A 56285-nucleotide genomic window follows, 5' to 3' on the forward strand; every position below is an offset into this window, starting at 1 on the left:
GGCCGTCCCGAGGCCGAGGAGGAGAGGATCGACGCCGGACCGGAGGACGGCCGCAGCCTGATCGACCTCGTGCAGACCCCGAACCAGCGGGAGATCCTGGGCCGGCTGACCGCGGTGATGTCGCTGCTGGAGGGGCACGCCGACTACGTGATGGACGGCGTCGGGCCGGACGTGGTGCCGTCGGTGGCCGAGATCCGGGAGAAGTTCCAGCTCCGCCGGCAGAGCGGCGCGGGGCGGCTGGACCAGGCGCTGCGCAGGCTGCTGGGACTGGACGCCAAGCTGCGCCAGTACCGGGACGGCGAGCGTTTCGTGCGGGCCGTGGTCGACCAGGCGGGCATGGACGGCTTCAACCGGATCTGGACCTCGCCCAACACGCTGCCGACGAAGCTGGAGATCGCCAAACCGGCGGACTGGGTGGCGCGGGTGCAGCGCAGGACCGAGACCTGAGCCACCGGGGCCGTTCCCGCTCCGGCGCATCCCGCCCCCACCCGTTACCCCACCCCGTCCCCAGCCGTTGTTCCAGCCGCCCTTTGCTCGTCTTTTCGCCTGTCCTTTCACCCGTCCGAGGGACCGTCGGCGCAGCGTAAGCGTGCAATGCTCGGGTATCGCACGCTGTCTGTCACCATCTAGCTACCCTGCGTCACTCCACCGTCTCCACTGCCTCCACTGCTCCGCCAGTGCTCTTCAGGAGGGAAACCGGACATGGGTCCCCACCCCGCGGTCGCGGCGATACGCCTCGCGGTCCGCCGCGTACTCCAGGACGTCCTGACCGACCACGCGGGCGGCAGCCCGCTGGTGCTCGCCGCCTGCAGCGGCGGCGCCGATTCCATGGCGCTCGCCACCGCGCTCGCCTTCGAGGCCCCCAAACTCGGCGTGCGCGCCGGCGGTGTGACCGTCGACCACGGCCTCCAGGACGGCTCGGACGTCCGTGCCGTGGACGTGGCCGCCCGCCTGCGTGGCCTGGGCCTGGACCCGGTGGACGCGGTCGCGGTCACCGTGGGCCGCCAGGGCGGCCCCGAGGCCGCGGCCCGTGACGCCCGCTACGCGGCCCTGGACGCCGCCGCGGAGCGCGCCGGCGCGACCGCCGTGCTGCTCGGCCACACCCGCGACGACCAGGCCGAGACGGTGCTGCTGGGGCTGGCGCGCGGCTCGGGCATCCGGTCGCTGTCCGGCATGCCGTCGGTCAACGGCCGCTACCGCCGGCCGTTCCTGCTGCTGGACCGGGACACGGTCCGCAAGGCCTGCCTGGCGCAGGGCATCGACGTGTGGGAGGACCCGCACAACCACGACCCGGCCTACACCCGCTCCCGCGTCCGGCACGAGGCGCTGCCCGTGCTGGAGAAGTCCCTCGGCAAGGGCGTGGTCGAGGCGCTGGCGCGTACCGCCCAGCTCTCCCGAGACGACGCGGACGCCCTCGACCAGTGGGCCGCCGAGGCGGAACGGTCCGCCTCCGACGCCGAGGGCGGCCTGGACATCGCCCGCCTGCTCGTGCTCCCCCCCGCCGTCCGCCGCCGGGTGCTGCGCCGCGCGGCCCTCGCCGCGGGTTCCCCCGCCGGTTCGCTCTTCGCCCGCCACATCGAGGAGACCGACCGCCTGCTCACCGCCTGGCGCGGTCAGAAGCCGCTCAACCTGCCGGGCGGAGTCGCCGTCGGGCGGCGCAATGGCAGACTGTTCTTCCAGGCCTTGTAGACCGAGCCGGAAGTTGTACGGGTGAACGAGAACGACATGGGCACCGACCTCGAGAAGGTGCTCATCTCCAAGCAAGAGATCGACGCCAAGCTGGCGGAGCTGGCGGCGAAGATCGACCGGGACTACCAAGGCAAGGACCTGCTCATCGTCGGCGTCCTCAAGGGCGCGGTGATGGTCATGGCGGATCTCGCCCGCACCCTGTCCTCCCACGTCACGATGGACTGGATGGCCGTGTCCTCGTACGGCGCCGGGACCAAGTCCTCCGGCGTGGTGCGCATCCTCAAGGACCTGGACACCGACATCGCGGGCCGTGACGTCCTGATCGTCGAGGACATCATCGACTCCGGCCTGACCCTGTCGTGGCTGATCAGCAACCTCGGCTCGCGCCGTCCGGCCTCGCTGGAGGTCTGCACGCTGCTGCGGAAGCCTGATGCGGCCAAGGTCACGATCGACGTCAAGTACGTCGGATTCGACATCCCGAACGAGTTCGTGGTCGGCTATGGCCTCGACTTCGCGGAGAAGTACCGGAACCTGCCGTTCATCGGCACTCTTGCGCCGCACGTGTACGGCGGCTGAGGCCTGCGGGAACCCTCACGCCCTCCGCGGCGTTGGAGGGTGGTAACGCTGTTTGTTAACGGTCTCCGGCGACTTCGGGTGACAATGCTGGGGTACCGTCCGAAGGTCGGTTCATACACCGGATGCACCGGCGGCTCTCCGGCCGCTGTGCCTCACTGTGGCAGGAGGGACGGGGCGTGATCGCCCCGCATGGATGGACGTGAAGCGCTATTTCCGTGGGCCAGTCATGTGGATCGTGCTGGCTGTCCTCGCCGTGGTCGTATTGATGCAGGTCGTCGGCTCGTCCGGCGGCTACAAGACGGTGGACACCGGCCAGGTCATCGCGGCGATCGACACCAATCAGGCCAAGTCGGCAGAGCTCACCACCGGTGACGAGAGCACCATCAAGGTCCAGCTCAAGGACGGCGCCAAGGTCAACGGCAAGGACCTCGGCTCCTCGAAGATCAAGGCGAGCTACATCGGCGACCAGGGCGTCGACATCGCGAAGACGCTGCAGACGAAGTCGGAGAACGGCCAGCTCCCGCAGGGGTACACCGTCGCTCCCTCGAAGCAGAACGCCTTCGTCGGCATCCTGCTCTCGCTGCTGCCCTTCGTGCTGATCGTCGTCGTGTTCCTGTTCCTGATGAACCAGATGCAGGGCGGCGGCTCCCGGGTCATGAACTTCGGGAAGTCCAAGGCCAAGCTGATCACCAAGGACACTCCGAAGACCACCTTCGCCGACGTCGCGGGCGCGGACGAGGCGGTCGAGGAGCTCCAGGAGATCAAGGAGTTCCTCCAGGAGCCGGCGAAGTTCCAGGCCGTGGGCGCCAAGATTCCCAAGGGTGTGCTGCTGTACGGCCCGCCCGGCACCGGCAAGACCCTGCTCGCGCGTGCCGTCGCGGGCGAGGCGGGCGTGCCGTTCTACTCGATCTCCGGTTCCGACTTCGTCGAGATGTTCGTCGGTGTCGGTGCCTCCCGGGTCCGCGACCTGTTCGAGCAGGCCAAGGCGAACGCCCCGGCCATCGTCTTCGTCGACGAGATCGACGCCGTCGGCCGGCACCGCGGTGCGGGCCTCGGCGGCGGGCACGACGAGCGCGAGCAGACGCTGAACCAGCTGCTGGTCGAGATGGACGGTTTCGACGTGAAGGGCGGCGTCATCCTGATCGCCGCCACCAACCGCCCCGACATCCTGGACCCGGCGCTGCTGCGTCCCGGCCGCTTCGACCGGCAGATCGCCGTCGACCGTCCGGACCTGCAGGGCCGCCTGGAGATCCTCCAGGTCCACCAGAAGGGCAAGCCGGTCGCGCCGGACGTCGACCTCAAGGCCGTCGCCCGCCGCACCCCCGGCTTCACCGGTGCGGACCTCGCCAACGTCCTCAACGAGGCGGCGCTGCTCACCGCGCGCAGCGACAAGAAGCTGGTCGACAACGTGATGCTGGACGAGGCCATCGACCGTGTCGTGGCCGGCCCGCAGAAGCGCACCCGGATCATGTCCGAGAAGGAGAAGAAGATCACCGCGTACCACGAGGGCGGACACGCCCTGGTCGCGGCGGCCTCTCCGAACAGCGACCCGGTGCACAAGATCACGATCCTGTCGCGCGGCCGTGCCCTGGGCTACACCATGGTGCTGCCGGACGAGGACAAGTACTCGACCACCCGCAACGAGATGCTCGACCGGCTGGCCATGACCATGGGCGGCCGCGCGGCGGAGGAGCTGGTCTTCCACGACCCGACCACCGGTGCCGCGGACGACATCGAGAAGGCCACCGCGACGGCCCGTGCGATGGTCACCCAGTACGGCATGACCGAGCGGCTGGGCGCGATCAAGTTCGGGACGAGTGACGGCGAGCCGTTCCTCGGCCGGGAGATGTCCCACCAGCGCGACTACTCGGAAGAGGTCGCCGGGCTGGTCGACGAAGAGGTCAAGAAGCTCATCGAGACCGCGCACAACGAGGCGTGGGAGATCCTGGTCGAGAACCGCGACGTCCTCGACAACCTCGTTCTGGCCCTCCTGGAGAAGGAGACGCTGAACAAGGAGGAGATCGCCGAGGTCTTCAAGCAGATCGTCAAGCGCCCGCCGCGGCCGGCCTGGACGGGCTCCTCGCGGCGCACGCCGTCGACCCGCCCGCCGGTGCTCTCGCCCAAGGAGCTCGCCCTGACCAACGGCACCCAGCCGTCGGCCAACGGCACGGCCACCGCGGCCGGCTCCCTGAGCAAGTCCGCCGAGAGCGTCGAGCTCCCGGAGGAACCCGGCACCGAGGGCTGACGCCCCCGGCGTGGGATCGCTCACGCTCACCGGAATGTCCGCCGTGCCCCCCAGGTTTCCTATCCTGGGGGGCGCGGCTTTTCCGCGTGGTACGGCGTACGAGGAACGAGGCACACATGACCGACCCGGTGACCCTTGAGGGCGAGCTGAGCCCCATCGGCGAGTTCGACGAGAAGCGTGCCGAGAACGCGATCCGCGAACTCCTCATCGCCGTCGGCGAGGACCCCGACCGGGAGGGCCTGCGCGAGACCCCGGCGCGGGTCGCGCGCTCGTACCGGGAGATCTTCGCCGGGCTCTACCAGGAGCCGGAGGACGTGCTGACGACCACCTTCGACCTCGGGCACGACGAGATGGTGCTGGTCAAGGACATCGAGGTGCTCTCCAGCTGTGAGCACCACCTGGTCCCCTTCGTGGGCGTCGCGCACGTCGGCTACATCCCGTCGGCGGACGGCAAGATCACCGGACTGTCCAAGCTGGCGCGGCTGGTGGACGTCTTCGCCCGCCGTCCGCAGGTGCAGGAGCGGCTGACCACGCAGATCGCCGAGTCCCTGATGCGGATACTCGAACCGCGCGGTGTGATCGTGGTCATCGAGTGCGAGCACATGTGCATGACGATGCGGGGGGTCCGCAAGCCCGGCGCCAAGACCCTCACCTCGGCGGTGCGCGGGCAGCTGCGCGACCCCGCCACGCGGGCCGAGGCCATGAGCATGATCATGTCGCGATGAGCTGATCGCCGGCGGTGTCCGGCGAGGGTCCCCCCCCGGACGGGCACGACATCCGGGGGGACACGGTTGTGCCACCGACGGAACCCCAGGGCGGGTGTTCACGTCCTACTGGGCGCACATCTTCGTACGCGAGTGGGGCGTACGGGACTTTTCCGCAACGCTGGAGCTTGGTGGGGCCATGTCTGTCGTCGCACAGGAAGATCCCGGCGCACGGGTTTCCCGGGGAGCAGAGCGGAGGCTTCCCGCGGTGCTGCCCGCCGCGGCGTCCCCTCGTGCGGTGGGGACGGCGTGCGCGCTGGTCGGGCTGATGGACCTGGCGGCCGGGATCTTCCCCCGGTTCCGCTACAGCCGGATGCACGTGCTGGCCGGGGTGGTCCCCGGGACCGTCACGTCGGTGGCCGCGGCGGCGGCCGTGGTGACCGGCATCCTCATGCTGATGCTGGCGCACGCCCTCAAGCGGGGGAAGAAGCGCGCCTGGCGGGCCGCGGTGGTCCTGCTGCCGATCGGCGGGGTGGCGCAGCTGCTGCACCGTCACTCCCTGGGCGGCGCGGTCCTGTCGGCGGTGCTGCTGACCCTGCTGATCAGGTACCGGGCGGAGTTCTCGGCGCTCGGCGATCCGCGGACGCGATGGCGGGCGGTGGCGGCGTTCGCCGGACTGAGCGGGCTCAGCGTGCTGCTGGGGCTGCTCATCGTCAGCGCGCACCCGGCGGCGGAGATGGGCGACCCGACGGTGGCGCAGCGGTTCACCGAGGTGGTGTACGGGCTGTTCGGCTTCGACGGGCCGGTCGCCTACGCCACCGACCAGGTGGCCGACGTCGTCGCGTACTCGCTGGGCGGCCTCGGATTCCTGACCGCCGCGACCACCGCGTACCTGGCGCTGCGCCCCGCCCACCCGGTCGCCGAACTGACGGCGGAGGACGAGGAGCGGCTGCGCTGCCTGCTGGCCCGGCACGGCGCCCGGGACTCCCTCGGGCACTTCGCGCTGCGCCGGGACAAGAGCGTGGTGTTCTCCCCGAGCGGCAAGGCGGCGGTCTGCTACCGCGTCGTGTCCGGGGTGATGCTGGCCAGTGGTGATCCGATCGGCGACGTCGAGGCCTGGCCGGGCGCGATACACCGCTTCATGGCGGAGGCCCGCGCGCACGCGTGGATCCCGGCGGTGATGGGCTGCAGCGAGACCGGCGGCGAGGTGTGGACCCGGGAGACCGGGCTGGACGCGCTGGAGCTGGGCGACGAGGCGATCGTGCAGACGGCGGCGTTCTCGCTGTCCGGGCGGGCCATGCGCAACGTACGGCAGATGGTCAAGCGGATCGAGCGGGCCGGCTACGCGTGCAAGGTGCGCCGGGTGGGCGAGGTGGCCGAGGACGAGCGCGAGCTGATCCGCCGCGCGGCCGACGCGTGGCGGGGCACCGAGACCGAGCGCGGCTTCTCGATGGCGCTGGGCCGGATCGGCGACCCGTCGGACGCGGAGTGCGTGGTGGCGACCGCCCACGACGCGGACGGCGAACTGCGGGCGGTGCTGCACTTCGTGCCCTGGGGCAGCGACGGGATGTCGCTGGACCTCATGCGGCGCGACCGGGCCGCCGACCCCGGCCTGAACGAGCTGCTGATCGTCGCGGCGCTGCAACGGGCTCCGGAACTCGGGGTGAAGCGGGTCTCGCTGAACTTCGCGATGTTCCGCTCGGCGCTGGCCCGCGGTGAGCGGCTGGGCGCCGGGCCGGTGTTGCGCACCTGGCGCGGGCTGCTGGTCTTCCTGTCGCGCTGGTTCCAGATCGAGTCGCTGTACAAGTTCAACGCGAAGTTCCAGCCCGAGTGGCTGCCGCGCTTCCTGGTCTTCCGCGCCACGAAGGACCTGCCCCGGATCGGCCTGGCCGCGATGCGGGCCGAGGGCTTCGTCACCCTCGCCCTGCCCGCCTGGGCCTCCCGGCGTCTTCGGTGACCGGTGTCCGGGCCGCCACATAGGCTGACCTCATGGGTACGATGCGCGGCCACGTGGCCGGATTGCCGTCCTGGGACCGGTGCGCGGTCATGGGCGTGGTGAACGTCACGCCGGACTCGTTCTCCGACGGCGGCGAGTGGTTCGACCCGGAGCTGGCCGTGAAGCACGGGCTGGACCTGGTGGCGGCCGGTGCCGACCTGGTGGACGTCGGCGGCGAGTCGACCCGCCCGGGGGCGGCGCGCGTGGACGAGTCGGAGGAACTGCGCCGGGTGATCCCGGTGGTCCGCGAACTGGCCAGGGCCGGGGTCGTGGTGAGCGTGGACACGATGCGCGCCGCGGTCGCGGAGAAGGCGGTCGGGGCGGGCGCGGCGCTGGTCAACGACGTCAGCGGCGGCCTCGCCGATCCGGCGATGATCCCGGTCGTGGCGGCGTCGGGCGCCCCGTTCGTCGTGATGCACTGGCGCGGCCAGAGCATCGACATGAACAACCGCGCGGTCTACGCGGACGTGGTCGGCGAGGTCACCGACGAGCTGCGGCGCAGCTTCGACGCGGCGGTGTCCGGCGGGATCGACCCGGAGCGGATCGTCCTCGATCCCGGCCTGGGCTTCGCCAAGGACGCCGAGCACGACCTCGCGCTGATCGCGCACATGGAGGACCTGCGGACGCTGGGCCGCCCACTGCTGATCGCGGCCTCGCGCAAGCGGTTCCTCGGCCGGGTCCTGGCCGGTGAGGGCGGCGATCCGCCGCCGGCGCGCGAGCGGGACGCGGCGACGGCCGCGGTGACCGCGATCGCCGCGAGCCGCGGGGCGTGGGCGGTGCGGGTGCACGAGGTGCACGACAGTGCGGACGCGGTCCGTGTGGCGCGGGCGATCGAAGGGGCGCGATGAGCGAGCGGTGGCAGTGGGGTCGGGGGGCGCGGTCGCGCCGTACCGTGGCGCTGGGGGTGTCGCGGTGACGCCGCGCACGGCCGAGGCGGCGCAGGTCGAACAGGCGAACCAGGCGTTCTACGACGCCGTGGAGCGCTCGGACCTGGACGCGCTGGAGGAACTGGTGCTGACCGGCCCGCTGGCGGAGACGGTGTCGGTGGTGCACCCGGGGTGGCCGGTGCTGCGCGGCCGCCGTGAGGTGATGCGCTCGTACGCGCTGATCATGGCGAACACCGACTACATCCAGTTCTTCCTCACGGACGTGGAGGTCGCGGTCGACGGGGACACGGCGCTCGTGACGTGCACCGAGAACATCCTCACCGGCGGCCCGGCCGAGGAGGAGGGCGAGATGGGCTCGCTGGTGGGCGGTCTGGTGGTGGCCACGAATGTGTTCCGGCGCACACCGGAGGGCTGGCGGCTGTGGGTGCACCACGGCTCCCCGGTCATGGCCGGTGCCGGTGAGGACGACGGGGACGGCGCGGACGACGGCGAGGGTGCGGCCTGAACACCCCGGTGGGTGCCACCCGTTCGTGCCAACAACCGGACCGGAGCGGAATACGGGCCTCCGCTCCGGGGTAAGCGCGGGTCGTTCGGGCCCCCTACTGCCCCGGTACTGGGGGCTGTCGGCGGTCGCAGGTAGATTCGAGTAAGGGCGTACTGTTACGTCCTGCCCCTCGCCAAATTCGTTCATGCGTTCGATGACCAGTGGGAGTGCATCGTGGACCGAGTCGCGCTGCGTGGCCTGAGGGCCCGCGGGCACCACGGCGTGTTCGAGCACGAGCGCCGCGAGGGCCAGGACTTCGTGGTGGACCTCGTCCTCGGGCTGGACACCGCGCCGGCCGCGGCCACGGACGACCTGACCAGGACCGTGCACTACGGGATCGTCGCCGAGGAGGTCGCGGCCGTCGTGCGAGGCGAGCCGGTGGACCTCATCGAGACCCTCGCCCAGCGGATCGCCGACCAGTGCCTCGAGCACGAGCTGGTGGAGGAGGTCGAGGTGACCGTGCACAAGCCGCAGGCCCCGATCACCGTTCCCTTTGACGACGTGACCGTATCGATCATCCGGAGGCGCCCGTGAGCTACGACCCCACCGTGCAGCCCGTCCCGGCCTCCGTTGTCGCGCAGGTCGACGCGGCGGACTCCACGCTGCAGAACCCCAAGTACGCCGTCATCTCCCTGGGGAGCAATCTCGGCAACCGCCTGGACACCCTCCAGGGCGCCGTGGACGCGTTGGAGGACACTCCTGGCGTCCGGGTGAAGAAGGTCTCGCCGGTGTACGAGACCGAGCCCTGGGGCGTCGAACCGGGCTCCCAGCCGAACTACTTCAACGCCGTGGTCCTGATCAGGACCACCCTGCCGCCGTCCTCGCTGCTGGAGCGCGGCCGGGCCATCGAGGACGCCTTCGCCAGGACCCGCACCGAGCGGTGGGGACCCCGGACCATCGACGTCGACATCGTGGCCTACCAGGGCGTGGTCTCCGACGACCCGGAGCTCACGCTGCCGCACCCGCGCGCGCACCAGCGGGCGTTCGTGCTCGCGCCGTGGCACGACATCGACCCCGCGGCGGAACTGCCGGGCGCGGGCCCGGTGGCGGGGCTGCTGGCCGGTGTGGGCCGGGAGGCGGTCTGGTCCCGCGGTGACGTGGAACTCAGGCTGCCCGAGTAATCGTTGACGACTTCGTCGTTGTGTCCGTCGATGTGGGGAGCGAGTACTCGGTGAAGGCGCTGCGTATCAGGACCCTGGTCGGTCTCTTCGTCGTGGCCGGGGTCCTTTCCTGGGCCGGCGCCAAGCTGTGGGACTCGGTGGGCACGCTGCCCAGCGTGCCGGTGGCCGCCCCCATCGTGCTGGCGCTGATCGCGGTCGTGCTGGCCGCGACCGCGCTGTCGCTGCGCTCCCGGCTGCGGGCCCAGCGCGAGCGGCGCCCCGGCGCCAAGGGGGTGGACCCGCTGCTGGCCGCCCGCGCGGTGGTCTTCGGCCAGGCGAGCGCGCTGGTGGCCTCCCTGGTCGCGGGCATGTACGGCGGCGCGGTCGTGTTCCTGATCATGTACGAGCTCGACAACGAGCCCCGCCGCAACCAGGCGATCTACGGTGGCGCGGCGGTGATCGCGGGCGTCGCGGTGTGCGCCGCCGCGCTCTTCCTGGAGCGGGTCTGCCGGCTCCCCGAGGACGAGGACGACCACCGCAACGGCGTCATAGGGGACCGCGCGTAGCGCTCGGCGTACGCCGTACGCCGCGTCCGCCGCGTACGGTCCGCGCGGGCGGTCAGTAGCCGCGCCGGACGTTCTCCGCGTGGGCGTCCTCCCGCCGCCTCGCGCGGCGCCGGCGCTCGGCGGCGAGTTCGCCCACCGCGTCGTCCACGGCGGCGAGCACGGCCGCCGTCCCCGGGTCGGCGGCCGGCGGTGCTCCGTCCCGCAGACCCACGGCCGTCCCGAGGCCGGCCAGCACGGGTTCCGCCGCCGCCCAGCGCTCCGCCGCGCGACGGCGGGCCGGGGTGTCGGTCGGCACGATCGAGGTCGTCCGCAGGACCACCCAGCGCCGCCGCCGCTTCTCCTCCAGCTCGCCGTCCGCCTCCAGCGCGGCCAGGTAGGCCGGGGTCAGGTCCCGGCCCCGGCGCCACAGCCAGTCGGTGACCGTCTCGTACGGCGCCTGGCGGTTGAGCGCCGCCGCGGCACGGTCCAGCAGCGGGTCCGCCAGGGGGGACCGCTCCCCGGGCACGAGGCGGTCGTCCGCCAGCGTCACGGCCCCGGCGGCGATGAGGTCGACCGCCTCGGCCCCGGCGAGCGCGAGCGACAGATCGCCCTGCTCCACGGAGCGGCCGACGGCCGGTTCGGAGGCGGTGATCAGCAAGTCCCGCGGTGTGCTCATGTGACGGCTCCCCGTCGGGACGCCGTCCGGCGGCCCTCCCGCCGATTGTCACGCGCCCGCCGCCCACCCGCCAGTGATCTCCGCGGGGCCGGGGCGGGTCCAGCAGGCCCGTGTGGAGCGGAGGGGGACGGCCGGCGTGCGGCCGCGGAACACCTCGCGTCCAAGGGCCCGCCGTGGTGCCGGGCGGGAGCGGAATTCCTCCGCGGAGGGCCGGGGGCAACGCATGGTATCGGCGCGGACGCCCTCCGTATTTGTCGTTGTATGTTCAGTGAGAAATCGGAAGGCGGAGCCCCATGCGACTCACGGGCACGCTAAGTTCCTTGGCATGCCACGTGGACGCCACCGCCATTCCCAACCGCTGCACAGGCTGCTGCCGCCCGTGACGGTCGCCGGTTCCGCCGCGGCCCTCGCGCTCGGCGCGCTGGCGATCGGTGATCCGGCGCTGCTCCGTGTCCTCGTGTTCGCGGCGGCGGCGTCCGCCGGTACCGGTGCCTTCCTGCTGCGCAGTTGGGACCGCTCGGCCGGCAAGCAGGTCGCCGACCTCAAGACCGCCCGCGTGCGCGACGAGTGGCGCGCCGACGAGCGCATCGCGGAGCTGGAGGTCGACCTCGAGGACTCCCGCGATCTGCGCGGCAAGCTGGAGAACAAACTGCGCGGCAAGCGCGCCGAACTGGCCCGGCTGCGCACCGAGCACGCCGATCTGCTGCGCCGCTACGCCACCGCCGAGTCCGAGCGCGCCCGCGCCCTGGAGGACGGCCGTGTGCTGGCCCGCCAGGCCGCCGGTTCCGCGCTGCCGGTGCCGGCGAACGCGCTCGGCCCCACCGCCTATCTGCGGGCCGCCACGGCGCTCAAGGACCTGTCGCGCAACGCCGCCCGCCAGCAGGCCGCGGCCACCGTCGAGGAGGCCCGCCGCCGCGACGTGACGGACTCCGACGAGCAGCACGGCCGGCACGCCGCCGCGGACGGTTCCACGGCCACCAGCGGCGTCCTGGAGCGCCCCGCGGGCAACCCGGCCCTGCCGGTGCGCCAGCCCAAGGCGCTGCCGGCCGTCGCCGCGGCCGTCCTTCCGTACGCCAAGCCGCACAAGCAGGCCTCCCGTGCCCAGGGCGGGTTCGACTTCTTCGGCACGGCCAAGAACGCCAAGGGCCAGCCGAAGGAACTGCCGCCGGGGGCGGAGGGGGCCGCGGAGGCGGACCTCGCCGACGTCGTCGGGGACGAGGCGCTCGCCGCCCGCGCCGCGCTGCAGTCCGGCGCCGCGGCCGAGGCGGGCGCCGAGGTCATCGACCTCACCGTGCACGACGAGACCGAGCAGCTCGACCTCAGCGAGCTGCGCGCCCAGTCCTCGTAGTTCCGGTCCTCCTCGTAGTGGCGCAGTGCCCCTGCGCGGCCCTACTTGTCGATGTCGCCCACGACGAAGAACATCGAGCCGAGGATCGCCACCATGTCCGCGACCAGGGTGCCGGGCAGCAGCACGGCCAGCGCCTGGATGTTGTTGTAGGACGCCGAGCGCAGCTTCAGCCGGTACGGCGTCTTCTCGCCCTTGGACACCAGGTAGTAGCCGTTGAGCCCGAGCGGGTTCTCCGTCCAGGCGTAGGTGTGGCCCTCCGGGGCCTTGAGCACCTTGGGCAGCCGCTGGTTGACCGGGCCCGGGGGCAGTTCGGCCAACCGGTCCAGGCAGGCGTCCGCGAGGTCCAGGGCGTTGTGCGTCTGGTGCAGCAGCATCTCGAAGCGGGCCAGGCAGTCGCCCTCGGAGCGGGTCGCCACCTCCAGGGTGTCCTGGAGCTCCCCGTAGGCCAGGTACGGCTCGTCGCGCCGCAGGTCGAAGTCGACGCCCGAGGCGCGCGCGATCGGGCCGCTGACGCCGTACGCGTGGACGTCCCGCGCCGGCAGCACCCCGACGCCACGGGTGCGGCCGCGGAAGATCTCGTTGCCCAGCACCAGGTCGTCGAAGGTCCCCATGCGGGAGCGCACCTGCGCCACCGCGGCGCGCGCGCGTCCGTGCCAGCCGTTCGGCAGGTCCTCCTTGAGGCCGCCGACCCGGTTGAACATGTAGTGCATGCGGCCGCCGGAGACCTCCTCCATGACCGCCTGGAGGTCCTCGCGCTCGCGGAACGCGTAGAAGATCGGCGTGATGCCGCCCAGTTCCAGCGGGTACGAGCCGAGGAACATCAGGTGGTTGAGCACCCGGTTCAGCTCGGCGAGCAGGGTGCGGGTCCACACCGCGCGCTCCGGCACCTCCATGCCGAGCATGCGCTCCACCGCCAGGACGACGCCCAGTTCGTTCGAGAAGGCGGAGAGCCAGTCGTGGCGGTTGGCCAGCATGATGATCTGGCGGTAGTCGCGGGCCTCGAAGAGCTTCTCCGCGCCCCGGTGCATGTAGCCGACGATCGGCTCGGCCTCGCTGATCCGCTCCCCGTCCAGCTTCAGCCGCAACCGCAGCACGCCGTGCGTCGAGGGGTGCTGCGGGCCGATGTTCAGCACCATGTCCGTGCCCTCGGCGGCGCCGCCGATCCCGATCGTGGTCTCCGTCATGCGCCTAGTTTCCCACCCGTCCCACCCGCCGTGCGGGCCGGTTGGGCGCGACGGGCAGGCTGAGCCAGAGGAAGCCGCCGAGGCCGGTGGGGGCGGTCAGCTCGGCGGCCTGGCCGGCGGCGGCCAGGGCGCGGACGTAGCCGCCGGGATCGGTCGACGCCAGGGAGAGCGGGGGGCGGCCGCCGGTGACGCCGAGGGCGTGCAGGGCCTCGCGCTGGGTGGTGAGGACGGCCCCGGCGCCGGCCGCGGCGGCGCAGGCGTCCATGGCCACGTGCGCGGTGATGTCGCTGGAGCCGTCGGGCACGGCGGGGGAGATCTCGCGGCCCTCGCGGAAGGCGGTGAGCGTCCCGTACGGCGGACGGGCGCCGGCCACGTGCCCGTAGTCGACCGCGACGGCGAGTCCCGCGTCGAGGCGGGCCGTCGCGTCCGCCCAGGCGGAATCCCGCCACCGGCCGATCTCCGCCCGCGTCCCCTCCTCCGCGCCCGTCAGCGGCCACCAGCGGTCGAGCCACGCGGCGTCCGCGCCGGCCACCGGGTCGCCCAGCCGCTCGGCCCCGTCGCGGGCGCGTACCAGGACGTACCGGGCGACGCCCTCCGCGTCCGTCTGCGCGACGTCGACCGGTACGTTGTCCAGCCACTCGTTGGCGAAAAGGAGTCCGCGCACGCCCCGCGGCGGCTCCGCGCACCACACGACGCGCTCGTCCAGACCCGGCGGACGCGGCGCCTTCTCGACCGCCCAGACCCGCAGCCGGGGCTCCCGCAGGGTCTCCAGGACCGCCCTGACCAGCTCTCCGGCGCCCGCGCCGACGTCGACGAACGCGAGCTCCGGCGGGTGCCCGAGGTCGGTGTCGACGCGCCGGAGCAGTTCCGCGACGGCGCCGGCGAAGAGCGGCGAGGCGTGCACGGAGGTGCGGAAGTGGGCGGCCGGACGCTCGCGCCGGAAGAAGCCGGCGGGCCCGTACAGCGCCCGCTCGGTGGCTTCCCGCCACCCCGTCCACCCGCCCGCGTCCCCGGGCCGGTCCCCGGTTGTGTCTTCGGTCACGGCTCCACCGTATGGGCCCATCTCGGAGGGTTCGCGATCCGCGGTCGCTCTTCGCGGACCGGTAGGGTACCCGGGGCAGGGATGTGTCCGCCCGCGACAGCCGCGGTTGAATCGATCATGAACATTGGCCATCCGGAGAGCAGACCCCCTTATGCCGGGTCTCCCGGCACTGATAGGTGCTGTGCAAGCGATAGGCAGTGGAAGGTGAAGAGCGGATGACGGCCGGCAACAACGGCGCCCCCGAGCCCGGGAACGACGACCCCTTCGGGTATCTGTACCGGCAGGACGGCGAGGACGCAGGTCAGTCGCCCGTCGCGCAGCCGGGTGTGCCCCGCACGTCGTACAACCAGGTCCAGCGGGTCGGCGAGCGCCGCCAGCAGCAGCCCCCCGCCTACGGCTACCCCCAGCAGCAACAGCAACAGCAACAGCAGCAGCGGCCCCAGCAGCCCGGTTACGGCCAGCAGCCCCCGCAGCAGCAGCCGGGGTACGGCCAGCAGCCGCAGGCGACCCAGGCCATGCCGCAGCCCGCCCCCGCCGGTCCCGGCGGCGGCCGCCGCGCGGCGGCCTCCCGGTCCACGGGCCCCAACAGCAAGGGTCTGCTGATCGGCGCCGTCGCCGTGGTCGCGGCCGTCGCGATCGGCATCGGCGTCGCCATGGCCAACGGGTCCGACGGTGACGCGAAGGCGGGGAACTCCCCGTCGCCGACCGCCGCCGCGGGCACCGGCGGCGACGAGCCGTCCTCCGCCGCCAGCGAGGACGCCGGCGGCGGGCTGCCGGGCAAGACGGACGCGGCGAGCCTGCCCCTGTCGGGCGGCGCCACCATCGCGACGGACGTGCCCGGGGCCAAGTCCGCCGGCGGCAAGTACGTCGCCGGTATGGAGACCGTGGGCGCCGCCGTCACGTGGAAGTTCGACGCGCCCGAGGACGGCGCGTACACCCTGTTCGTCGACTACACCGTTCCCGGCGCGGACGGCAACGCGACCATAACGGTCAACGGCTCGAAGCAGGCACGGCCCATCAGCCTGTCGAACTGGTCGCACGCCAAGCCGGGTGACTACGAGCACGCCTGGACCAACTCCTTCAGCTACATCGCGCTGAAGAAGGGGGAGAACACAGTGGCGCTGTCCTGCGAGGCGGGCAACCAGTGCAACTTCTACCTCGACCGGGTGTGGGTGGAGGCGGGCCAGCACAAGGGCTGACGCGCCGGGGCGCCGCGCGACGGTCCGGGAGGCCTAGCGCGGTTCCTCCTCCGCGTGGGTGACCGCGATCCGGCCGAGCAGGTCCGCGTACGTCCCGTGGTCGAACTCGCCCGCCACCGGCGCGGCCACGGTCGCCGCCGACAGAGCCACGGCACGGGCGAGCCGGCGGGGCCAGTCCAGGCCCTCGACGAGACCGGACAGCAGGCCGGCGACGGCGGAGTCGCCCGCGCCGGCCGGGTTGCCGGTGACGGGCGCGGGCGGACGGGCCCGCAGGACGGAGCCGTCCTCGGTGAGGACCAGGAGGCCGTCCGGGCCCAGCGAGGCGGCGACCGCGCGGGCCCCGCGGCGCCGGGCGTCCCGGGCGGCCCGCAGGGGCTCCAACGCGCCGGTCAGACCGGCCAGTTCGCCCGCGTTGGGCTTGACCAGGTCGGGCCGGGCGGCCAGTCCGCGGCGCAGCGGTTCGCCGCTGGTGTCGAGCAGGACGGGTATGCCCGCGCCCCGCGCGTCGCGCACGAGGTCGGCGTAGCAGCCGACAGGCAGTCCCGGCGGCAGGCTGCCGCACAGGGCGACGGCCCGCGCGCCGTCGTCCAGGAGCTTGCGGTAGACCCCGAGGAAGGCCGTCCACTCCTCCGAAGTGATCGTCGGGCCGGGCTCGTTGAACATGGTCGTGCCGCCGCCCGCCCCGTCCACGACGCCGACCGTGCGCCGGGTGGTCCCGGAGATCGGCACGAGGGCGTCGGTCACGCCGTCCACGTCGGCCAGTTGGTCCCGCAGCCGGTCACCGGCCGGGCCGCCCGCGAAGCCGGTCGCCACCGCCTCGTGGCCGAGCGCGGCGAGCACACGGGCGACGTTCAGGCCCTTGCCGCCGGGGCGTTCGGCGGTCTCCGACACCCGGTGGGTGGTGTGAGGACGCAGCCTGGGGACGCGGTAGGTCACGTCGAGGGCGGCGTTCAGCGTGACGGTGACGATCACCGCGTGATCCCTTCGAACAGCGGGTGCGATGGGAAGGGATCATGCCAAAGGAACGGTCGCGGGCACAGACCCCGCCCGCAGGGCCCGCGGCCGGTGCTTCGCGGTCGCGGGCGACGCAGCCCGGCGGGCATGCCAAGCTTGGCCGGGTGGTGGTGCGTTTCCAGATCCTCGGGCCGGTCCGTGCCTGGCGGGACGGAGCCGAGGTCAAACTGGGCCCTCCGAAGCGGCGGGCCCTGTTCGCGCTGCTGCTGGCCCAGAGCGGGCAACCGGTGCCCCTGCACGCGATCCTGGACGCCCTCTGGGGACCGGAGCCCCCGGCGACCGCGGTCAACGTCGTCCACCGGCACGTCGGCGCGCTGCGCCGGCTGCTCGAACCCGACCTGCCGTCGGGGACCGCCTCGCGCCGCCTGGTGCGGGACGCGGGCGGTTACCGGGTGGAGGTGGAGCCGGACGAGCTGGACCTGCTGCGGTTCCGGGCGCTGCGCACAAGGGCGCAGCAGGTGGCGCTGCACGGCGACCGGGCGCGGGCCACCGGGTTCCTGGTCGAGGCACTGGGGATGTGGCGCGGTCCGACGGCTTCCGGCATCGCGCCGGAGGTGCGGGCGCACCCGGTCTTCGCCGCGGTGGACAACGAGCACCTGATCGCCGTGAAGGAGGCCGCCGGGTACGCGCCGGCGGCGGGCGCCGTGCTCACCGAGCGGGTGCTCGTCACCCTGCGCCAGGCCGCCGCCCACCACCCGCTGGACGAGGTGCTGCAGGCCCGGCTGATCGAGGTGCTGGCCGCCACCGGGCACCAGGCGGAGGCGCTGGAGGTCTACCAGGGAGTACGGGCCCGGATAGCCGACGAGCTCGGCCTCGACCCGGGTCCCGAGCTGCGGGAGGCGCAGCACAAGGTGCTGGACGGCACGGCCGTGGTCCGGCCGGCCCCGCAGGACCCGGTGCCCGTCCTCGACGGAGTCCCGGCGGACGCCGCGGGTCCCGCGGCCGACGCCCCGGGGGGCGCCGAGCTGCTGCGCCCGGCCCAGCTGCCCCGGGACCTCGCCGCCTTCTCGGGGAGACGTGCGGAGCTGGAGCTGTCCCGGATGCTGCCGTCCGGCCCCGCGGAACCGGCGCAGGCCGTGGTGATCAGCGGCATGGCGGGGGTCGGCAAGACCACCTTGGCCGTGCACTGGGCCCATCGGATCGCCGACCGGTTCCCGGACGGCCAGCTCTACCTCGACCTGCGCGGCTTCCACCTCACGGGTGCGGCCATGGGCACCGCCGAGGCGCTGCGCGCCCTGCTCGACGCTTTCGGGACACCCGTCGGCCGCATCCCCGCGGGCCTGGAGGCGCAGGCCGCGTTCTACCGCAGCCTGCTGGCCGGCCGCCGGGTCCTGGTCGTGCTGGACAACGCCCGCGACTCCGAGCAGGTCCGCCCTCTGCTGCCGTCCGCGCCCGGCTGCCTGGCCGTCGTCACCAGCCGCCACCAGCTCCAGGGGCTGGTGGCCGCCGAGGGGGCGCGCTCCTTCACCCTGGACCTGCTCGGCGACGGGGACGCGGTGGAACTGCTGGCCCTGCGGCTGGGCGCCGAACGGGTCGCTCGGGAGCCGACGGCGGCCGCGGAGATCGTCGCGCTGTGCGGACGGCTTCCGCTGGCGCTGGCCATCGTCAGCGCCCGCGCGGCCCTGAACCCGGGCTTCCCGCTGTCCGCCATCGCCGAGGAACTGCGGGAGAGCCACGGCAGCCTCGACGCCTTCACCGGCGAGGTGCCGCTCGGCGACGCGCGCTGCGTCTTCTCCTGGTCGTACCACGCGCTGAGCCCGGAGGCGGCCCGGCTGTTCCGGCTGCTGGCCGTGCACCCCGGTCCCGACTGGTCGGTGGCCGCCGCGGCGAGCCTTTCGGCCCGGCGTCCCGGGCAGACGCGCGCCCTGCTTGCGGAGCTGGTCCGCGCGCATCTGCTCTTCGAGAACGTACCGGGCCGGTTCTCCTGCCACGGGCTGCTGCGGGCGTACGCGACGGAACTGGCCGGCGAGCACGACGCCCCGGCGGAGGCGGCCGCGGCCTGCGCCCGGCTGCTCGACCACTACCTGCACAGCGCGCACGCCGCCGACGCCGCGCTCGCCCCGCACCGCGAGCGGATCGCGCTGCGCCGCCCGGCCCCGCACACCCTCCCCGAGCGCTTCACCGACCGGCGTGCCGCGGCCGAGTGGCTCGACGCCGAACGGTCGGTGCTGCTCGCCGTCATCGAGCACGACGGCCGGCACGGGGACGGGGCGCACAGCTGGCGGCTGGCCGTGCTCGTGGAGCTGTACCTGGACCGGGGCGGCCGCTGGCAGGAGCAGCGGACCGCTCAGACCACGGCCACCACCGCGGCGCAGCGGCAGGGCGACGTCCTCGGCCAGGCGCACGCCCACCGGGCGCTCGGCTTCGCGCTCGGGCGGCTGGAACGGTGGGAGAGCGCGCGCGAACACCTGCTGCGCGCCCTGCAGTTGTTCGGGGAGGTCGGCGAACCCTGCGGCCAGGCCCGGGTCCACCGCTACTGGGCCTTCCTGTCCAACCGGCACGGGTGGCATGCCGACGCGCTGCGCCACTACGCGCTCGCCGGTGACCTGTACCGCTCCGGTGGACACCTCAACGGCGAGGCCAGTGTGCACAACGAGGTCGGCTGGACGTACATGTTGCTCGGCGAGTACGACAAGGCCGTGGAGGAGTGCCGCCGTTCGCTGGTCATCCACCAGGAGACCGGCGACCGCAACGGTGAGGCCGCCGCATGGGACAGCCTGGGCTGCGCCTACCACCGGCTGCACCGTCACGAGGAGGCGCTGGACTGCTTCCGGCGGGCGCTGCGGATGTACCGGGAGATCCGGGACGCGTACCTGGAGGCCGACACCCTCGTCCACATCTCCGACACCCACCTCGCCGCGAGTGCCGCCACCGCCGCGGCCGACGCGCTGCGGCAGGCGCTTTCCATCCTGGACGGCATGGGTCATCCCGACGCCGAGGGGGTCCGCAGAAAATTGCGCGACATCGAACTGAACCCAGTGGTGCCACGGGTCCGTGTATAGCGGCGTAGCTCCGGCCCGGAGCGGACGTCTGGTGGACCTGAGGAAGTGCGATGAACAAGAACGCGCGGAACGCCCTGTTCCTGACCGGTACGGCCCTGGCGCTGACGGCCGTCACGGCCTGCGGGCAGCAGACCGGTACCGGGGCCGCCCCGGCGTCGGTGCAGCAGCCGGTGGTGAACGCGGTGTCCGGCTATCCCAGCGTGGACGACACGGAGTCGGCCCCGCCGGTGACGGAGGCGGCGTCCGGACTGGCGGTGCGCACCGACGCCAAGCTCAAGACGATCGTCGTGGACGGCAAGGGCATGACCGTCTACGTCTTCAGCAAGGACACCAAGCCGGGCACGTCGAGCTGCGAGGGCGAGTGCGCGGCGCAGTGGCCGCCGGTCCCCGCGGACGACGCCCAGGCGGCGAAGGGCCTGAACCAGGACCTGCTCGGCTCCATCACCCGCACCGACGGCTCCAAGCAGCTGACCCTCGCGGGCAAGCCGCTGTACTACTTCGCCAAGGACAGCCTGCCCGGTGACACCAACGGCCAGGGCGTCAAGGGCCTCTGGTACGCCGCGGAGCCCGACGGCTGGAAGGCAGGCGTGGAGCGCCCGGCCCTCGGCGTGCTGAACGACCCGAAGCTCGGGAAGATCCTCCAGGACAAGAACGGCCGGACGCTGTACCTGTTCACCAAGGACAAGCCGTGGCCGATGAAGACCGCGTGCGACGCGACCTGCCTGCAGAAGTGGACCCCCACCGCCCCGGTCACCGCCGCGGACGCCAAGGCCGCGGGCCTGGCGCCCACGGCACTGTTCACCTTCAACACGCCGAACGGCACGCAGCAGGAGGCCTTCAACTGCTGGCCCGGCTACACCTTCAAGGGCGACAGCCAGCCCGGCGACACCAACGGCCAGAACGTCAAGGGCGTGTGGTTCGCGATCAAGCAGGACATCACGGTCGACCGCGGCAAGACCGTCCCGGCGGCCAAGGGCTGACCGCCCCGGCCCCGGCGGCGCACCCGCGCCGGCCGGGGGCCGTGCCGACGACCCGCCGGGGGCAGCGGTGCCCCGGCGGGCCGTCGCGGCGTTCCGGTCCGCGGGGTCGCGGAGCCGGCCGTCAGAATCACGTCAGTTTTTCGGCAGCGGGGCCTGCCTACGATCGCGCCCCGCGCTGCTTCCGCCAGGAACATCGCCGAAGCAGGCACGAACCGTCGTGCCCGTCGGCCCCCGGGCCCCACACCCGGTCCGGCCCGCGCCCGCCCCGCCCCGTCCTTCGGTGATCCGCGCACCGGCCCCGCAGTGCGGCGGCGCCGGCGCGAGAGCCGGGAGCGCTGACGGGGACGAGTTGTGCCTTCCGGGACCGACCATGACTTTCGCCGCTGCTCCGGGTGTCCGCCCTGCGGCACGCTCCGGACATCTGCTGACCCTTCTGGCGGCCGATCACGGCAAACCGCTGCTCGCCTACGCGGAACGCCTGCTGCGCGACCGCCACATGGCGGAGGACGTCGTCCAGGAGACCCTGATCCGGGCGTGGCACCACACCGACCGGCTGTACGGCAACGAGGGCTCCGTCCGGGGCTGGCTGCTCACCGTGGCCCGCAACCTGGCCATCGACCACATCCGCAGCGCCCGCTCCCGTCACGAGACGGTGGGCGCGGACCACCACGACGTGCTCCAGGCCGACCACGCCGACGCGGTCCTGGCCTCGGTCGACACGCGGGCCCTGCTGCGGCACCTGTCGCACGAGCACCGCGAGGTGCTCGTGCACACGTACCTGTTCGGCAGGACGGTCCAGGAGACGGCCCGGATACTCGGCGTCCCGGCGGGCACGGTGAAGTCCCGGCAGCACTACGCGCTCAGCAATCTGCGCAGCCGGGTCGGCGCCGCGGCGTGGTGACCGCGGCGAACACGCCGTGCAGGCCGTTCACGCCGGGACCGTGAGCCGGACACCGAGCACGGGGATGTCCACCGCGCCGTCCGCGCCGGCCCGCCAGCGCCAGTGGGCGCCGCCGACCTCGCCGCAGACCAGTCCGGTCCATCCGGCCCCGCCGGGACCGCACAGCGCGGCCAGTTCCGCGGCCTCCGGCCCGGTGGGTGTGCCGGCCATGACCACCAGCCCCCTGACCGGCCGGCGGGCGGCGGCGCCGCGCACCGTGCCGCGGGGCCCGGGCGCCGAGTCCCCCGGGAACACCGGGGTCCGCTCCTCGGTCCCGACGCGGACCACCTGGCGCAGGCCGGACGGCAGGGTCAGCGGCGACGCGTCCGCGCTGCCGCGCAGGACGGTCACCGGGGTGCCGGGCCGGTTGCGGGCGACCTCCTCGAGCAGGCCGTGCACCACGTCGCGGGCGACGGCGCGGTCACCCGTGACGCTGAGGACCCCGTCGAGCCGGCTGAGGTCGTAGAAGACCGGCTCGCCGTCCGCGTCGACGCCGACGCGCACCAGGCAGGCCCGGTCGTCCGGGACCCGGGACGCCGCGGCGTCGGCCGTGCGGCGCCACCGTGCGCCCTCCGGGCCGTCGAGTGCGGTCCAGGGGGCGCCGGGGGTGTCGCCCGGGGCCAGCCACGCGGTCACCCCGGCGCTGTCCACGCGCAGGGCGTGCACCGGCCGCTCCGGGGTGTCCCCGGAGCCGGAAAGGTCGGCGGCGGCCGCGTAGGCGCGGCTCACGGAGCCCGCGTCGGCGGCGAACTGCCGGCCCACCGTACGGCGCAGCGCCAGGCGGCGGCGCCGGGCGACGGGATCGCCGAGCCGGCGCACCGCACGCTTCGCCGCGGCCCATGCGGCACCCACTCGGCGCCTGCCGACGATGCCCGCGGTCACCAGGGCGAGCAGCACCGCGCCCAGCACCGCGATCGCGGCCGGCAGCGGAATGGTGAAGGCGGCACCGCCGCCGGTGCCCGTGCCCGCGCCGGGGTCGGTCGCGGCCGGGGGTGCGGAGGCGTTCTGGGCGGCGGTGTCCCGGGCCAGTTGGACATCAGGGCCCGAGGCGTCCTGCGGCAGACGCAGGATCCAGCCGGGGTGCAGTTGCTCGTCCGGGCTGGTGAGGGCGGCGCCGTCGGTCTGCGCCTGCCCGCGGTTGAGGTCGAAGATCTCCCCGGCGCGCGCGGGGTCGCCCAGGGTGCTCGCCGCGACCGACGCGAGGGTCGCGGGGGCGCCCCCGGTCGTGCCGGTGTCCTGGACCACGAACACCTTCACGAGCTGGTCGTCCGCGCTCGCCGGGGCGGCGCTCGCGGCGAACAGGGCCCAGAGCGCCAGCAGTACCGCGGCCGCGGCGCGGCGCAGCGCCCTCCCGTGGGCGGGTGCGGTCGTCGCGGCCCCCGGCCGGTGCCGCCGTGTGGCGCTGACGCCGTCTCTCATCGTCTCCACCAAGTTCTCGTGTGCGTGCCGGTCCCCGGTCCCCGGCTCCGTCACCCCCTACACGGAGCGCCGCGGGAAAAAGGTTCGAAAGAGATCTGAACCAAGTCCCGGCGGGCGCCGTGTGGCAAGCGACAACGCACACGGACCTGGGAGGGACACGGATGGGACGCCGGCACGCGAGCGACGAGGACTTCCGCCTCGTGGGGCTCGACCGGGACCCGACGCCGGGTGATCCCGAACTGATCCGGGGGGTCGTCAAGCGGTACCAGGACGTCGGTGACGCGGCCGAGAAGGCGCTGAACATCCTCAAGAAGGACGGCACCATCTCCCGCGGCCGCGGCTCGGCCATGGACCAGCTCAAGGAGAAGATCGGCGACGACCTTCCCGACAAGCTGAACAAGACGGCGACCTCGTACCACGACGCGGCCCGTGCCTACAACGAGTACATCCCCCGCCTCCAGGAGGCGCAGGACACCTTCGACCGCGCCGTCGACCAGGCCCGCTCGGCCGCCGCCAAGGCGGGCCAGACCCCGAAGACGCTCGGCGAGAACCCCACCGACCAGGAGAAGTCGCAGGCCCGCGCCGTCCAGGACGAGATCGACGCGGGCACCAACGAGCTCGGCGCCGCCAAGGGGCTCGCCCAGCAGGCCAAGCAGATGCGGGAGTCCGCCCAGCGGACCTGCGCCGAGGTGCTGGACCGCGCGGCGGCGGAGGCGATCCCCGAGCGCAACGTCTTCCAGAAGATCGCCGACTTCTTCAAGGACTTCCCGTTCGTCCAGATCCTGCTGGCCGCGCTGATCGCCGTGGTGGCCGTGTTCTTCCCGGTGGTGGGCGCGCTGCTCGGCGGGGCGTTGTTCGTCTTCAACCAAGTGGTGGCGAGTCAGACGGGCGGCATCAAGGCCGGTGACTTCGTGGCCGGGTTGATCGGCATCATCCCCGGTGCCTCCCTGTTCAAGCTCGGCAGCAAGGCGGTCCAGGCGATCGCCCCGGCCGCGGTCGCCGCGATCAAGAACTCGGGGACCATCGCCAAGGTTTCGGGGACGATCACCAAGGTCGGTGACTCCGTCACCGCCAACAAGGCGGTCGGCGCGGTGCTCGCCAACCCGGTGGGCAAGGTGACCGTGGACATCACCGGCAAGTTCCTGACCAACTCGGCGCTGGAGGCGGCCGCCAAGGCCGCCAACCACGACAAGATCACCGCGGCCGGCGTCTTCGGCGGCGCCGCCGCGGGCGCGGTCGCCGGAGCGGCCTTCAAGGGCGGCATCGGCAAGATCGGTTCCGCGCGCGGCAACGCGCCGGTCCCGCCCGGGGGCGGCGGCCGGTTCGGGGACACCACCGATCCCGCGCTGGGCGACTCGATCGGCAAGCGGGCCTCGGACCAGGTCGGCGGCTTTGTCGAGGAGGGCGCGACCCTCGGTACGAAGATCGGTGTCGGGGTCGCCCAGGGCGGCGACCCCAACGAGGTCGCGGCCGGGGAGATCGCCAACTCCGCGCCCAAGCTGGGAGCGGGACCGGTCGGTGTCGCGGGGCTGGGACGCAAGATCGACGGCGTCGCCGACGGCATCCCGATCAAGGGTTCCACCGGCCCGGGCACGGGCACCGCCACGCCGGCTCCCCCGGCTGCTCCCCCCGCGGCGCCCGCACCGGACTCGCCGACCACCCCGGCCGCGCCGCACTCGCCGACGGTGCCGGACTCGCCGACCGCCCCGGCCGCGCCGGCCACCCCGACGACGCCGAACTCGCCCACGCCGCCGGCTTCCCCGACGACGCCGGCCGCACCGCACTCGCCGACGGTGCCGGACTCGCCGGCCACCCCGACGACCCCGGCCGCGCCGGCCACCCCGACGACCCCGGCCGCGCCCGACTCGCCGACCACCCCGACCACGCCCACCGCGCCGGATTCCCCGGCCGCCGGGCGCCCGCCGCTGACCCCGCTGGACATCCCGCCGCAGAATCCGCAGAGCCCGCAGGGCCCGGCGAGCCCCCCGGGCGGGGCCACCTCCCCGTCCGGCTCGGACTCCGGCAGCGACGGCTTCACCACCGCCCCGACCAGCCCCGCCGGGGGCGACGGGACGACGGGCTCCGACGGCCGCTAGCGCCGCCCGGACCCGCACCTCCACAGACCTCCGTCCCCTGGAGGGACGGATTGTTCACCCGATCACGCAAGGAGTACCGACATGCCCGACTACCGCGTCAACTCGGACGAGACCGCCTCCACCTCGCAGGCGCTGCTCAACGACTTCTCGCAGCTGCAGGACAAGCTGAGCGAGGTCAAGGGCAAGATCTCCAACCTGCTCGCCAACGGCTACAGCACCCCCGCGGCCCAGCAGAAGTTCTCGCCGTTCTTCGACGAGTTCGCCAAGGGCTTCGACCAGGTCAACCAGGGTCTGCAGGGCATCGGGCAGTACGTCCGCTCCGTCGGCGACGCCTTCTCCCAGACCGACGACCAGCTCGGCTCCAACCTCGGCTGAGGCCGGTGACCCCGTCGCCCCGTCCCGCCCCTTCGTGAGAAAGACGATGCATCGTGCGTTTGAACGTCAGCGTTCGTGACCCCCGCGTCGAGGGGGTGTCCACCACCGTCGTCGTCGAGACCGAGCCGACCGCGCGGGCCGGCCGTCTCGCGGCGGAGCTCGCGCGGGCCGTCGACCACGAAGGGGCCGGCGGGGCGGGGACGGGGGATCCCGCCCTCTTCATCGGTGCCGGGGAGATCGACCCGGAGGCCACCCTGCAGGCCGCCGGGGTGCGGGACGGCATGGACCTCGGGCTCGGTTCCGCCCTGCCGGCGGAGCCCGAGCCGGAGGGCCGCACCGAGATCCGGCTGGTGTCGGGGCGGGGCGCGGGCACGGTCTTCCGGCTGGTGCCCGGCGAGTACGACCTCGGCAGCGACGCCACCTGCCGGATCCGGCTGGCCGAGGACGCCCCGGCGTTCGCCGCCCAGATCCGGGTGCGGCTCGACGGCGGCGCGGAACTGCTGTCCGGCGCCGACGCGTTGCTCGACGGCAAGCCGATGGAGCCCGGTGCGGCCTGGCGGGAGGGCAGCCAGCTGGCCGTCGGCGACACCCTGCTGGAACTGGCGTCGCGCGAGGCGGCGACCGCGCCGCTGACACCGGCAGCCGACGGCCTGGGCCTGGAGTTCAACCGGCCGCCGCGCTTCCTGCCTGCTCCCGCGGGCGGCAAGTTCCGGCTGCCGACGCCTCCCGTCCGGCCCGACAAGCGGCCCGTCCCGCTGCTGCCGATCCTGCTGCTGCCCGCCGGCAGCGCCGCGATCGCCATCTTCGTCACCAAGAGCTGGGTCTTCGTCTTCATCGCCCTGCTCTCGCCGCTCGCCGCGCTGTTCACCCAGTTCGGCGGGCGCAAGCAGGCGATGCTGAAGTACCTGGAGAAGAAGGAGGAGTACGAGGGCGCGCTGCGACGGGTGCGGGCGGACATCGAGTCCGCCGTCCTGGAGGAACAGCGCGGCCTGCGGTTGTCGCTGCCCGATCCGGCCTCGCTGCTGCAGATGGCGGTACGGCCGTCCGAGCGGCTGTGGGAACGCCGCTGGCAGGACCCCGACTTCCTCTCCGTCCGGGTGGGCACGGCGGATCTTCCCTCGTCGCTGAGCGTCGAGGACCCCACCCAGGACGAGCACCGGCGCTTCACCGTGCCGCCGCTCAGCCAGGTGCCGGTCTCCGTGCCGCTGCGCAGGGTGGGGGTGGCCGGACTGGCGGGCCCCGGTGCGGAGCGGCTGGCCGGCTGGATGACGGCCCAGGCCGCCGCGCTGCACAGCCCGGCGGACCTGCGGATCGTGGTGCTGGCCGGGGCGGACGGGGAGGCGGCGTGGTCGTGGACCCGCTGGCTGCCGCACGCGCAGGCGCAGGGCGAGGACGCCTACGCGCTGGTGGGCAGCACCACCGACTCCTTGGCCCGCCGTATCGGCGAACTCGGCCAGATCGTCACCTCGCGCATGGCGGCCGGACCGGATCTGGTCCGGGGCGGCGTCAACGGCTACCCCGACATCCTGGTCGTGCTGGAGCAGGCCCGCAGGGCCCGTTCGCTGCCCGGTGTGATCGCGCTGCTGCGCGACGGGCCGTCGGTGGGTGTCCACACCCTGTGCATCGACCGCGAGGAGCGGCTGCTGCCCGAGGAGTGCGGCGCGGTCGTCGTCACCGGGGGTGCCTCCCAGGGCGTCTCGCGGGTGCGCACCGGTACCGGCTCCGCCCTGGAGGGCGTGCGTACCGACTCCCCGGAGCCGGCCTGGTACGAGCGCTTCGGACGGGCGCTCGCGCCGCTGCGCGGCGTCGGGGACAGCGACGAGAGCGCGCTGCCCGGATCGGTGCGGCTGCTGGACCTGCTGGGCATCGAACCGCCCACCGCCGAGGCGGTGGTGGCCGGCTGGTCGCTCGGCGGCCGCAGCACGCGGGCGATCCTGGGCACCGGCTACGACGGCGACTTCTCCGTGGACCTGGTCCGCGACGGGCCGCACGCGCTGATCGCGGGTACCACCGGTTCGGGCAAGTCCGAGCTGCTGCAGACCCTGGTCGCCACGCTCGCGGTCGTGAACCGGCCGGACGAGATGACCTTCGTGCTCATCGACTACAAGGGTGGCAGCGCCTTCGCCGAGTGCGCCGACCTGCCGCACACCGTCGGCCTGGTCACCGACCTCGACACGCACCTGGTGGAACGCGCCCTGGTCTCGCTGGGCGCCGAACTGCGCCGCCGGGAGACCCAGTTGGCGCAGGCCGGGGCCAAGGACATCGAGGACTACCTCGACAAGCGGTCCCGCGGCGGCGACGTGCTGCCGCCGCTGCCCCGGCTGCTGCTGGTCGTCGACGAGTTCGCGTCCATGGTGCGCGAACTGCCCGACTTCATCTCGGGCCTGGTCAACATCGCCCAGCGCGGGCGCTCGCTGGGCATCCACATGGTGCTGGCGACCCAGCGTCCCGGGGGTGCGGTCACCCCGGACATCCGGGCCAACACGAATCTGCGGATCGCCCTGCGCACCACCGACACCACCGAGAGCCGCGACATCATCGACGCTCCCGACTCCGGTGACATCTCGCCCGCCAACCCGGGACGCGCCTACGCGCGCCTCGGACCGTCCGCGCTGCTGCCCTTCCAGTCCGGGCGCGTCGGCGGCCGGCGGCCCGGCGGCGCGGTCGCCGAGGGGACCGAAGTGCCGGTGCGGGCCCACGCGGTGACCTGGCGGGAGCTCGGCGGCCCGCTGCCGACCGGCCGCTCCCGCGGCGGCGGTTCGGGCCTGGCGCAGTCCGAGGCGGTCACCGACCTCGCGGTCCTCACCGCGGCCGTCGCCCAGGCCGCCCGGCTGGCCGACGTGCCCCGGCAGCCCAGCCCCTGGCTGCCCGCGCTGCCGGAGGTGCTGGAGTGGACGGCGCCGCCCGCGCCCGGGCCGGCCGGCGAGCGGGCGGCCGAACTGCCGCCCGTCGCCTACGGCATGGTGGACCTGTCCGCACGGCAGACCCGGGCCCCGCTGGAGTTCGACATCGACCGGGCGGGCCATCTGCACCTGATCGGCTCGCCCCGCAGCGGCCGCTCCCAGTCGCTGCGCACGCTCGCCGCCGCGCTGGCACATGCGCACGGCGCGGACGACGTCCATCTGTACGGGATCGACTGCGGCAACGGCGCGCTGAACGCGCTGGCCGCGCTCCCGCACTGCGGCGCGGTCGTGGACCGCAACCAGGTGGAGCGCCTGGGCCGGCTGCTGGACCGGCTGAACGCCGAACTCACCGCCCGGCAGGGCGTGCTCGGCACCCGTGGTGCCGCCGACCTCGCCGAGCTGCGCCGCAGCCAGGCCGCGGGGGAGCGGCTGCCGCACATCGTGCTGCTGGTCGACCGCTTCGAGGTCTACGAGCGCGAGTTCACCGCGTACGACAACGGCAGCCTCATGGAGCGCATGATCAGGCTGCTGCGGGACGGCGCGGGCGTGGGCATCCACGTCGTGCTGGCCGGCGACCGGGTGCTGGGCTCCAGCCGGTTCTCCGGGACCACCGAGGACAAGATCGTCCTCAAGCTCAACGACCGCCAGGACTACTCGTCGGTCGGCGTCCCGTCGAAGTCGGCGCCGAGCGACCCGGCCCCCGGGCGCGGCATCCGCACCCTGGACCTCGCGGAGGCCCAGATCGCGGTGCTGACCGGGGACCTGTCCGGCGCGGCGCAGGGGCAGTTCCTCACGGATCTCGGCACGGCGCTCACCGGGCGCGAGGCCGGTGTGCCGCAGGAACGCCGTCCGCTGCGCCTGGACGTGCTGCCGGACCGGATCGCCTACGGCGACGCGCTGCCCCTGCACACGCGGCGCGGCCCGATGCGCCCGCTGGTCGCGGTCGGCGGGGACACCCTCACCGCGCTGGGCCCGGACCTCGCCGACGTCCCCACGTTCGTCGTCGCCGGACCCCCGCGGACCGGCCGCAGCACGGTGCTGCTCACCGCGGCGCACTCGCTGCTGGCGGAGGGCACGGGCCTGGTCCTGCTGGCGCCGCGCCGCTCACCGCTGCGCGACCTGGAGGGCAGGACCGGGGTGGCGGCCGTGATCACCGACTCCCAGGTGACGGTCGAGGAGTTCCGGCGGGTGCTCGGGGCGATTCCGCAGGACAACGCGGTGGTCGTCGTGGACGACGCCGAACTGTTCATGGGCTCCGACATCGACGCCGACCTGGCGCTGCTCGCCCGCGGCGGCGCGGGCAACGGCTGGGGCGTGCTGGCGGCGGGCAACGCCGAGTCGCTGGCACTGAGCCTGGCGGGCTGGATGGGCCAGGTGAAGCGCAACCGCACCGGCATGCTGCTGTCGCCGCAGGGCCTGGCCGACGGTGAGGTCATCGGCGTCAAGCTGACCCGCGGCGTGGTCGGTCAGGCACCGCAGCCCGGCCGCGGCCTGATCCACCTCGGCGACGGGTCGCTGCGGGCGGTGCAGGTGCCGCTGTCCGGCACGGAGGTCTGACGGCCTGGTACGGACGAAGGGCGGCCGGGACGCGATGTCCCGGCCGCCCTTCGCGTACCCGTCCGGCTCAGGAGGCGCCGGCGACGGGCACCAGCGGCTCGCCCTCCTCGGTCAGGAAGCGGAAGGTGCCGGTGACGGCGTCGAAGAGGTCGTACACCTCGTTCTTCAGCGGCAGGTTGGGGCTGGCCAGGGTGACGACGAGGAAGTCGTCGACACGTCCGGGCACCGGCATCATCGTGTGCATCGTCAGCAGCTCGACGTCGATGTCGCCGGTCAGCCGGGTGGTCTCGGTGCCGGTCACCCGGGGCACCGTGCCCACGTGCGGCACCTTCACGGAGGTGATCACCCGGTCCTTGGGCGCCGTCCCGTTCGCGGAGGAGACCCCCAGCTGCGCGGAGAGCACCGGGAGCGTCAGCTCCGAGCCCTCGGGCGTGGTGACGGCGAAGACCATGCCGTAGGCCATGAACAGGTCGTCGCCGTAGAGGGTCGCGGTGCCGGTGGCCAGCAGTGCCCCGTGCCGCCGCGCGGCCCGGCTCACCTCCCGCCCCTGCCGGAACATGTCGTTGATCCGGGCCTTCTCGCGGGGGTCGTCGGTGGTGGCGAGCGCCTTGGCGCGGGTCCTGGACAGCTCCTCCCCGCTCAGGTCGATGGTGTCCCACAGGTCGGGGACGTCGAGCAGGAAACGGTGCGCGGTGCTCACTGGCCACTCTTTCCGTCGTCGAGGTTCGCAGCGGCGTCCTGGTCGGTCTTCTCGAAGGAGTCCAGGATGCTCCCGATGGCGTCCCGGATGCCCTTGACCTGCTTCTGCAGCTGCTTCTTGCCGTCCTCCCACTTGTTCTCGAAGTGCTGTGCCGAGCCGTGGGAGAGCTCGGGGCCGAAGGCCGCGTCGAAGTCGAACGTGTGGTGCCCGATGTCGATGAAGTCGTGCACGAAGTCCAGCATCTGCTGGGCCTCGCGCAATTCGTCCCCCGGTATGTTGATGTCCTGGGCCATGTCGATCCCCTCGTGCTCCGCCGCTTACGGCCTCACGGGTCACACGGGTGGGACGGCCCGCGGAGTTCAATCGGCTTCCGGCGGGTACCTGTGAGGAGCCGCTGCCGCGAAGACCCGCGAAATACGGGTGAACCCTTTCGCGCGCGGCCCCGTGTATCTGGGGTGACCTCTCTTCACCACTTCTCCGGCGCCGCCCCGCGCGGTCCCGTACGCCGCGCGGTCGTCGCCACCGCGGTCGTCCTGTGCGGCGTGGCGGGCCTGGCCGGGTGCGGCAAGACCATCACCATCGGGGACGCCGGCGCCCCGGCGGCCCCGGCCGCCTCCGCGCCTGCCGCGACCTCGCCCGCGGCGCCTCCCGCCGCGTCGCAGCCCGCGGGCAACACCGCGCTCCAGGTCGTCGACCGGACGGCCGCCCAGGCCGGGCTGACCGGCAACGGCGGCACCGTCGTGGGGGCGGCCGTCCAGGAGAGCCCGCCGCGCTGGGTGCAGCTGTCCGCGGTCACCTCGCCGCCGCTGACGGCGCCGCATCTGATCAACATCAACCAGGCCGCGCTCTACCGCTTCGACCCGGACAGCGCCGACCCGACGCAGTCGCACTGCAACGACGCCTGCGCCGTCCAGTGGCCCGCGGTCACCATCCAGCAGGGCGGCAACGTCTACCTGGCGGGCGTGGACCGCGACCAGGTGGGCGCCATTCGCCGCCAGGACGGCCAGGTGCAGCTGACGGTGGGCGGCATGCCGGTCTACCGCTTCGCGGGGGACACCAAGCCCGGGGACCTGAACGGTCAGGGCGTCGGCGGGACGTGGTTCGCCGTGGGGCCGAAGGGCGGGAAGGCGGGGCAGTGAGAGTCCGCCCCCTGTGACAGGGCGGGCCTCCGGCGCCGGACAGCGACGGCCGGAGGTCCGCCCGTTCCACGACGGCTCGATGACCAGGTCGTACGCCTCGGCGAACGGCTTCGCGGGGGACACCGAGCCCGGGGACCTGAACGGTCAGGGCGTCGGCGGGACGTGGTTCGCCGTGGGGCCGAAGGGTGAGAAGGCGGGGCAGTGAGAGTCCGCCCCCTGTGACAGGGCGGGCCTCCGGCGCCGGACAGCGACGGCCGGAGGTCCGCCCGTTCCACGACGGTTACGGCTCGACGACCCACTGACCCCGGCGCATGACGCCGACCAGGTCGTACGCCTCGTTCAGCACCACCAGGTCGGCGTCCTTGCCGGGCTCCAGCGAGCCGACGCGGTCGTACACGCCCAGCAGCCGTGCCGGGTTGACGCTCAGGGCGCGCACGGCGTCGGTGACCGGGATCCCGTCCACCGTGACGGCCCGCTTGAAGGCGGTGTCCAGGGTCAGGGTGGACCCGGCGATGGAGCCGCCCTCGACCAGCCGGGCGACGCCGTCGGTGACGTCGACCTCCATGGGACCGAGCAGGTAGCGTCCGTCGCCGAAGCCAGCCGCGTCCATGGCGTCGGTGATGAAGGCCACCCGGCCGGCGCCCGCGCTGCGGAAGGCCAGTTCGAGGACGGCCGGGTGCAGGTGGACGCCGTCGTTGACCAGCTCCACGGTGACCCGCTCGTCCTCCAGCAGCGCGGCGACGGGGCCGGGCTGCCGGTGCAGCAGGGTGGGCATCGCGTTGAACAGGTGCGTGGCGACCGTGGCGCCGGCCTCGATGGCCTCCAAGGTGGCCTCGTACGCCGCGTCGGTGTGGCCGACGGCGGCGATGACGCCGTGCTCGGCCAGCAGCCGTACGGAGTCGAGCCCGCCCGGGAGTTCCGGTGCGAGGGTCACCATCTTCGCGGTCCCGCGGGCGGCGTCGATGAGCTTGCGGACGTCCGAGGGGTGCGGGTCGCGCAGCAGCGACGGCTTGTGGGCCCCGCAGCGGTGCGGGGAGATGAAGGGCCCCTCGAAGTGGATGCCCGCCAGGTCGCCCTGCTCGACCAGCTCGGACAGCAGCGCGGCCTGCCGGGCGAGGTCGTCCAGCTCGCCGGTGACCGTGGAGGCGACCATGGTGGTGGTGCCGTGCCGGCGGTGGGTGCCGACGCCGGTGAGGATGTCCTCCGCGCGGTCGGCCGAGAAGGACGCGCCACCGCCGCCGTGCACGTGGATGTCCACGAAGCCGGGGACGATCCAGTGCCCGGACAGATCGCGGGCGGCCGCGGGCCGGCGCGGGTCGTCCGGGACGATCGAGCGGCCCTCGACGGTGATCCGGCCGCCGTCGACGACGCCGTCCGGCAGCACCACGCGGGCACCGGTCAGCACGGTTGGTTCCGCAGTCAAGCGGTCACCTCCAGGGAGAGAAGATCCCAGGCCAGCAGCCCTGCGCCCAGGCATCCGGCGGTGTCCCCGAGGGCCGCCGGCACGATGAGGGGGAGTTTCTGGAACGTCAGCCGCTCCTCGACGGCCGCGCGCAGCGGCGCGAAGAGCGTCTCGCCGGCCTCGGCCAGCCCGCCGCCGACGATCAGCGTCTCCGGCGTGAGCAGGGTGATCCCGGTGACCAGGCCGTCCGCGAGGGCGGCGACCACCTCGTCCCACACGGCGACGGCGCGCGGGTCGCCCGCGGCGACGGCGGAGGCGCACTCGGCGGCCTCGGCGCCGAAGGCGCGGGCCACCCCGGCGGCGGAGGCGATGGTCTCCAGGCAACCGTGCTGGCCGCAGCCGCACGCCGCGCCTCCGGGACGGACGACGATGTGCCCGAGTTCGGTGGCCTCGACCCGCCCCTCGATGCCGATGGCGCCGGCGATGCCGGTGCCCAGGGCGACGAAGAGGAAGCGCTCGGCGCCGCGCCCGGTGCCGAGCCGGCCCTCGGCCAGGCCCCCGGAGCGCACGTCGTGGCCGAGGGCCACCGGCGTGCCGTCCAGGCGGCGGGACAGCAGGTCGCGCAGCGGCAGGTCGCGCCAGCCGAGGTTCGCGGAGAACACCGCGACGCCGGCCCGCTCGTCGACCAGGCCGGGCACGGCCACGCCGGCCGCGGCGGCGGGCTCGCCGAAGGTGTCCGCCCCGTACGCCCGCAGTTCCGCGGCGAAGTCGAGCACGGAGGCGACGACGGCCTCGGTCCCGCGGTCCCGGCCGGTCGCACGGCGGGCCTCGTGGAGCAGCGTGCCGTCCGCCGCGACCAGAGCGGCCTTCATGCCGGTGCCGCCCACATCGAGGGCGATGACGTGTCTCACGGAGCACAGTCTCCCGTGAGACAGCGCAAAAGGTCTAGTCCACTCGTCGAAAGAGATCCCGTCCGGCCGCCCGCCAGGCGTCCCGGCCGTGCCGCACAAGGGAAGGCCCGTGTGGTGCAGACCTCATATGTCCCTCGCCACGGGGCTATCGTGTCGAGGTGACCCTCACCGACCAGGACCGTGCCGTCCTCGACATCGCCGGCCGCACGTGGGCGGGACCCGGCGCGAAGGAACGGGCGATACGGGAGCGGCTCGGGATCTCGCCGACGCGGTTCTACCAGCTCCTGAACGCGCTGCTGGACGATCCCGAGGCACTCGCGCACGCGCCCGTCACCGTCAACCGCCTCCGCCGCACCCGCGACACCCACCGCACCACCCGGTAGATCCCGGCGCCCCGCGCCGTTCCCCCCGGCGGCATGCCGGTCGGGGCGCATCGCGCAGCACGGGCGACGCTCCCCCCGGCCCGGGGGGAGTGTCGCCTGCGGACGGACAGGGCCCGGCTAGTCCTGGACCCGGCGGCCCATCGCGGTGCGGGAGCGCGTGACCAGGGCGGCGAGCAGCGTGGCCCCGACGGGCACCAGGATCAGGAGCATGCCGATCGTGGCCCACGGCACCACCACGGGCACGTCGACGTGCGCGAGGGCGCTGTCGCCGCCATGGGCCAGCGCCTGTTCGGCCATCTGCCGTTGCTGCAGGCGGTCGACGCCCCGCAGCGCGACGGCGGGCAGGATGCCCGCGGCCGTCCCCAGCAGCACGCCCATCGCCGCGACGGCCCCGCACTGGAAGCCGGAGAGCGTGCGCCGCACCCGGCCCGGTGCCCCCACCGCGGCCAGGGTCCTGAGGTCCGCCTCGGCGTCGGCCTGGGCGAGACCCGTGGCGACACCCGCCGCACCGATCGTCACCAGGGCGGCGAAGAGCGTCAGCGCCGCCAGGACGACGCCGTATCTGCCGGTGTACCCGTGCTCCAGGTAGACCTCGGACGTGACGCCCAGTTTGGCGATGTCCCGTGCCAGCGCCTGCTGTTCGGCATCGGTGGGCATCCGGGAGGTGGTGAAGAGCGAGCCCAGCGGCACGGTCCGCAGACCGGCGGCGGCCGCCGCCCGCTGCGGCACCACCGCCTTGACCCCGTAGGACCGGGCGGTGACCAGCCGTACCGGCAGTGTGGCGACCGTGCTCGCCTGCTTCGACACGTCGGGGGTCACCCGGAGCCGCAGCGAGCCGTGATCACCGTAGGCGCGGTCGAACAGCACCGTCGTCCCGTGGGCGAGCGCCTGCCGCGCGGCGGGGTCGTGGATCCCCAGCGTCTCCAGCACCTGCGGTCCGCCGACCAGGAGGCCGCCCTCGGCCCGGATCGCCGGATCGACGCTGTCGTACCGGCACCGCCAGTCCTTGGCGAACGACCGCAGCTGGGCCGCGGTGAAGGTCCCCGCGGAGCCCTCGGCGACGAGCGGGCACTGGTTGGCCTCGGGCAGTACCGGCATCACGTTCCCGCAGCCCGCCTGCCAGTTGCCCGCGTCGCAGATCCGCGTCCCGGCCACCAGCCGGGACACGTCCGCCCGCAGCCGGACCGGGACGTCCGCGGACACGCTGCGCCGCACCGCCGCGACGCCCCGGCCCGCTTCCGAGGGCAGGCCGACCGCGAGCACTCCGCGCGGCGCCCTGGCGATGTACGCGTGCCGGTTCTGCTCCTCCTGGCTCGCCGCGTACGTGGCGACCGCGACCGTACCGGCCACCGCCGCCAGCACCGCCGCGACCGCGGGCGCGGTGCGTCCCCGGTTGCGCACCGCGTCCCGCAGCGCCAGCCGCGGGACCAGCGGCAGCCAGCGGCCGAGCCGGCCGAAGCCCGCGACCAGCAGGGGGGTGAGGGCCACCACGCCCAGTTCGGCGATGGCGGAGCCACCGGCCACCACGTAGGCGTTGCCGCTGTGCACCGACCCGAGGACGGCGATCACCGCGCCCAGGCAGACCGCCACGAGACCGGCCGACGGCAGCACCCGTCCGGCCCGCCGCGTGCCGCGCCGTCCGGTGAGCGAGGCGAGCACGCTCTGCCGGGAGGCGGTGACCGCGGGCACGAACGCGGCGAGCAGCCCGGTGACCACCGCGAGCGCCGCGATTCCGAGCAGTTCCACCGGCCGCAGGGCGATCCCGCCGAACCGGCTTCCGGCGTAGTCCTCCAGCCTCGTACGCAGCAGCAGCGTCAGCGCCACGCCGACGACCGTGCCGGTGACCGCCGCCGCGGCCCCGGTCACCAGGCCGCCGGAGAGCACGATCGCCCGGATGTGCCGGCGGTCGCCCCCGTTGGCGCCGACCAGGCCGAGCTGGCGCCGCGACCGCCGGGCACCGACCGCGAACGCGGGGCCGGCCAGCAGGCAGACCTCCAGCAGGGCCATCCCCGCGACGGTCGCCGCGGCGGCCGGTGCCGCGCGGTCCGGGACCGGGGCGGACTTGCCGTGGTCCGGGAGGCGGTAGAGCGGTACCTCGGCGTCGGCGGGCGGATCGAGCATCACCGTCCGCGAATGGACGACCACGCCAAGGGTGTTGGCCCGCTGCACCATGTCCCAGGTGAAGCCGCCCCGGGCCGCGACCAGGTACGACGACATCGGCTCGCCCCGGTCCGAGCCGGCCGCCGTGCGGGCGGCGAGGTACCGGCCGATGAAGGCTCCCGGCCGGAAGTCCAGTTGAGCGGTGTCCAGCTTGCTGGGCAGTTCGTAGGCGCCGACGATGCGGTAGGCCCGGTCCAGCCCGTGGGCCCGGACCTCGGATCCGATGCGCAGCCCGCTGCGCGTCAGGAACGCCTCGGTCGCGGTCACCTCGTCGGGCGCGGCGGCGAAGCGGCCCCGGGTCAGGTCCATGATCCCGGCGGCGATGGGGTCGGCCGCGTCCAGTTCCCTGACCTCGGTGCTCATGACGCCGGAGGCGGTCGTGACGTCGGCGTAGGAGCTCGTGTCGGGGATGGCCCGGGATCCCGCGGGCGCGGCCGTCCGGGGATCGACGGCGGCCGGGGCCGTCTCCGCGGAACCCGGTGCGGCGGAGTCCTTCGCCGAGCCGCTCTGCCGCGCCGGCGCGAAGGTGTCGCCCTGCGGCGACTGCAGGATCGCCTGGTGGCCCTGGCCGGCGTCCTCCAGCCGCGCGTCGGCCGCCCCGATGTCGCGGGTGATCGTCTGCCGCGGGGTCAACTGGGAGCTGCGGATGGTGACGTCTGCGGCGCTGACCCCGACGACCGGTACGGCGATCATCGCCAGCACCATCAGGCTGCGGCCCTTGGCGCGCCAGGCGTCGCGGCGGGCGATCCGGATCGCGACCCGCCAGCCGTGCAACGGGGCGGCCCCCGGGACCCGCCGGGTCGTCGGCGCGGTCACCGGGCGGTCCCGCCGGTCAGCAGCGACGCCTCGGACGACCGCAGCGTGATGTCCACCACGGAGCCGTCGCGCACGAGGACCACCCGGTCCGCCCAGGTGGCGAAGCGGGACTCGTGGGTGACCAGCACACACGCCGCTCCCGCGTCGCACCGGTTCCGCAGCAGCGCCAGCACCGCCTCAGCGGTCTCCGAGTCCAGGGCCCCGGTCGGTTCGTCGGCGAGGACCAGCCGGCGGTCGCCCACCAGGGCCCGGGCGACGGCGACCCGCTGCTGCTGACCGCCGGACATCTCGTCGGGGAAGCGGTCGGCGAGCTGCTCCAGTCCCATCTCCGCCAGCAGCGCGAGCGCTTCGCGGCGGGCCGAGCGGCTGCTGATGCCGTCCAGTTCACGGGGGAGCGCGACGTTCTCCGCGGCGGTGAGCGCGGGTATCAGGTTGTAGTCCTGGAAGACGTAGCCGATGCTGCGCCGGCGCAGCGCCGCGACGTGCTTGCGGCTCGCGGCGGTCAGGTCGGTCCCCTCGACCACCACGCGTCCGGACGTCGGCACGTCCAGCCCGCCGGCCAAGGTCAGCAGCGAGGACTTGCCCGACCCCGACGGGCCCATGACGGCGACGAGTTCACCCGGGTACACCGCCAGGTCGATGCCGCGCAGCGCCTGCACCTCGGTGGCCCCGGAGCCGTGCACCCGGGTCAGCGCTTCGAGGAGCAGCACGGGCGGCGGTGCCGGTGGCGTGGACGGTGTGTTCTGGCTGGACATGAGCTGGTCTCTTCCCCGGTGGTGTGCGACATGGAGGGGGCACCCCCTGGGCGGCCCCCAGGTCGGTTCACGGTGCGATCGGCATGCGATGGCCATGAGCTCATGAGGTTGCGAAACGGCAACGGATCCCGCGGCCCACGGCGACGGCGCCCCGCCGGTATGCCCGGCCGACGTCCGGTGCAACGGGCGGACAGCCCGCCGCTGCGTCCGGCCGACGTCCGGTGCAACGGGCGGGCGGGTGGGAGACAGCCCGCCGCAGGCGCAGCGGCGCCGCACACGGCGACGGCGGGTCGGCCGCACGCAGCGGCAGCCGCACACGGCGACGGCGGGTCGGCCGCACGCAGCCGCAGCCGCACGCGGCGACGGCGGCCCGCTGCTGCGTCCGGCCGACGTCCGGGGCAACGGGCGGGCGGGTGGGAGACAGCCCGCCGCAGGCGCAGCGATGCCGCACACGGCGACGGCGGGTCGGCCGCACGCAGCGGCAGCCGCACACGCCCACGGCGCCCCGCCGCAACGCCCCGGAAGCCCCCCGGGAAGGCGATGCTTCCGTACGCCCGCCATGCCCCCCGCGCCGCTGGGTAGGGTCGGGGCATGACCCTCAGGGACCCCAGGGACGAACTGCCCGAGCCGACGACGCCCGAGGGCGGGGACGGCCTGACCGCACTGCTCGCGGAGCCCCGCAGGGCCGTCGTGGCGCTGGACTTCGACGGGACGCTGGCCCCGATCGTGCCGGATCCGGACAGCGCCCGGGCGCACCCGGACGCGGCACGCGTGCTCGCCCGCCTCGCGCCGCGCATCGGGTCGGTGGTGGTCGTGACCGGCCGTCCCGCGGGGGTCGCCGTGCGGTACGGGGGCTTCGCCGGGGTGCCGGGCCTGGAGCATCTGGTGGTGCTCGGTCATTACGGCGCCGAGCGCTGGGACGCGCGTTCCGGCGAGGTGCGGGCGCCCGGCGCGCACCCGGGGGTGGACGCGCTGCGCGCGGAACTGCCCGGGGTGCTGGACGGGATCGGCGCGTGGCAGGGCACGTGGGTGGAGGACAAGGGCCGCGCCGTGGCGGTGCACACGCGCCGTACGGATGACCCGCAGGCCGCGTTCGAGGCGCTGCGCGGGCCGTTGGGGGATCTGGCGGAGCGGCACGGGCTGATCGTGGAGCCGGGCCGGATGGTGCTGGAGCTGCGTCCGCCGGGGATGGACAAGGGCGTGGCGCTGGGCGACTACCTGCGCGAGGTCGGGGCAGGACCGGTGCTGTACGCGGGCGACGACCTGGGGGATCTGGCGGCGTTCGGCGCGGTGGAGAAGCGCCGCGCGGACGGCCTGCCGGGTGTGCTGGTGTGCAGCGGCAGCCCGGAGGTGGCGGAGCTGGCCGCCCGCGCGGATCTGGTGGTGGACGGCCCGGAGGGCGTGGTGCGTCTGCTGGACGCCCTCGCGGCCGTACTCGAAGCTCAGGAGACCCAGGACCGCGTGAGCGACTGAAGGGCCGAGCCGTCGGGGTCGGCGGGCTCGACGCCGACGAAGGCGCGGGCGGTTCCGGAGGTCCGCCCCCGGAACGGCCCGCGTGGACGAGGCGGGCATACCGGCGCCCAACGCCCTTTGGCCGAGTGCGAGGCAAAGGGCTCAGGCCCGGCCCGACCCCGCCCCGCCGGCGCCGCCGTCGGCGTCGTGCACGATCAGGGCGATCTGCACCCGGTTGTTGAGGCCGAGCTTGCCCAGGACGCGGGAGACGTGCGTCTTGACCGTGGGCACGCTCATGTGGAGCGCCGCCGCGATCTCCGCGTTCGACCGGCCCTCCCCGATGGACAGCGCCACCTCGCGCTCCCGCTCGCCCAGCGAGGCCAGTTGACGGCGGGCCCGCGCGCCCGTGCTCCGCTCCGCCGCCGCCCCGCCGGACACCTGCGCGATCAACTGCCGTGTCACCGCGGGCGACAGCACCGGCTCCCCCGCCGCCACCTTCCGTACCGCCTCGACGATCTCGCGCGGCGCGGTGTCCTTGAGCACGAAGCCTGCGGCCCCCGCGCGCAGCGCGCGCAGCACGTGCTCGTCGGTGTGGAAGGTGGTCAGCACGATGACCTCGGGCGCCCCCGGCCGGGCCCGCAGTGCCTCCGTGGCGGCCAGGCCGTCCACCGACGGCATGCGGATGTCCATCAGCACCACGTCGGGGGTGTGCGCCTCGACCAGCGCGGCGACCTCCGCCCCGTCGCCCGCCTCGGCCACCACCTCGATGTCGGGGGCCCCGCCCAGCATCAGCCGCAGCCCGGCGCGGACCAGGGGATCGTCGTCGACGAGCATCAGACGCAGCACGGTCACGCCGCCCACCGTAGCCAGTCCGCCCGTCATCCCGCCCACGGCAGCCAGGCGCGGACGCGGAAGCCGCCGCCGTCCGGGCCGTGTTCGAGCCGGCCGCCGGCGAGGGCGGCGCGTTCGGTGAGCCCGACGAGGCCCTGCCCGGCGCCGGGGATGGCCGGGGAGCGCGGGGCGCCGGGGGACGCCGCGTCCGGCGCCGGGTTGCTGATCTCCACCGTCAGCCCGTGTGCCGGGCCACCGGTGACGCGTACGGTCACCTCCGCGCCGGGGGCGTGCTTGCGGGCGTTGGTCAGCCCCTCCTGCACGATGCGGTAGACGGTGCGCCCGGTGGCGGCACCGCCCTCCTCGGCGGCGCGGTCCGTCTGCAGTACGACCCGCATCCCGGCCTCCCGCGCCTCGGCCACCAGCCGGGGCACGTCGGTGAGCGTGGGCTGCGGCCGAGCTCCCGCGCCGGGGGCGCCCGGACCGCCCGGTTCGCGCAGCACGCCGATGATCCCGCGCAGGTCCTCCAGTGCCTGGTGCGCGACGTCGCGGATCACACCGGCGGCCCGTTCGATCTCGGCGGGCGGCGCCCCCGGGTGGAACTCCAGGGCCCCCGCGTGGACGCTCAGCAGCGTCAGCCGGTGCGCCAGCACGTCGTGCATCTCGCGGGCGATCTCCTCGCGGGCCTGCCGCCGTCCCCTCTCGGCGTGCGAGGCGAGCAACTGCCGCCGGGAGCGCACGTACAGACCCCAGCCGATCGCCCCGGCCATGATCGCGAAGAAGGTGAGTGCGGAGCCGGTCTCCGGCAGGTCCGGGTCGGGCCCGTGGGCGAGGAACAACGGCAGCGGAGCGAAGGCGAGCGCCGCGATCCACGCCGTGGTCCGCAGCGGCCGGTGGGCCGCCACCGTGAAGACGGCCACCGCCGTCGGCCCGCCCACCAGGTGCGCGAGCCATCCGGTGACCAGCAGCGCCACCGCCAGGTGCACCGGCCACCGCCGCCGCAGGAACAGCGCGGCGCAGGTGACCGCGCTCACCGCCTGCTCCACCACCCCGGTCCCGGCACCGGTCCCGCCCGCGGACAGCACGGAGAAGGCCGCCGCGCCGAGGAAGACCGCGATGTCGGCGCCGATGCCCTTCGGTATGCGTCGCATGTCCCCGAATCTACGGACCGCGGGCGCCGCCACCACCACCCGCGCCGCAAGTCGGGACCTTCGGACGACAGGAGGGCGACGATCGGCTACTTAGGACGACAGCCCGGCCGCCCGGCCGCTCCCTAGCCTTCGGGCATGAAGGCATTGCGCGGGTACAGCGGTTTCATGGGGCTGATCGGTTTCATCCTGCTCTCCCAGGGCGTCGGCGGCATCGTTTACGAAGTCACCGGCGGCTGGTTCCGCGTGTGGGCGCTGACCCAGCGGATCGGTTTCCTGGACGGCTACCGGATCTACGTGTGTGTCGTGCTGGTCGCATTGGGCCTGGCCGTGTGCGTGGCGGCAGACTCGGTGGGCAAGGCGAAGAGCGAGTAGTCCGCCCACCCCGAGGAGCCTGTCCTGAGCACGTCGTACGCGGAGGCGCTGTCCGCCCTGCTGCTGGTGGTGGTGCTGGTCTGCGCCGTGGTGCGCCCCTGGGGGTGGCCCGAGGCGGTGGTCGCCGTCCCGGCGGCGGGGATCGTCATCGGCGCGGGGGCGATCTCCCTGGAGCATGCCGGGGAGGAGGCCGCCCGGCTGGGCCCGGTGATCGGCTTCCTGGCGGCCGTCCTGGTGCTGGCCCAACTCTGCGACGACGAAGGGCTGTTCCGCTTCTGCGGGGCGTGGATGGCGCGCACGGCGGCGGGCCGTCCGCGTCGGCTGCTGGCCCAGGTGTTCGTCGTCGCCTCGGTGATCACGGCGGTGCTCAGCCTGGACGCGACCGTGGTGCTGCTCACGCCCGTGGTCTTCGCGACCGCCGCGCGGCTCGGCGCGCGGGCCAAGCCGCACGTGTACGCCTGCACGCACCTGTCGAACACGGCGTCGCTGCTGCTGCCCGTCTCCAACCTCACCAATCTGCTCGCCTTCGCCTCCAGCGGGCTGTCCTTCGCCCGGTTCGCCGCGCTGATGACGCTGCCGTGGCTGGTGGCGATCGGGGTGGAGTACGTGGTGCTGCGGCGCTTCTTCGCGGGGGAGCTGGACGCGGGGGCGGGCGCCCGGACGGCCGGGGACGCGCCCGAGGTGCCGCTGTTCGCCCTGGTGACGGTGGTCTGCACGCTCGCCGGCTTCGTCGCCACCTCCGCGTTCGGGCTGAACCCGGCGTGGGCGGCGCTGGCCGGCGCGCTGGTACTGGCGGTGCGCGCGCTGGTGCGGCGCCGGACCACGGTCCGCGCGATCGGCCGGTCGGCGGCCGTGCCCTTCCTGGCGTTCGTGCTCGCGCTCGGCGTCGTGGTGCGCGCGGTGGTGGACAACGGGCTCGCCTCGGTGCTCGCGCACGTCGTGCCCGACGGCACGGGCCTGCTCGCGCTGCTCGGACTCGCGGCCCTGGCGGCGGTGCTGGCCAACGTCATCAACAACCTGCCCGCGGTGCTGGTGCTGCTGCCGCTGGCGGCGCCGGGCGGTGCGGGCGCGGTGCTCGCCGTCCTGCTCGGGGTGAACATCGGCCCCAATCTGACCTACGCCGGGTCGCTGGCCACGCTGTTGTGGCGCCGCATCGTGCACGCGCACGACGCGGCGGTGGACTTGCGGGAGTTCATGCTCCTCGGGCTGCTCGTCGTGCCCGCTGCGCTGGTGCTGTCGGTGGTGGCACTGTGGGTGTCACTGCCGGTCTTCGGAGGCTGAGTCGGAAGGGGGACCGCGGTGACCGTCGTCGTCTGGACCGTCGAGGGGACCTGGCCCGCGTCGGTGGACGCCGCCCGCGCCCACGCGCGGGAGGGTGCCGAGATCGTGCTGCTCCATGTCAGCGGCCAGGATGTGCCGGACGCCGCCCACGGCGCGTTCGCGGGTCTGCTGGGCCGCGGGCACGGATCGCCGCACGGCTGGGGCCGGGACCCGGGCACGCGGATGGAGGAGCAGGCCACCGTCTCGGGCCGGGAGTTGCTGGAGGCGGCCGCGGCGCGGCTGGGCCGGCCGTGCGTCCCGCGCGAGCTGACCGGCCGGGTCGAACGGGAGGTGGTGGCCGCGGCCGAGGGCGCCGAACTGCTCGTCCTCGCGCGGGACGGCGACCGCAGCCACCTCGGCCCGCACAGCCTGGGTCCCGCCGCGCGCTTCGTCGTGGACCACGCCCCGTGCCCGGTCCTCCTGGTCTGGCCGGAACCGGCCCCCGACCTCACCACCATCCCGCCCCCGCCGCCGCATCCCCCGCGGGCATAGTGCGGGGTCGGCCCCGCGCCGCCCGGACAGACCCGCGCCCCGGTCAGTCGGCGCTGCCCGCTGCTGCCACCCACCGCACGGGCTGTCCCGTCACGCGCGCGATCATGTCGAAATCGCCGTCGTGGTGCAGGACGGTGGCGCCGTGCCGTTCCGCCGTGGCCGCGATGATCAGGTCGGCGACGGACAGAGCCCTCCGGTTCCCGTCTCCGACGAGCCGGGCTTGCACCTCCAGGGCGCGGTCCCATGCCTCGTCAGGTGCGGGGAGCCAGTCGAAACCGCGCATCTCGTCGCGGATGCGCCCGGCGTCGGCCTTGGAACGGGCGCTGCGGAGGACCTCCAGCTCGACCGCGCCGCACACGGCGAGGAGCCCGGCGTTGTGCAGCGGCTGGACCATGGCGCGGACCGGCGGTTCCGGATAACGGGCGAGGGCGGAGGTGTCGATCAGAAAGCGGTCGGTCATGCGTCCCGGTGCGGGTCGTCCGCGCTGTCGACGGGACCGGTCAGATCAGGCAGCCCGCCCTCGGCCAGCCACATGCCGACCGGGGCCGGGTGGGCCCGGGGTGACCGGCGGGCGGCCTGAGCGCTCTGTGCCACCGCCCGGGCCGCGCGGATATTCCCGGGCGGCAGGGCCCTGGGGATATCGCCTTCTCCTGGTCACTCTCCGCTCATCGAGCGGCCCGCTTCCCGCCACTGGCTGACGAGTGCCGTACACCTTGGGCGGAGACTCGCATTCCGTTTGTCATCTGACGTATGCCCAGCCGGCGACCCTTCTGAGTAGCGTCGATGGGGTTTTGGACCATCGACCCGGGAAGGGCGACCTATGTGCACTCATGGTGACACTCCGTCACACGAGCAGGCCGGGCACAGCCGGCGCGGCTTTCTGCGCAACGCGGCGCTGGCCGGTGCCGGAGCGGCGGCCGCAGGTGTCGGCGGGGCCGCGTTCGGCGCGACGCCCGCGTCCGCCACGGAGGCCCTGAGCGCCGCGGACGCCGCGCGGCACGGCGGCACGTCCGGTACGTGGAACCCCGACCCGACCTCGCTCCGGTTCACCCTCGCGATCATGCCGGACACCCAGTTCCTCTACTGGGGCAGCCAGGACAGCGTGAACCGGACTCCGCAGGAGGAGTCGTTCCGCTACATCATCAAGAACAGCGGGAACCCCGACAACAACATCGTGTTCATGGCGCACCTCGGCGACATGACGCAGGACGCCGACCCGTCCTCCTTCGAGCAGGTCGACAAGGCGTTCGCGCTGCTGGACCAGCACGGCGCCGCGTACAGCGTGCTGGCCGGCAACCACGACGTGTCGGGCGACGACACCCGCGGCGACACGCCGTACCTGCAGACCATGGGCCCGCAGCGGTTCCGGCACTCCAAGTCCTTCGCGGGGGCGGACGAGACCGGTTACAACACCGCGCACATCTTCCAGGCCGCCGGCCGCTCGTGGCTGCTGCTGGCGCTGGACTGGCGGACCACCGACCAGGGTTACGCGTGGGCCAACAAGGTCATCAAGGCCCACCCGAAGATGCCGGTGATCGTCACGTCGCACGACATCGTCGCCTCTCCGTACGATGACAACGTTTTCCCCTACGAGTCCGGCGACCCCGAGAACAACGCCGTGATCGTGGGCAACGGCCAGGTGATGTGGGACAAGCTGATCAAGGAGAACGACCAGGTCTTCCTGACCCTCAACGGCCACTACTGGCCGCCCGGGCGCATGACCCAGAAGAACGCCGCCGGCAACGACGTGCACATGCACATCACGAACTACCAGAACCGCTACTTCGGCGGCGGCGGCATGATCCGGCTGTACCACTTCGACCTGGTCCGCAACACGATCGACGTCGAGACGATCAACCCCTGGGTGCTGGCCCAGGACCCGGAGTCCCGCACCGAGCTGGCCGCCGAGATCGCCCAGGTCACCGGCCCGGTGGACAACTTCTCGATGCCGATCGACTTCGACGAGCGGTTCTCGGGCTTCATCCCGGTTCCGGCCCGGCCCGCCCGCCCGGCGAGCAAGGAGCTGGTGAAGGGCACCCTGGCGTACTGGCGCTTCGACGGGCAGGGCGCGCCCGGCACCGCGCTCACCGCGGGCCAGACGATCCGCGACCTGTCGGGCAAGGGCAACGACCTGACGGTGGTGACCCTGCCGGGCACCGCCGCCGACGCGCTGACCTGGTCCGCCGACCACCACCCCGACCAGCCCGCGCACGCCAGCCTGAAGTTCGCCGGCGGCCGGAACCCGGTCAACGGCTCGTACCTCACCACCGGGCCGAAGGCGCCGCTGAACACCGAGACGTTCAGGAGCGGCTACACGATCGAGTCGTTCGTCATGATGCCGCTGGACTGGGACTCCGGCAGGAACGGCAACGCGTCGTTCCTCAGCCGCCGGGGTTCGGCCGGCGCCGCGGGCAAGCACGGCAAGAACACCGACCCGAACGAGCCCCTGGCCCAGTTCAACATCACGAACAACGGCCGCGAGCCGCAGTTCAACCACTACCCGACGAACACCACCTACCCGACGACCAACTGGGGTCACGGCCTGGTGGAGCTCAAGTGGTGGCACCTGGCGGTCGTCAACGACGGCCGCTACACCCGGCTGTACGTCGACGGCGCTCCCGTCGTCGACAACCCGAACCGGATCTCGCAGGGCCTCACCTCCCTCGGGCTGCCCTGGCTGGTGGGCGGCCACGAGTACGCGGGCGCGATCGACGTCGTCTTCCACGGCAACGTCGGTGACATCCGCATAGTGAACCGTCCGCTGTCCCACGACGAGTTCCTCACCGCCGAGTAAGGCGGCCGTTGCCCGCCCCCGGCCCACCCGCCGGGGGCGGGGGACTCAGGCCCGCGGGGCCGGACGGGCGACCGCCAGCGCGGCCCGTACCCGTTCCGCGCCGCTCGGCCCGCCGGGAGCGGGCACAGCCGCGGGCACGGGCAACGGCACGGCTCCCGTGCACGGCGTGCACACCCCGGTGGCCTGGCCGCGCGGCAACGGGTCGCCGCAGCCCGGGCATTCGGGCAGCGGTGCGGCCGGGGCCGCCGGATCGGCGCAGGTGCGCGGCGCGGGGAGTTTGTCGCGCAGGCGGCGGGCGATGAAGCCGGCGGGGGAGTGCACGGCGGTCGGCAGTCCGGCGGTCACGGCGGTGCGCAGTTCGAGTTCGCTCGCGCCGTTCGCCAGCCAGCGCGCGGCCAGCGGTGCCAGTCCGGCCGCCTCGGCGACGCCGAGCGCGAGTCTGGCCTCCATCCGCCCCACCCGGTGCAGCACGGCCGCCGCGCGGGCGACCAACGGCGCGGCGGGGTGGGGGGTGTTCACCTCATCGGTGTTCTTCCCCTTGGGGGATGTGCCGACGGCCCGTCCGGCCGGTGCGCCGACCGTCGGCATCCGGTCACCCGGCGCCGCGAAGGCCGCCTCGATCTCCTCCGCCGTCCGCAGCGCGACGTTGGAGACGAGCACGCGCGTCGTCCAGCGGCCGGTGCGCGGGCACTGACTGCGCCGGGTGTGGACGAAGCCCTCGGCCTCCAGTTGCTGCCGGGCCCGGCGCAGGGCGATGCGGCCCTCGGGCATCTTCTCGCCGATGCTCTGCAGGGTCTCCCGCGAATCCCCGGGCAGGGAGAGCGCCCACTGCAGCAGTCGTACGGCCGTTCCGTTCAGCCGCGGATGGCGGATGAGGTCGTTCGGCGTCTGGGAGAAGAAACGGGTCGGCGGGATAGCATGGCGCATCATTTACGGGGCTCCTGTCGTAAGCCTCGGAGGTGTAGGCCCCCGGCCGGTGTTGGCGCACCACTGGGGGCCGCTTCATGCGGTGGGCACGAAGCGTGATCGGGCGGTCACTCTATCGGCATCGCGGCGCCGCACGCGACGAACGCCCGTCACTGCCCGCGCCCTTGGGGCGGGGCCGGCCCCGTCGACCGGGGCTGGTGCCGGGGCGCGTGACCGTGCATGATCACCTCGCACGCGACAACGTATGGGGGGATCGGCGTGGGACGTCGTTGGGTAAGAGTCCTGGCTGTCACGGTCGTTGTGCTGGCCGTGCTGTTCGTGACCGCGGACCGGGTGGCCGTGCACGTCGCGGACAAGGAGGTGCTCCGGCTCGCGCAGGAGAAGTACGGCTACGCGAACACCACGGACGGCCACATGAGCGTGGCGATCCAGGGCTTCCCGTTCGTGACCCAGGCGATCGGCGGCGACTTCCGGCACGTCACGCTGACCGCGGAGAAGTTCTTCATCGACACCACGGACAACCGGCAGGGCGGCTACCTGGACATCGCCCGTCTCTCCCTCGACCTGCGCGGCGTGAGCGTGACCTCACTGACGGCGCGCAGCGCCCAGGCCGATCTCGCCACCGGCACCCTGACCCTCTCGTACGACGACCTGTCCGGCGTGGTGACCCGGCTGGCGAGGGCAGGCGGCCCCCTGCGGGTCTCGCGGGCCCCGGGGTCGGACGGCCAGGAGGCACGCCTCCGGGTCTCGGGAACGGTCGGCGGAACACCCCTGAACGGCACGGGAACGCTCCTCGCGCAGGGCTCGGAGCTGACTCTGACCGTTCCCGGTGCGCCGGACGCCGGCTGCGCGTGGAAGATGAGTCTCCCGGTGGGCCTCGGCTTCACCGCCGCGCGCGCCACCGCCGACGGCATCGAGATCAGCCTCGTCGGTCACCAAGTGACGCTCGGCTCCTCGCGCTTCGACGCGTGAGGTCACTCCACCGGCACGGCGGCGGCGTACGCGACGAAGGCCGTCCACTGCTCGGCCGTGAACGCGAGCGCGGGCCCCGCGGGGTCATTGGAGTCCCGGACGTGGACGGCGGCCGGGCCGATGGCGACCTCGACGCAGTCGCCACCCTCACTGCCGCTGTAGCTGCTCTTGAACCAAGCGAGTTCGGCGGTCATAGCTCCCCTGCAATCTGCTCGATCACCTTCGCGGAGTCCCCGACGCTGAGGGCCTGCGACCGGATCATCGCATAGCGCTGATTGAGTTTGCTGACCTCGTTCCGCTGGTCCACCAGCACGCTGCGACCCTGGACTTCGAGATAGGCGAGCAGTCGCAGATCGGGGGTCTCCAGCAGGGTCATGGGCCCGTCGAAACCGGCGTGCGCCTCGTGGGGGAGCGGCATGACCTGGACGGTGACGTTCCGCAGCGCGCCCGCCTCCAGCAGGCGTTCCAGTTGGCGGCGGTTGACCTCGCGGCCGCCCACCGGGCGGCGCAGCACCCACTCCTCGATGACGAAGGCGAGCTGCGGCGCGGGAGCCCGGGTCAGCAGCGACTGCCGGGCCAGCCGGGCCCGCACCCGGCGCTCGACCTCGTCCGCCTCGAGCGTCGGGCAGTGGGCGCCCAGCACCACACGGGCGTAGTCCTCGGTCTGCAGCAGGCCGTTGATGACATGGGCGTCGTACTTGTAGAGGCAGGCCGCGGCGCGCTCCAGCTCCGCGTACTCCTCGAACCACGACGGGAACTCGCCGCGCTCCAGGTGCCGCGCCGCGGCCCGCAGCACCCCGCCCGCGTCGCCGAGCAGCGCCTCCGCGCTCTCCACGAACGCCGGCGGCGGCATCCGCTCGCCCCGCTCGATTTTGACCACCAGGGACTTCGAGTAGCCGACACGCGCGGCCAGTTCGTCGGTCGTCAGCCCCCGCGCCTCGCGCAGCGACCGCGCGACCGAGCCGAACATCCGCATGCTGGCCGAGCCCTCGCCCTTCGTCGCCGGCACGCCACCACCTCCCCGATACACAGCGCGTACACACCGGCCCGGCCTCCCCGACACAACTGATCCGGGGTCAGGTCGTCCCTGGTCAGGCTAGCCGCGGCACGGAACCGTTGACTCCATGACGCAGGAATCCCCACCCGGAACGGCGATGCGTGTCATCGCCGAGCCCGCCCGTATCGCCGCCGTGCGCATTGCCGTGCGCGAACAACTCCGCGCCTGGGGCCGCGAGGACCTCGCGCACGCCGCCGCGCTGTGCGTCACGGAGATACTCGCCAACGTCCACCGCCACGCGGGCTCCCCCGAGTGCGAACTGACCCTGCACGACCTCGCCGGCGAGGGCGTGCGGGCCACGGTCAGCGACCGCTCGCACCGGCTGCCCGTACCCGCTCCGCTGCCGCTCGACTGGTCGGCCGAACGCGGCCGCGGCATGCACCTCATCGCGACGGCGGCCCACCGGTGGGGCGCCCGCCCGACGCCCACCGGCAAGCAGGTCTGGGTGGTGCTGCGGTGAGGCCCGCCACCTGGGCCTGGCTGGACGGCACCGCCTTCGGGCCGGTGGCCTTCCTGTTGCTGGCCCATCCGCGCGGGCACGGCACGGCGGGGCTCGCCGCACTGCTCGGCCTGGCCGAGCCGGGGCGGCGGCTGCCCGACCTGGGCGAGCGGATCACCGTGAGCGCCCCCGGCCGGGCCGTCGTGCACGCGGACGGGGGCGGGTGCCTGCTCGAAGTCGCCGTCGGGGAGCGGTGGTCCGCCTTCGTGGCGGACGGCGGCCCGGTCGCCCTGGTCGTCGGACTCGAACCGCTCGCCCGCCGGGCCCCGCTCGCGGAGGTGGAGGACTACCTCGCCACCGGCGCGCTGACCGCCCGCATCCGGCTGGGGATCAGCAGGCGACGGGCGGCGGGTCAGCCGCGCACCGGGGGCTGACCGGCCGTCGTCCCCGGGAACGCCAGGGCGGACGGGTCGAAGACCACGCCCTGCTGTGCCGCGACCCCGGGCAGGTCAGCCGGGAGGCGGCGCGGTACGGCGCGGCGTGGGGATCGGGGACGAGGAGGGACTCGGGGAGCATCGCGCCGATCGACTCGAAGACCGCCTCCTCGTGCGGCGGTCGCCGGCCCGGCCCGGGCCTGTCCGGTGAGGGCGCCGCGGCCCGTGCTCCTGCCCGGGGTCGCCGGGGCGTCCCCGGCCGGGGAGCGGAGGCAGGAGGCCGTCCCGGACCGGGCCCACCGCCGGAGGCGTCAGTGCCGGACCGTGACCACGATCTTGCCGACCTGGCCGTTGGACTCCATGTAGCGGTGCGCCTCGACGATCTCCGTGAGATCGAAGGTCCGGTCCACCAGGGGCGTGAGGGCCTCGGTGTCCAGTCCCTCCCGCACGAACGCGACCGCGCGGCGCAGCCGGTCGGCGTCCTGCGTCACCTCGAAGACCGTGAAGAAGCGGCTGGTGATGCCGGGACGCTCCTCGGCGGTGGGCAGCTCCGCGGGGCGCGGGTCCAGCGCACCGTAGAGCAGGAGCGAGCCGCCGGGCCGGACGAGCGGCGCCAGGTCGCGCAGGCCGGGGCCGCCGACGGAGTCGAGGACCGTCCGGACGCCGCGCCCGCCGGTGATCTGCCGTACGCGCTCCGCCGGGTCCTCGGTGCCGGTGACGATCACGTGCGCGGCCCCGGCGTCCAGCAGCCGCCGCTTTTTCTCCGCGCTGCGGGTGGTGGCGATCGGGACCGCGCCGACGCGGAGGGCGGTCTGGATCGCGGCCAGGCCGACACCGCTGGAGGCGGCCGTGATCAGTACGGCGTCCCCCGGCTCGGTCCGTCCGTCCTCCGCCAGGGCCCCGTACGCCGTCAGGTACGTCATCCAGACGGCCGCGGCGGTCACCGGGTCGCTGCCGGGGGCGCGGTGCACGGTGGCGGCCGCCGGCACCAGCGCGTGCGCGCCGTAGGTGGCGTAGTCGGTGAGCAGGAAGCCCGGGACGACCGCGACCGCGTCGCCCGGGGCGAAGCCGGTCACCGCGTCCCCGACGGCCTCGACCACGCCCGCGGCCTCGTACCCCAGGCCCGACGGGAACTTCGGCGGGTAGAAGTAGCGGCCCTCGCGGAACATCGCCTCGGCCCGGTTCAGGCCGAAGGCGTCGACGCGGATGCGCAGTTCGCCGGGGCCGGGCCCGCCGACCTCCACGTCCCGCAGTCTCAGCACCTCGGGGCCGCCGGTCTCGTCGAACTCCACGCGCAGGCTCATGGTCCGGGCTTCCTCTCGGGAGGGGTGCACAGGCGGCCGGACACCCGGCCACCCGGGGGAAACAGATCTGTTTCCTCGATGTCGCCGTTACGGTACACCGATCTGTTTCCTCTCGTCGGCACCCCGGGTTACATTGGCCGCATGACGATCGACACCAAGGCGCCGGACGCCGTGCGCGAGCGCGTGCTCGCCGCCGCGTGCGACCTGTTCACCACCAGGGGCATCAACACCACGGGAGTGGACCTGGTGTCGGAGTCGGCCGGGGTGTCCAAGCGCAGCCTCTACCAGCGCTTCCCCAGCAAGGACCACCTGATCGCGGCCTACCTGCCGCTGGCCACCGACCGCTTCATGGCAGGGCTGATCCCGCCGGAGGACAGCGGCCTGTCACCGGCCGGGAAGATGATCGAGGTCTTCGCCGCCGCCCGGCGCGCGTCGGGCGACCCCGGATTCCGCGGCTGCCCCGTGCTCAACGCGGCGGCCGAGATCACCGACACCGCCCATCCCGTGCGGGATGTGGCGCTGTCCTACAAGAAGCGCCTCCAGGAGTACTTCACCGAACAGGCCCGGGCCGCCGGCGCCGCCGAACCGGTCCTGCTCGCCGAGCAGTTGACCATGTTCTTCGACGGGGCCATGTCCTACGCCTCGGTGCGCAACGAGCCCCTGCCCGCCACCGTGACCACGACGGTCCGCACCCTGCTGGCGGCCCAGTCGGTTCCGCTGCCGGACTGACCGCACTGGCCGGACCGGCCCGGCCGGTCAGTCCAGGGCGCGCAACTGGTCCAGGAACCACTGCTGCGGCGGCAGCGCGGTGGCCGCCGCGGCCAGCCGCTTGGTGGCCTCGGCGCGCTCCCCGTGGGAGACCGAGAGCGCCTGGTGCAGCGCGCGGGCGGTGGCCAGGATGTCGTAGGGGTTGACCACGAAGGCGTCGTCGCCGAGCTCCTCGTAGGCGCCCGCCTCACGGGACAGCACCAGGGCGACGCCGTCGTCGGTGACGACCGGGATCTCCTTGGCCACCAGGTTCATGCCGTCGCGGATCGGGTTGACCAGAGCCACGTCGGCCAGCCGGTACGCCGCGAGCGAGCGCGCGAAGTCGTCCTTGACGTGCAGGATCACCGGCTCCCAGCCCGGGGTGCCGAACTCCTCGTTGATCTCCTCGGCGAGGTCGGAGACCTCGTCGGTGTACTCGCGGTAGATCGCCAGGTCGGTGCGCGAGGGATAGGCGAACGCGACGTGCACCACGCGGCCCTGCCACTCGGGGCGGTCGCGCAGCAGCTGCGCGTACGACAGCAGGCCGCGCACGATGTTCTTCGACAGCTCGGTGCGGTCCACCCGCACGATGACCTTGCGGTCCGGGCCGCCCACGGCCTCCCGGAGCACCGCCAGGCGCTCCTCCACGTCCGGGCGGTGCGCCCGCTCCCGCAGGAAGTCCGCGTCGGCCCCCAGCCCGTGCACCCCGATCCGGGTGGTGCGGCCGTGGTACGTCACCGTCAGCGCGCCCTCGTCCCGGCTCACCGTCGCGCCGAGCACGTCGGCGCAGCACGCGGCGAACGCCTCCGCCCAGCGCCGGGTCAGGAACGCCGCCCGATCCGCGCCCAGGACGCCGGTCAGCACCTCGGCCGCCACGTCGTCCGGCAGCAGCCGGTAGTACTCCGGCGGCGCCCACGGCGTGTGGGAGAAGTGGCCGATCCGCAGGTCGGGGCGGCGCGAGCGGAGCATCTGCGGCACCAGCGTCAGGTGGTAGTCCTGCACCAGGACGGCCGCGCCCTCCCCGGCCTCCTCCGCCAGCGCGTCGGCGAAGGCGCTGTTGTACGCCACGTACGCCGCCCACTGGTCACGGAAGTCCTCGTCGAAGACGGGCTCCAGCGGCGTCTGGAAGAGCAGGTGGTGGACGAACCACAGCACGGAGTTCGCGATCCCGTTGTACGCGGACGCGTACGTGTCCGCCGGGATGTCCAGCATGCGCACCCGCTGCTCACCGGTGTCCTCCGCGGGCAGCCGCCCGCTTCTGTCCGGGGTCCGCAGCACGGCCGCGCGATCACCGTCGCCGAGCGCCGCGCACACCCACACGGCGTCCGTGTCCGGCCCGATCGCGCTCAGCCCCGACACGAGCCCGCCGCCTCCGCGGCGGGACTCCAGCGTCCCGTCCTCCCGGAGGCTGTACGAGACGGGCCCGCGATTGGACGCCACCAGAACCCGCGCGCCATGCGATGCGACCATGCCGCCAGCCTAGCCACGCATCCCCACCCGCAAACGTGTGCGCTACGCCACCCGGGTCCCCCTCCCCGCCGACCCCCCGACCCGTCGCCCTCAGGGGCGCGCCCAGCCACGACGCACCCGCGGCGCGTACCCCTTCAGGAGCGCGGGGAACTGCGCGCCCAGCCGAGCCCGCGGCGCGTACCCCCAGGGGCGCGGAGAACTGCGCGCTCAGCCGAGCCCGCGGCGCATACCCCCAGGGGCGCGGAGAACCGCCACGTACCCGCACGGAACGAACGCGGCGTCACGCCACCTCGCGCCGCCGCACATACTCCGGCACGGTCATCATCGGCGGCCGCTCCTCCGTCACCACGTCGTGGACCCGCGGCTCGAAGCCGCCGCCCGCCGCGCGGTCGAACTGCGTGAGGACGGGCCGCACCAGATGCCCGCGCGCAAGGCGCGTCTGCGCGGTGCGGTAGATCGTCGCGGCCATCCGCCCGAGTGCCTGCCCGTCCTGGTGCCGGTGGTGCCGCACCCCGACGTCGACCTGGGCGAGCGCGTCGAGCCCGACCGTGTTGAGCGCGTCGATGAGGATCCCCAGCTCGACGCCGTACCCCACGGGGAACGGCAGCCGCTCCAGCAGCGACCGGCGCGCCGCGTACTCGCCGCCGAGCGGCTGCACGAAGCCCGCGAGCTGCGGCCAGTGCAGGTTGAGCAGCGGCCGGGCGACCAGTTCCGTGACCCGGCCGCCGCCGGCCGGGTCCACCGTGCCGCCGGTCTCCAGGGGCCGGTCGTACATCGCCTTGACCAGGTGGACGTTCCCGTCCGTGAGCAGCGGCCCGACGATCCCGGAGACGAAGCGCGCGTCGAACTCGCGCAGGTCGGCGTCGACGAAGCAGACGATCTCGCCGCGCGTCGCGAGCAGCGAGCGCCACAGCACCTCGCCCTTGCCGGGCACGGCCGGCAGCCGCGGCAGGATCGCGTCGCGGTGGACCACCGTCGCCCCGGCCTCCGCCGCGACCGCCGCGGTCCGGTCCGTGGACCCCGAGTCCAGTACGACGAGCTCGTCGACCAGCGGCACGGCCTCGGACATCAGCTCGCGCCGGATCTCCGCCACGATCGCCCCGACCGTGGCCTCCTCGTCGAGCGCGGGCAGCACCACGCTCACCGTCCCGCGCGGGCCCGCGGCCCGCTTCGCGGCGAGGAGCTGGGACAGCGGGCGGCACTCGGCGGTCCAGGACCGCCGCCGCAGCCAGCCGGCTACCTCGTCCAGCACTGCGTCGCTCCGTTTCTGCCCCGTCTTCGCCCGGTCCTCGGCCCGTCTCGAAGGACGGACGGCCTGTGACCAGGTTCGAGGTCGTCGGTTACAGTCTTGAACACGAGGCATGACCATCGTATGTCCGCGGTGATCGCGCCCCGTACGACAAATGCACGGGCCCTGGGCCCGGTGCCATACCGCTCATCCAGAGGGGCAGAGGGAACGGCCCGTTGAAGCCCCGGCAACCCTCCCGCCGACCGCGAGGTCCAGGTGGGGAAGGTGCCAATTCCGTCTCGTGGCGAGATTCGCCGTGAGGAAGATGAGGAGAAAGGGCCTCGCCTGACATGGCTGCGCAGACTGTTGTCACCGACGTCGCGTCCACGGATTCCCCCTTCGGACCCGCTTCCGCGTTGTCCTGCCGCGAGTGCGGCGAACGCTTCCCGCTGAGCCCGGTCTTCGCCTGCGAGGTCTGTTTCGGGCCGCTCGAAGTGGCCTACGATCTCCCCGCCGGCGACCCCGAGACGCTCCGCAAGCGGATCGAGTCCGGACCGAACAACATCTGGCGCTACGCGCCGCTGCTGCCCGTCCCCGCCGACGTGGCGACCAAGCCCAACCTGAACCCGGGCTTCACCAAGCTGGTCAAGGCCGACAACCTCGCCCGCGAACTGGGCGTCACCGGCGGCCTGCACATCAAGGACGACTCCGGCAACCCCACGCACTCCTTCAAGGACCGCGTCGTCGCCATCGCCCTCGAGGCCGCCCGCACCTTCGGCCTCACCACGCTGTCCTGCTCGTCCACCGGCAACCTCGCGGGCGCGGTCGGCGCCGCGGCGGCCCGCGCCGGCTTCCGGTCCTGCGTGTTCATCCCGCACGACCTGGAGGAGGGCAAGGTCGTCATGGCCGCCGTCTACGGCGGCGAACTGGTCGGCATCGAGGGCAACTACGACGACGTCAACCGCTTCTGCAGCGAGCTGATCGGCGACCCGATCGGCGAGGGCTGGG

General features: G+C 73.7%; 53 protein-coding genes and 1 riboswitch (2 of these 54 running past the window's edge). Of the genes, 32 read left to right on the forward strand and 21 right to left on the reverse strand.

Annotation, left to right across the window (positions count from 1 at the left end; genetic code table 11):
* From ACIP98_RS02235 to ACIP98_RS02285, 11 genes are all read left to right on the forward strand, one after another.
* A protein-coding gene (locus ACIP98_RS02235; protein ID WP_319662905.1) for a zinc-dependent metalloprotease crosses the window boundary here: on the forward strand, positions 1-447 show its 3' end. The gene continues 726 nt to the left of window position 1, outside the view; 447 of the gene's 1173 nt are visible here — the last part of the coding sequence; the start codon falls outside the window, past its left edge; it ends in the stop codon at positions 445-447.
* A gap of 255 nt (positions 448-702) precedes the next feature.
* Positions 703-1689 carry a tRNA lysidine(34) synthetase TilS gene (gene tilS, locus ACIP98_RS02240; RefSeq protein ID WP_319662907.1) on the forward strand — a complete coding sequence of 329 codons (987 nt, stop codon included), beginning with the start codon at positions 703-705 and terminating at the stop codon, positions 1687-1689.
* 36 nt (positions 1690-1725) lie between these two features.
* Complete coding sequence (gene hpt / locus ACIP98_RS02245) at positions 1726-2265, forward strand: hypoxanthine phosphoribosyltransferase (protein ID WP_319663067.1); 540 nt, start codon at positions 1726-1728, stop codon at positions 2263-2265.
* A gap of 193 nt (positions 2266-2458) precedes the next feature.
* Entirely contained in the window at positions 2459-4510 is a 2052-nt protein-coding gene (gene ftsH / locus ACIP98_RS02250) for an ATP-dependent zinc metalloprotease FtsH (RefSeq protein WP_319662909.1), read from the forward strand.
* A 116-nt stretch (positions 4511-4626) separates the two neighbouring features.
* Complete coding sequence (gene folE, locus ACIP98_RS02255) at positions 4627-5235, forward strand: GTP cyclohydrolase I FolE (RefSeq protein ID WP_319662910.1); 609 nt, start codon at positions 4627-4629, stop codon at positions 5233-5235.
* 178 nt (positions 5236-5413) lie between these two features.
* Positions 5414-7171, forward strand: a complete 1758-nt coding sequence (locus ACIP98_RS02260) for a phosphatidylglycerol lysyltransferase domain-containing protein (RefSeq protein ID WP_401973249.1) — start codon at positions 5414-5416, stop codon at positions 7169-7171.
* A gap of 32 nt (positions 7172-7203) precedes the next feature.
* Positions 7204-8058 carry a dihydropteroate synthase gene (gene folP, locus ACIP98_RS02265; RefSeq protein ID WP_319662911.1) on the forward strand — a complete coding sequence of 285 codons (855 nt, stop codon included), beginning with the start codon at positions 7204-7206 and terminating at the stop codon, positions 8056-8058.
* A 64-nt stretch (positions 8059-8122) separates the two neighbouring features.
* Positions 8123-8602, forward strand: coding sequence for a nuclear transport factor 2 family protein (locus tag ACIP98_RS02270; protein WP_319662912.1), 480 nt, complete (start codon positions 8123-8125; stop codon positions 8600-8602).
* 213 nt (positions 8603-8815) lie between these two features.
* The gene (folB, locus tag ACIP98_RS02275) at positions 8816-9175 is read left to right on the forward strand and encodes a dihydroneopterin aldolase (RefSeq protein WP_319662913.1); all 360 of its coding nucleotides are present in this window, start codon (positions 8816-8818) and stop codon (positions 9173-9175) included.
* Entirely contained in the window at positions 9172-9762 is a 591-nt protein-coding gene (gene folK / locus ACIP98_RS02280; protein ID WP_319662914.1) for a 2-amino-4-hydroxy-6-hydroxymethyldihydropteridine diphosphokinase, read from the forward strand. The genes folB and folK overlap by 4 nt, the downstream gene beginning before the upstream one ends.
* Positions 9763-9812: 50 nt before the next feature.
* Positions 9813-10307 (forward strand): DUF3180 domain-containing protein, encoded by a 495-nt coding sequence (locus tag ACIP98_RS02285; RefSeq protein ID WP_319663069.1) that lies wholly within the window; start codon positions 9813-9815, stop codon positions 10305-10307.
* A gap of 52 nt (positions 10308-10359) precedes the next feature.
* On the opposite strand, the gene ACIP98_RS02290 is transcribed toward ACIP98_RS02285, so the two are convergent.
* Entirely contained in the window at positions 10360-10962 is a 603-nt protein-coding gene (locus ACIP98_RS02290) for a GPP34 family phosphoprotein (RefSeq protein ID WP_319662915.1), read from the reverse strand.
* A gap of 325 nt (positions 10963-11287) precedes the next feature.
* Between ACIP98_RS02290 and ACIP98_RS02295 the strand changes: the two genes are divergently transcribed.
* On the forward strand, positions 11288-12310 hold the full coding sequence (locus ACIP98_RS02295) for a hypothetical protein (protein ID WP_319662916.1): 1023 nt from the start codon (positions 11288-11290) through the stop codon (positions 12308-12310).
* A 41-nt stretch (positions 12311-12351) separates the two neighbouring features.
* Here ACIP98_RS02295 and ACIP98_RS02300 read toward each other — a convergent pair whose 3' ends face one another.
* The gene (locus ACIP98_RS02300; protein WP_319662918.1) at positions 12352-13494 is read right to left on the reverse strand and encodes an NADH-quinone oxidoreductase subunit D; all 1143 of its coding nucleotides are present in this window, start codon (positions 13492-13494) and stop codon (positions 12352-12354) included.
* 4 nt (positions 13495-13498) lie between these two features.
* Positions 13499-14557 (reverse strand): SAM-dependent methyltransferase, encoded by a 1059-nt coding sequence (locus ACIP98_RS02305; protein WP_401973252.1) that lies wholly within the window; start codon positions 14555-14557, stop codon positions 13499-13501.
* Positions 14558-14751: 194 nt separating this feature from the next.
* Here ACIP98_RS02305 and ACIP98_RS02310 point away from each other — a divergent pair, with 194 nt between their 5' ends.
* A complete protein-coding gene (locus ACIP98_RS02310) occupies positions 14752-15735 on the forward strand; it encodes a carbohydrate-binding protein (protein ID WP_401973254.1) in 984 nt (327 codons plus the stop codon).
* Between the two features lie 33 nt (positions 15736-15768).
* On the opposite strand, the gene ACIP98_RS02315 is transcribed toward ACIP98_RS02310, so the two are convergent.
* Complete coding sequence (locus ACIP98_RS02315; protein WP_319662921.1) at positions 15769-16707, reverse strand: 1-phosphofructokinase family hexose kinase; 939 nt, start codon at positions 16705-16707, stop codon at positions 15769-15771.
* A 146-nt stretch (positions 16708-16853) separates the two neighbouring features.
* Between ACIP98_RS02315 and ACIP98_RS02320 the strand changes: the two genes are divergently transcribed.
* The 3 genes from ACIP98_RS02320 to ACIP98_RS02330 all read left to right on the forward strand — a co-directional run bounded on the left by ACIP98_RS02320 (position 16854) and on the right by ACIP98_RS02330 (position 21632).
* Positions 16854-19751: an AfsR/SARP family transcriptional regulator gene (locus ACIP98_RS02320; protein ID WP_401973255.1), complete on the forward strand. Its 2898-nt coding sequence runs from the start codon at positions 16854-16856 to the stop codon at positions 19749-19751.
* A 50-nt stretch (positions 19752-19801) separates the two neighbouring features.
* A complete protein-coding gene (locus tag ACIP98_RS02325) occupies positions 19802-20731 on the forward strand; it encodes an SCO0930 family lipoprotein (RefSeq protein WP_319662923.1) in 930 nt (309 codons plus the stop codon).
* A gap of 370 nt (positions 20732-21101) precedes the next feature.
* A complete protein-coding gene (locus ACIP98_RS02330; protein WP_319662924.1) occupies positions 21102-21632 on the forward strand; it encodes a sigma-70 family RNA polymerase sigma factor in 531 nt (176 codons plus the stop codon).
* Between the two features lie 27 nt (positions 21633-21659).
* Here ACIP98_RS02330 and ACIP98_RS02335 read toward each other — a convergent pair whose 3' ends face one another.
* Complete coding sequence (locus tag ACIP98_RS02335; protein WP_401973257.1) at positions 21660-23090, reverse strand: hypothetical protein; 1431 nt, start codon at positions 23088-23090, stop codon at positions 21660-21662.
* A gap of 161 nt (positions 23091-23251) precedes the next feature.
* Between ACIP98_RS02335 and ACIP98_RS02340 the strand changes: the two genes are divergently transcribed.
* The 3 genes from ACIP98_RS02340 to ACIP98_RS02350 all read left to right on the forward strand — a co-directional run bounded on the left by ACIP98_RS02340 (position 23252) and on the right by ACIP98_RS02350 (position 30021).
* Positions 23252-25186, forward strand: a complete 1935-nt coding sequence (locus tag ACIP98_RS02340; RefSeq protein WP_401973259.1) for a hypothetical protein — start codon at positions 23252-23254, stop codon at positions 25184-25186.
* 81 nt (positions 25187-25267) lie between these two features.
* Positions 25268-25561, forward strand: coding sequence for a WXG100 family type VII secretion target (locus tag ACIP98_RS02345; RefSeq protein ID WP_319662927.1), 294 nt, complete (start codon positions 25268-25270; stop codon positions 25559-25561).
* A gap of 53 nt (positions 25562-25614) precedes the next feature.
* Positions 25615-30021, forward strand: a complete 4407-nt coding sequence (locus tag ACIP98_RS02350) for an FtsK/SpoIIIE domain-containing protein (protein WP_401973260.1) — start codon at positions 25615-25617, stop codon at positions 30019-30021.
* Positions 30022-30088: 67 nt separating this feature from the next.
* Here ACIP98_RS02350 and ACIP98_RS02355 read toward each other — a convergent pair whose 3' ends face one another.
* Together ACIP98_RS02355 and ACIP98_RS02360 are read right to left on the reverse strand one after the other, a co-directional pair.
* Positions 30089-30721, reverse strand: coding sequence for a hypothetical protein (locus tag ACIP98_RS02355; protein ID WP_319662929.1), 633 nt, complete (start codon positions 30719-30721; stop codon positions 30089-30091).
* A complete protein-coding gene (locus tag ACIP98_RS02360) occupies positions 30718-31014 on the reverse strand; it encodes a hypothetical protein (RefSeq protein WP_319662931.1) in 297 nt (98 codons plus the stop codon). The genes ACIP98_RS02355 and ACIP98_RS02360 overlap by 4 nt, the downstream gene beginning before the upstream one ends.
* Positions 31015-31176: 162 nt before the next feature.
* Between ACIP98_RS02360 and ACIP98_RS02365 the strand changes: the two genes are divergently transcribed.
* Together ACIP98_RS02365 and ACIP98_RS02370 are read left to right on the forward strand one after the other, a co-directional pair.
* Entirely contained in the window at positions 31177-31860 is a 684-nt protein-coding gene (locus ACIP98_RS02365; protein ID WP_401973263.1) for a hypothetical protein, read from the forward strand.
* 79 nt (positions 31861-31939) lie between these two features.
* The gene (locus ACIP98_RS02370; protein WP_401973265.1) at positions 31940-32065 is read left to right on the forward strand and encodes a hypothetical protein; all 126 of its coding nucleotides are present in this window, start codon (positions 31940-31942) and stop codon (positions 32063-32065) included.
* A gap of 75 nt (positions 32066-32140) precedes the next feature.
* Here ACIP98_RS02370 and nagA read toward each other — a convergent pair whose 3' ends face one another.
* Positions 32141-33337 (reverse strand): N-acetylglucosamine-6-phosphate deacetylase, encoded by a 1197-nt coding sequence (gene nagA / locus ACIP98_RS02375; RefSeq protein WP_401973267.1) that lies wholly within the window; start codon positions 33335-33337, stop codon positions 32141-32143.
* On the reverse strand, positions 33280-34173 hold the full coding sequence (locus ACIP98_RS02380) for an ROK family protein (RefSeq protein WP_319662934.1): 894 nt from the start codon (positions 34171-34173) through the stop codon (positions 33280-33282). The genes nagA and ACIP98_RS02380 overlap by 58 nt, the downstream gene beginning before the upstream one ends.
* 125 nt (positions 34174-34298) lie before the next feature.
* On the opposite strand from ACIP98_RS02380, the gene ACIP98_RS02385 reads away from it, so the two are divergent.
* Positions 34299-34556, forward strand: a complete 258-nt coding sequence (locus ACIP98_RS02385; protein ID WP_401973438.1) for a DUF3263 domain-containing protein — start codon at positions 34299-34301, stop codon at positions 34554-34556.
* Positions 34557-34673: 117 nt separating this feature from the next.
* On the opposite strand, the gene ACIP98_RS02390 is transcribed toward ACIP98_RS02385, so the two are convergent.
* Both ACIP98_RS02390 and ACIP98_RS02395 read right to left on the reverse strand, forming a co-directional pair.
* Positions 34674-37409, reverse strand: a complete 2736-nt coding sequence (locus ACIP98_RS02390) for an FtsX-like permease family protein (RefSeq protein ID WP_401973439.1) — start codon at positions 37407-37409, stop codon at positions 34674-34676.
* A 119-nt stretch (positions 37410-37528) separates the two neighbouring features.
* Complete coding sequence (locus ACIP98_RS02395; protein ID WP_401973269.1) at positions 37529-38287, reverse strand: ABC transporter ATP-binding protein; 759 nt, start codon at positions 38285-38287, stop codon at positions 37529-37531.
* A gap of 591 nt (positions 38288-38878) precedes the next feature.
* On the opposite strand from ACIP98_RS02395, the gene otsB reads away from it, so the two are divergent.
* Positions 38879-39760 (forward strand): trehalose-phosphatase, encoded by an 882-nt coding sequence (otsB, locus tag ACIP98_RS02400; protein WP_319662936.1) that lies wholly within the window; start codon positions 38879-38881, stop codon positions 39758-39760.
* Positions 39761-39901: 141 nt separating this feature from the next.
* Here otsB and ACIP98_RS02405 read toward each other — a convergent pair whose 3' ends face one another.
* The gene (locus tag ACIP98_RS02405; RefSeq protein WP_319662937.1) at positions 39902-40621 is read right to left on the reverse strand and encodes a response regulator transcription factor; all 720 of its coding nucleotides are present in this window, start codon (positions 40619-40621) and stop codon (positions 39902-39904) included.
* Positions 40618-41721, reverse strand: coding sequence for a sensor histidine kinase (locus ACIP98_RS02410; RefSeq protein WP_401973271.1), 1104 nt, complete (start codon positions 41719-41721; stop codon positions 40618-40620). Before ACIP98_RS02410 ends, ACIP98_RS02405 begins: the two co-directional genes overlap by 4 nt.
* Before the next feature lie 135 nt (positions 41722-41856).
* Between ACIP98_RS02410 and ACIP98_RS02415 the strand changes: the two genes are divergently transcribed.
* The 3 genes from ACIP98_RS02415 to ACIP98_RS02425 are packed head-to-tail and all read left to right on the forward strand — an operon-like array spanning position 41857 to position 43905.
* A complete protein-coding gene (locus ACIP98_RS02415) occupies positions 41857-42093 on the forward strand; it encodes a hypothetical protein (RefSeq protein WP_319662940.1) in 237 nt (78 codons plus the stop codon).
* A 24-nt stretch (positions 42094-42117) separates the two neighbouring features.
* Entirely contained in the window at positions 42118-43374 is a 1257-nt protein-coding gene (locus ACIP98_RS02420; protein WP_401973440.1) for an SLC13 family permease, read from the forward strand.
* Positions 43375-43392: 18 nt separating this feature from the next.
* Complete coding sequence (locus ACIP98_RS02425) at positions 43393-43905, forward strand: universal stress protein (protein ID WP_401973273.1); 513 nt, start codon at positions 43393-43395, stop codon at positions 43903-43905.
* A 43-nt stretch (positions 43906-43948) separates the two neighbouring features.
* Here the strand turns inward: ACIP98_RS02425 and ACIP98_RS02430 are convergent, their stop codons facing one another.
* A complete protein-coding gene (locus ACIP98_RS02430; protein WP_401973275.1) occupies positions 43949-44365 on the reverse strand; it encodes a PIN domain nuclease in 417 nt (138 codons plus the stop codon).
* The gene (locus tag ACIP98_RS02435) at positions 44362-44499 is read right to left on the reverse strand and encodes a hypothetical protein (protein WP_401973277.1); all 138 of its coding nucleotides are present in this window, start codon (positions 44497-44499) and stop codon (positions 44362-44364) included. The genes ACIP98_RS02430 and ACIP98_RS02435 overlap by 4 nt, the downstream gene beginning before the upstream one ends.
* Positions 44500-44725: 226 nt before the next feature.
* Here ACIP98_RS02435 and ACIP98_RS02440 point away from each other — a divergent pair, with 226 nt between their 5' ends.
* Positions 44726-46699, forward strand: a complete 1974-nt coding sequence (locus ACIP98_RS02440; protein ID WP_401973278.1) for a LamG-like jellyroll fold domain-containing protein — start codon at positions 44726-44728, stop codon at positions 46697-46699.
* A 45-nt stretch (positions 46700-46744) separates the two neighbouring features.
* Here ACIP98_RS02440 and ACIP98_RS02445 read toward each other — a convergent pair whose 3' ends face one another.
* Positions 46745-47629, reverse strand: coding sequence for a hypothetical protein (locus tag ACIP98_RS02445; protein WP_401973280.1), 885 nt, complete (start codon positions 47627-47629; stop codon positions 46745-46747).
* 255 nt (positions 47630-47884) lie between these two features.
* On the opposite strand from ACIP98_RS02445, the gene ACIP98_RS02450 reads away from it, so the two are divergent.
* Positions 47885-48598: a DUF2993 domain-containing protein gene (locus tag ACIP98_RS02450; RefSeq protein ID WP_401973281.1), complete on the forward strand. Its 714-nt coding sequence runs from the start codon at positions 47885-47887 to the stop codon at positions 48596-48598.
* A 2-nt stretch (positions 48599-48600) separates the two neighbouring features.
* Here the strand turns inward: ACIP98_RS02450 and ACIP98_RS02455 are convergent, their stop codons facing one another.
* A complete protein-coding gene (locus ACIP98_RS02455; protein ID WP_401973283.1) occupies positions 48601-48792 on the reverse strand; it encodes a DUF397 domain-containing protein in 192 nt (63 codons plus the stop codon).
* Positions 48789-49607 (reverse strand): Scr1 family TA system antitoxin-like transcriptional regulator, encoded by an 819-nt coding sequence (locus ACIP98_RS02460; protein WP_401973285.1) that lies wholly within the window; start codon positions 49605-49607, stop codon positions 48789-48791. The genes ACIP98_RS02455 and ACIP98_RS02460 overlap by 4 nt, the downstream gene beginning before the upstream one ends.
* A 115-nt stretch (positions 49608-49722) precedes the next feature.
* Between ACIP98_RS02460 and ACIP98_RS02465 the strand changes: the two genes are divergently transcribed.
* Together ACIP98_RS02465 and ACIP98_RS02470 are read left to right on the forward strand one after the other, a co-directional pair.
* Positions 49723-50115 (forward strand): ATP-binding protein, encoded by a 393-nt coding sequence (locus ACIP98_RS02465; protein ID WP_319662948.1) that lies wholly within the window; start codon positions 49723-49725, stop codon positions 50113-50115.
* Entirely contained in the window at positions 50112-50528 is a 417-nt protein-coding gene (locus tag ACIP98_RS02470; protein WP_319662949.1) for a hypothetical protein, read from the forward strand. The genes ACIP98_RS02465 and ACIP98_RS02470 overlap by 4 nt, the downstream gene beginning before the upstream one ends.
* Positions 50529-50839: 311 nt before the next feature.
* Here ACIP98_RS02470 and ACIP98_RS02475 read toward each other — a convergent pair whose 3' ends face one another.
* A complete protein-coding gene (locus tag ACIP98_RS02475) occupies positions 50840-51832 on the reverse strand; it encodes a zinc-dependent alcohol dehydrogenase family protein (protein ID WP_401973287.1) in 993 nt (330 codons plus the stop codon).
* Positions 51833-51973: 141 nt separating this feature from the next.
* Here ACIP98_RS02475 and ACIP98_RS02480 point away from each other — a divergent pair, with 141 nt between their 5' ends.
* Positions 51974-52561 (forward strand): TetR/AcrR family transcriptional regulator, encoded by a 588-nt coding sequence (locus tag ACIP98_RS02480; protein WP_319662952.1) that lies wholly within the window; start codon positions 51974-51976, stop codon positions 52559-52561.
* 27 nt (positions 52562-52588) lie between these two features.
* Here ACIP98_RS02480 and ACIP98_RS02485 read toward each other — a convergent pair whose 3' ends face one another.
* Positions 52589-54049: a trehalose-6-phosphate synthase gene (locus tag ACIP98_RS02485; RefSeq protein ID WP_319662953.1), complete on the reverse strand. Its 1461-nt coding sequence runs from the start codon at positions 54047-54049 to the stop codon at positions 52589-52591.
* A 280-nt stretch (positions 54050-54329) separates the two neighbouring features.
* Positions 54330-55301, reverse strand: a complete 972-nt coding sequence (locus tag ACIP98_RS02490; protein ID WP_319662954.1) for a glucosyl-3-phosphoglycerate synthase — start codon at positions 55299-55301, stop codon at positions 54330-54332.
* Positions 55302-55481: 180 nt separating this feature from the next.
* Positions 55482-55609: riboswitch (SAM riboswitch) on the forward strand.
* 18 nt (positions 55610-55627) lie between these two features.
* Here ACIP98_RS02490 and thrC point away from each other — a divergent pair.
* Positions 55628-56285, forward strand: partial view of a threonine synthase gene (thrC, locus tag ACIP98_RS02495; RefSeq protein ID WP_319662955.1) — the 5' portion only. It continues 635 nt past the right edge of the window; the window shows 658 of its 1293 coding nt (coding positions 1-658); its start codon is at positions 55628-55630; its stop codon lies off the right edge, out of view.

This window comes from Streptomyces sp. NPDC088354 (assembly GCF_044753585.1).
Lineage (GTDB): Bacteria > Actinomycetota > Actinomycetes > Streptomycetales > Streptomycetaceae > Actinacidiphila.

Bases quoted from the DNA above. Each gene is read 5' to 3' on its own strand.
- folP (WP_319662911.1), top strand. From the start codon at position 7,204: ATGGGTACGATGCGCGGCCACGTGGCCGGATTGCCGTCCTGGGACCGG.
- ACIP98_RS02445 (WP_401973280.1), bottom strand. From the start codon at position 47,629: ATGATGCGCCATGCTATCCCGCCGACCCGTTTCTTCTCCCAGACGCCG.
- ftsH (WP_319662909.1), top strand. From the start codon at position 2,459: ATGGACGTGAAGCGCTATTTCCGTGGGCCAGTCATGTGGATCGTGCTG.
- ACIP98_RS02390 (WP_401973439.1), bottom strand. From the start codon at position 37,409: ATGATCGCCGTACCGGTCGTCGGGGTCAGCGCCGCAGACGTCACCATC.
- ACIP98_RS02260 (WP_401973249.1), top strand. From the start codon at position 5,414: ATGTCTGTCGTCGCACAGGAAGATCCCGGCGCACGGGTTTCCCGGGGA.
- ACIP98_RS02370 (WP_401973265.1), top strand. From the start codon at position 31,940: ATGACCAGGTCGTACGCCTCGGCGAACGGCTTCGCGGGGGACACCGAG.
- ACIP98_RS02430 (WP_401973275.1), bottom strand. From the start codon at position 44,365: ATGACCGACCGCTTTCTGATCGACACCTCCGCCCTCGCCCGTTATCCG.
- ACIP98_RS02300 (WP_319662918.1), bottom strand. From the start codon at position 13,494: ATGACGGAGACCACGATCGGGATCGGCGGCGCCGCCGAGGGCACGGAC.
- ACIP98_RS02485 (WP_319662953.1), bottom strand. From the start codon at position 54,049: ATGGTCGCATCGCATGGCGCGCGGGTTCTGGTGGCGTCCAATCGCGGG.
- ACIP98_RS02405 (WP_319662937.1), bottom strand. From the start codon at position 40,621: ATGACGGGCGGACTGGCTACGGTGGGCGGCGTGACCGTGCTGCGTCTG.
- ACIP98_RS02345 (WP_319662927.1), top strand. From the start codon at position 25,268: ATGCCCGACTACCGCGTCAACTCGGACGAGACCGCCTCCACCTCGCAG.
- ACIP98_RS02290 (WP_319662915.1), bottom strand. From the start codon at position 10,962: ATGAGCACACCGCGGGACTTGCTGATCACCGCCTCCGAACCGGCCGTC.
- ACIP98_RS02440 (WP_401973278.1), top strand. From the start codon at position 44,726: ATGTGCACTCATGGTGACACTCCGTCACACGAGCAGGCCGGGCACAGC.
- nagA (WP_401973267.1), bottom strand. From the start codon at position 33,337: ATGCCTGGGCGCAGGGCTGCTGGCCTGGGATCTTCTCTCCCTGGAGGT.
- ACIP98_RS02325 (WP_319662923.1), top strand. From the start codon at position 19,802: ATGAACAAGAACGCGCGGAACGCCCTGTTCCTGACCGGTACGGCCCTG.
- ACIP98_RS02310 (WP_401973254.1), top strand. From the start codon at position 14,752: ATGACGGCCGGCAACAACGGCGCCCCCGAGCCCGGGAACGACGACCCC.
- hpt (WP_319663067.1), top strand. From the start codon at position 1,726: ATGGGCACCGACCTCGAGAAGGTGCTCATCTCCAAGCAAGAGATCGAC.
- ACIP98_RS02305 (WP_401973252.1), bottom strand. From the start codon at position 14,557: ATGGGCCCATACGGTGGAGCCGTGACCGAAGACACAACCGGGGACCGG.
- ACIP98_RS02475 (WP_401973287.1), bottom strand. From the start codon at position 51,832: ATGAGCCTGCGCGTGGAGTTCGACGAGACCGGCGGCCCCGAGGTGCTG.
- ACIP98_RS02455 (WP_401973283.1), bottom strand. From the start codon at position 48,792: ATGACCGCCGAACTCGCTTGGTTCAAGAGCAGCTACAGCGGCAGTGAG.
- otsB (WP_319662936.1), top strand. From the start codon at position 38,879: ATGACCCTCAGGGACCCCAGGGACGAACTGCCCGAGCCGACGACGCCC.
- ACIP98_RS02360 (WP_319662931.1), bottom strand. From the start codon at position 31,014: ATGGCCCAGGACATCAACATACCGGGGGACGAATTGCGCGAGGCCCAG.
- ACIP98_RS02395 (WP_401973269.1), bottom strand. From the start codon at position 38,287: ATGTCCAGCCAGAACACACCGTCCACGCCACCGGCACCGCCGCCCGTG.
- folE (WP_319662910.1), top strand. From the start codon at position 4,627: ATGACCGACCCGGTGACCCTTGAGGGCGAGCTGAGCCCCATCGGCGAG.
- ACIP98_RS02340 (WP_401973259.1), top strand. From the start codon at position 23,252: ATGGGACGCCGGCACGCGAGCGACGAGGACTTCCGCCTCGTGGGGCTC.
- ACIP98_RS02295 (WP_319662916.1), top strand. From the start codon at position 11,288: ATGCCACGTGGACGCCACCGCCATTCCCAACCGCTGCACAGGCTGCTG.
- ACIP98_RS02415 (WP_319662940.1), top strand. From the start codon at position 41,857: ATGAAGGCATTGCGCGGGTACAGCGGTTTCATGGGGCTGATCGGTTTC.
- tilS (WP_319662907.1), top strand. From the start codon at position 703: ATGGGTCCCCACCCCGCGGTCGCGGCGATACGCCTCGCGGTCCGCCGC.
- ACIP98_RS02330 (WP_319662924.1), top strand. From the start codon at position 21,102: ATGACTTTCGCCGCTGCTCCGGGTGTCCGCCCTGCGGCACGCTCCGGA.
- ACIP98_RS02480 (WP_319662952.1), top strand. From the start codon at position 51,974: ATGACGATCGACACCAAGGCGCCGGACGCCGTGCGCGAGCGCGTGCTC.
- ACIP98_RS02465 (WP_319662948.1), top strand. From the start codon at position 49,723: ATGACGCAGGAATCCCCACCCGGAACGGCGATGCGTGTCATCGCCGAG.
- ACIP98_RS02335 (WP_401973257.1), bottom strand. From the start codon at position 23,090: ATGAGAGACGGCGTCAGCGCCACACGGCGGCACCGGCCGGGGGCCGCG.
- ACIP98_RS02410 (WP_401973271.1), bottom strand. From the start codon at position 41,721: ATGCGACGCATACCGAAGGGCATCGGCGCCGACATCGCGGTCTTCCTC.